Source organism: Mesorhizobium sp. B2-4-12 (assembly GCF_006441575.1).
In the GTDB taxonomy this organism is placed as follows: Bacteria; Pseudomonadota; Alphaproteobacteria; order Rhizobiales; family Rhizobiaceae; genus Mesorhizobium.
On the sequence record NZ_VFVC01000010.1, the window covers coordinates 55,749 to 113,030 of the forward strand.

The window sequence follows — 57,282 nt, forward strand, 5'->3', positions numbered from 1 at the left end:
TGCGGTCGCTCTTGGAGTGGCCGCGATGGCGGTAGGTCTTGGATTCGATCAGCGTCGGCCCCTCGCCCGCCCGCGCCCGCTTGACGGCCTTGTGCGATGCCTCGGCGACTTCGGAGAAGATGTTGCCGTTGACGATGACGCCAGGCATCGAATAGGCGGCGGCGCGGTCGGCGATGTTCTTGACCGCGGTGGAGCGGGCCGTAGACGTCGACATGCCGTAGCCATTGTTTTCGCAGACAAAAATGACCGGCAGCTTCCACACCGCCGCCATGTTCAGCGCCTCGTGGAAGGCGCCCTCATTGTTGGCGCCGTCGCCGAAGAAGGAGACGACGACCTTGCCGGTCTTCATCATCTTGGACGAGAGCGCCGCGCCGACGGCGATGGGAATGCCGCCACCGACGATGCCGTTGGCGCCAAGATTGCCCTTGGCGACATCGGCGATGTGCATCGAGCCGCCGCGCCCCTTGCAGTAGCCGGTGGTCTTGCCGAAGAACTCGGCGAACATGCGTTTCACCTCGGCCCCCTTGGCGATGCAGTGGCCATGGCCGCGATGCGTCGAGGTGATCTGGTCATCCTCGCCGAGCGGCATGCAGATGCCCATGGCGCTGGCTTCCTGGCCGATCGACAGGTGCATGGTGCCGTGGATCAGGCCACGCATGTAGCTTTCCTCGGCGCCCTCTTCGAAGCGGCGGATAAGGTACATCTTGTAGAGCACCTGCTTGAGCTGTTCGGCGCTGTACTGGCGATAGACGAACGGCAGGTTGGCGGGGCTATCCGCGACGGCTTTGCTGGCTCCGGCCATGATCAGGCTCCCACGGTTCCGTAGACGAGCTTGTCCTGACGGGCGCGCAGTTCGGCGATCTTGGAACCCGCGGCCGGGGCCGCGTTGGCATAGGTGATGAGCTCGCCCTTCTTGATCGGCGCCGTTACCGAACCGCCCTGCAGCAGGCCGCAGGGAATGGCTCTCGCCGCGTGCGCTTCCGGCGCCGTCATGATCCAGGCGCGGTAGCAATATTCGCCGATGGCATCGAGCTTTTCGCCCGGCTGCATGTCCTTCTTGGCCACCGCGCAGACCTCGGCCACCGGCTTTGCCAGCGGCACCATGTCGGCCTTGCCGTAGAGCACGACGCGGGCGCAGGTCAGCGGCACTTCCAGCGACGTCAAATGATAGGGGCGATGAAAAGTGAAGTATGGGCCCTTGCCCATCTTCAGATCTTCCATGCGCTCCGAAATGCGGGGATGCGACATGTCGGCGACGACGAAGACGCCGGGCGCGACGCCCTTGCCGATCGAGTAGTCGACGACGCCGACCCTGGACAGCACGCCGCCATCCTTCTGCGGCACCAGCACCTTGTTCAGTTCGCCGAGCGTTGCCGCCGGGCCATGCATGCCGGCCTTGTCCGGCACCAGCCCGGTGGCATTGGCGATCGCCGCCATCTCGACCATCGTCTTCGAACCGTCGACGAATTCGACCAGCATGCGCACATTCATATGCCGGCGCCTGGCCTCTTCCTCATAGTCGGGCGGCGTGGCGTCGATGTTGAGCGGATTGTTCTTGCCCTTGCCGGCGGCGACGATCGGATGGCCCATGGCCGAGACGAATTCGATCAGTTCCATGCAGGAGGACGGCTCGTCGCCGGCGCCCAGCGAATAGGTGACGCCGAGCCGATCGGCCTCGCTCTTCAGATACGCGCCGATGGTGACGTCGGCCTCGACATTCATCATCACCAGATGCTTGCCGTGCTCCATGGCGCGCAAGCCGATCTCGGCGCCGACGGCGGGAACACCGGTCGCGTCGATGACGACGTCGATCAGATCATTGTTGATGACCAGGCTGGCGTCGTTGGTGACCGCCACTTTGCCGGCTTCCATGGCAGCCGTCATCGCCGAAGCGTTCGATACTTCGCGCGCGTGCCCGGTTTCCTGGAAGGCGATGTCCACCGCCTTGCTGGCGGCGGGCAGGTTGAGCTCCGAGATCGCGCCGATCTCGATGCCCGACATGTGTGCGACGCGGGTAACGATGTCGGTTCCCATTTCGCCGGAGCCGATCAGGCCGATGCGGATGGGCTTGCCCGATTTGCCGCGTTCCTCGAGATCACGGGCAAGGCCCGTCAACGAAACATTCGAAGCCATACCGCTCTTCCTCCCACATTGCAGGCTCGTTCAGTCACTTGACGGGTATTGAACATCTGTATTTCTGTCAAGACTAATGTCCAAAATCAGCGCACTTCGTGAACCCTTCGAAGGCCTCCGGCAGGCGCGGAACAGCCGCCGGAAGAAGCCGTGTCCTGTGCGATGCGACAGACTGTGGAAGCAGAAAGATATCAAACAGCTCCGCGAACCGGGCGGATCATCGTCGAGATGCTGTCGACGCCCCGCGTGTTACCCGACGATCGGCAACTCTCGGAAGTGCACGATCACCCCATCCGCGTCGATGAAGATGACCGCGTAGGCGGGCGACTCATGGCCCAGGCTCCAACTGTCGGAAAAATCGAGCGCGGTCTGATGGTTGGTGCTGCGCAAAGTGCTGACCGGTATGCCGCGCCAGCTACCGGCGATCAGCCGGTGGACATGGCCGGCGAAGATGTGGCGGACATTGCCATGGCGCGCCAGGAGATCGTGGAATGTATCGGCGTCGGCGAGCTTGACCGCGTCGAGCACCGGCATGTGTATCCGGAACGGCGGGTGGTGCATGAACAGGAAGACCGGCCGGTCATGCGCCTCTTGCAGACGTTCGCCGAGCCAGCCGAGACGTGCCGCGCACAGCCTGCCCTCGACATGGCCTCTGTCGAGCGTATCAAGCAGGATCAGCCGACCCTCGCTGCCGTCGAAAACGCTCTGCACGAACTCTTGCTCGGCGGCATGGGGGAACATTTCAAGGAAAACCCCGCGGTCGTCGTGGTTGCCGAGCATCAGCCGGCAGGGCGGAGAAAATTGCGCCAGCCTCTCCTGCAACGCCGCATAGGCGGCGCGCTCGCCATCATTGGTCAGGTCGCCTGATATCACCACCAGATCGGCATCGGCATGGTTTTCGCCGATATCCGCCAGGCAGGCGTCCAGTCTGGCAAGCGGATCGGAGCCGTAGAGTAAGCCGCCCGGCGCCATCAGATGCGGGTCGGAGAGCTGGATGATCTTCATGGGCATCGACCTGGGGACTTCAGGAGGAACTGTCTGTAAGTGTGTCCGCATGATGCGGGACAAAACTGCCGCGCACGACCAGCGGCACGGCCAGACGCTCGCGAATGGGCGCCATATCCGGTTTCCGTTGGCGCAGGTCGAGCAATGCGACGGCCCCGGCAGCCATCGTCTCCGGGTCCTGACGGAAGGTGGTCAGCCGATAAGCAAGCCAGCTAGCCTCGGGGACATCGTCGAAGCCGATCACGCTGAGATCGCCGGGGATGTCGAGCCCGACCTGACGGGCATGGTCCATGACGCCGAAGGCAATGAGGTCGTTGACGCAGAAGATTGCCTCTGGCCGGCTCTGGCCGTCGATCAGCGCCCTGCCTGCCTGCAGTCCGCCGGCATAGTCCGTATCCCTGCCGCGCGCGATCACGACCTCGGCCCCCAGGCGCGCCGCCTCGGCGCGGAACGCATCCTCGCGCTCGGTGATGGTGGGCGTGCCCGACAGCGAGCCCGCCAGGCCGAGCTTCGTCATGCCGCGCGCGACGAACAGCGCCGCTGCCAGCTTCGCAGCCGCGCGGCCGTCGGTCTGGATGTGATCGGCCTCCGGTTCTGAACGGCCGATCACCACAAGCGGCTGGCCGTTGCGCCGCGCCAGTTCGAAGAAGGATGATGGCGGCGAGCCGGACAGGATGATGGTCGCCTCGGCGCGATGGCCGAGCAGCGTCTTCTGGGCCGATATCAGCTCCTGTTCGGTCTGGCCGGTGTTGATCATCACAGGAACATTGCCGCGATGAATCAGGGCCTTGGTGAGCGCCGCGGCGAGATGGGCGCGAAAACCGACTTCCGGTTTGGTCACCACAAGTCCGACCAGCCGGCTCTGGTTGGCGAGCAGGCCGCGCGCCAGATCGTTGACCTGATAGCCGAGTTCCTCGGCCGCGCGCATGATCTTCTCGCGCGTTTCCGTGGCGACGCTGGCGCCCGGCGTAAAGGCGCGCGACACCGCAGAGCGCGACACACCGGCCTGGCGCGCGACGTGCAGGGCGCTGACCGAGCGAAGCTTGTCCGAGGTCTTATCCACCGTCATCGGTCGAAGCTCATGCCGACGTCCCTTTTTTGCACAGCTGTGCATTGCCGCACGCAGGCAGGCGTTCTCCGGGTCCCGAATAGGAGGTCCAGGTAACGGATTGATGACGGCTCGAAGGGAAAGCCTCTCCTCTCTCCCTTCTTTAGCCGGTCACTCGTCACGGCGCATCGCTGCCGAACAACTCCAATCATCCCGCGGCGATTGGGAATTGCTGGCGATCCAGCCAGACGGCGCTACTGCGCCGTCCAGCCGCCATCCATCGGCAGTGTGGTGCCGGTGATCTGCTTGGCGGAATCCGAGCACAGGAACAGCGTCAGCGCCGCAAGTTCTTCCACGGTGACGAATTCCTTGGTCGGCTGCGCGGCGAGCAGCACATCATGCTTGACCTGTTCCTCGGTCATGCCGCGCGCCTTCATCGTGTCGGGTATCTGCTTCTCGACCAGCGGCGTCCAGACGTAGCCAGGTGCGATGGCGTTGACGGTGATGCCGTCCTGCGCGACTTCCAGGGCCACAGTCTTGGTCAAGCCCGATATGCCGTGCTTGGCCGACACATAGGCCGACTTGAATGGCGAGGCGACTAGCGCGTGCGCGGAAGCCGTGTTGATGATGCGGCCCCATTTGCGCGCCTTCATGCCGGGCACCACCGCCTTGATGGCATAGAAGGCAGCGAGCAGATTGATGCGGATGATGGCTTCCCACTTGTCATCGGGGAATTCCTCGATCGGCGCGACATGCTGGATGCCGGCATTGTTGACCAGGATGTCGAGGCTGCCGAACGCCTCCTCGGCGTCATGCACCATTGCGCTCACCGCCGCGCCGTCCATCATATTGGCGTCGGAGTAGCGGGACTTGACGCCGAAATCCTTCTCGATGCCGGCGCGCTCCTGCTCGATCGCGGCGGCGTCGCCAAGGCCGTTGATGGTGACGTTGGCGCCTTCGGCGGCGAACGCACGGGCGATGGCCAGGCCGATACCGCTGGTCGAACCGGTAACGAGGGCATTCTTCGAGGACAGGAAACCCATGATGATCTCGCGAAGTGGGAGGGGAATAGGACGATATAAATTGTGCGTCGCAGCATGACAATGACAGAGCCATGTGTCGATGCGATTACAGCCAGACGACAGCGCCGGTACGCTCCCCGCGGTCCGGAACCACGGCCGTCAGACTGACACGGCACTGTCATGGTGCCGTGTCACATAATTGGTGCGCCTTCGCGCGGTCATTCCTGAACGCAATTCGCCTGACGAAACTTCACCTGACAAAACCTTGGGGGTGCAGCTTGGAAATCGCCGATGTCTTGAAGCGCGCCTATGCGATGCCGCTGACCAACCCGTCTTTTCCCCCCGGCCCCTACCGTTTCTTCGACCGCGAATACATCATTATCACCTACCGCACGACGCGCGAGGCGCTCGAAGCCGTCGTGCCGGCGCCGCTGGAGATCGACGAGCCGCTGGTCAAGTACGAATTCATCCGCATGCCCGATTCGACCGGCTTCGGCGATTACACCGAGACCGGCCAGGTCATCCCGGTGCGGTACAAGGGCCAGCATGGCGGCTACGTCCATTCGATGTATCTCGACGACGACGCACCGATCGCCGGCGGGCGCGAGCTGTGGGGGTTTCCAAAGAAGCTGGCCAACCCCAAGATCGTCCATGAGGGCGAGGTGATCGTCGGCACGCTGCACTATGGCAGTGTTCTGTGCGCCACCGGCACGATGGGCTACAAGCACCGCGAGGCTGACCACGATTCCGTGCTTGCCTCGCTCGCCGCGCCCAATTTCCTGATCAAGATCATCCCGCATGTGGACGGCACGCCGCGCATTTGCGAGCTGGTGCGCTATTACCTCACCGATATCACGCTGAAAGAAGCCTGGACGGCGCCGGCCGCGCTCGATCTGCGGCCCCACGTCATGGCCGACGTGGCGAAGCTGCCGGTGCTCGACATCGTGTCGGCCATCCACTTCAAAGCCGATCTGACGCTCGGGTTGGGCGAGGTGGTCCACGACTATCTTGCCGGTTACAGCCAGCTCGCAAACAGCACAACCCTGCCGGAGAAAATTCGTGCTTGAACGCAACCGAAACAAGGAAGCCGCCGCCACCATCGAGGAGATCTCGGCGCAATACGACCGCATCGCTCTGGTGTTCCAGGGCGGCGGTGCGCTCGGCGCCTACCAGGCCGGCGTCTACCAGGCGCTGGCCGAGGCCGGCTGCGAGCCGAGCTGGCTGTCCGGCGTGTCGATCGGCGCCATCAACGCCGCGATCATCGCCGGCAATGAGTCCAGCCGCCGGCTGAAGCGGCTGGAGCAGTTCTGGCAGACGATCTCGGGCCGCAAGATCTGGTCGTATACGCCGGAGGGCGACATCTACCGCGACATCCGCAACCGCACCTCCTCGTGGATGACGATGACCATGGGCCAGCCCGGCTTCTTCAAGCCGCGCAATCCCAATCCCTGGTTCGAGCATACCGGCGCCGAGGGCGCCACCAGCTTCTACGACACCGCCGAACTGAAGGATACGCTGGAGAGCCTGATCGACTTCGATGTCCTGAATGACGGCAGGAAGCGGCTAAGCGTCGGCGCGGTCAATGTCCGGACCGGCAATTTCGTCTATTTCGACACCGACAAGGTGCGCATCGGACCCGAGCACATCATGGCCAGCGGCGCGCTGCCTCCCGCCTTCCCGTCGGTCCGTATCGAGGGCGAGTATTACTGGGACGGCGGCATCGTCTCCAACACGCCGCTGCAATATCTGCTCGACCAGGAAGAGGACCGCTCCTCGCTGGTATTCCAGGTCGATCTGTTCAGCGCCCGCGGCGTCCTGCCGCGCGGCATGGCCGACGTGCTGTCGCGCCACAAGGACATCATGTATTCCAGCCGCACGCGCCAGAACACCGACAATTTCCAGCGCATCCACGCGCTCAAGATGAAGCTGCTCGAGGCGCTGAAGCGCGTGCCTCCCGAATTGCTGAAAGACGGCGAGAAGGAGCTGATCGCCGACTATTCCGACGCCGGCGTTGTCAACATCGTCCACCTGATCTACCAGCACAAGGGCTACGAGGGACACGCCAAGGACTATGAATTCTCCGGCACCTCGATGCGCGAGCACTGGGAGATGGGCCTGGAGGACACGCAGCGCACCTTGCGCCATCGCCAGTGGCTGACCCTGCCGACCAATGTCGAGGGCGTCGCCATCCACGATCTGCACCGCGAGGACCCGACCTAGCCAAACCCGCGCGGTGATTTTTCACCGGTATCAGACCTATTGTCGGCGAGATTCCAGTCGCTCGATCGAGCGGGCCGGCGTTCGAGATTTGTCGGCGCCCTCCCTTGTGTCGTTATCCTTGGGCGTAGCGGAACGAAGACCCAGGGATTCACGCCGTTCCCTTGCTCCAAGAGTGCGGCGGAGCAGATTTCTGCACCGTAGCCACGCCTTGAAAGTCCTGGCATCGATGCTGGGGACTACGCCGCACCGCTTCGCTCCAGGACGACGAGGCGATGGGCGTTTCGCGCCAATCTCCAAGGCATGAGCCCCTTCAACGTAAATGCGCATATTCTCTTGAAGACTTGCCCCTCGCCCAAAGAAAAGGCAGCGCCGGTCGCTGGCGCTGCCTTTGTTCGAGAACTTTCGGCTCCGCTCAGAACACCTGGCGGAAGACGATGAACAGCACGAAGGCGAGCGCGATCGAGCACGGCAGCGTCAGCACCCAGGCGAGCAGCAGGTTGCGCACCGTGGACCACTGCAGGCCGGAGCCGTTGGCCGCCATCGTACCGGCGACGCCCGACGACAGAACGTGGGTGGTCGATACCGGGAGTCCGAGACGGTCGGCCATGCCGATGGTCACCATTGCAACGAGTTCGGCCGCCGCGCCCTGGCCGTAGGTCAGGTGGCTCTTGCCGATCTTTTCGCCGACGGTGACGACGATGCGCTTCCAGCCGACCATCGTGCCGAGTCCGAGAGCCAGCGCGACAGCCACCTTCACCCAGAGCGGGATGAACTTCGTCGCATTGTCGACGGCCTTGTGGTAGTCGGTGACTGCCTTCAGGTCGTCGTCCTTCATCGGCAGCAGCTTCTTCTTGTCGATCAGCTTCAGCGCTTCACCGATCAGGTAGATGTCGTTGCGCGCGTTGCTGACCAGATCGGTCGGCACCTTTTCGACCGAAGCATAGGGCTGCAGCTCGGCGGTGGTGTTGTGAATATAGGTCTGCAGAGCAATGGTCGTCTGATCGGTCCACGTCTTGCTGCGCACGGCTTCCTGCACGGCAGCCTTTGCAGCATTGGCATCGGCAACGGTGACGCCGGGCTTGACATATTTGCCCAGCGCCGTCTCGACGTTGACGGAAGCCGACTTGTAGGCCTCGAGATAGTTGATGTCGGGCGTGCGGTTGAGCGCGTAGGCGGTCGGCACGACGCCGATCAGGATGAGCATGATCAGGCCCATGCCTTTCTGTCCGTCATTGGAGCCGTGCGCGAAGCTGACGCCGGTGCAGGTGAAGATCAGCAAGGCGCGGATCCACCAGGGCGGCGGGGCATTGCCCTTCGGCGCTTCATAAAGAGCCGGGTTGCGCACCAGCAATTTCATCACATAGAGCAGGATGGCGGCGGCGAAGAAGCCGATAATCGGCGACACCAGCAAGGTGGTGCCGACATTGGTCGCCTGCCCCCAGTCGACGCCACTGGTGGCACTTCCGGCCGGCGCCATGAACTGGTTGGCGAGGCCGACGCCGATGATCGAGCCGACCATCGTGTGCGAGCTCGAGGCCGGCAGGCCGAGGAACCATGTGCCGAGATTCCACAGGATCGCCGCGACGAGCAGCGCGAACACCATGGCAAAGCCCGAGGACGAGCCGACCTGCAGGATCAGCTCGACCGGGAGCAGCGACAGGATGCCGAAGGCGACCGCGCCGCTTGAGGTTAGCACTCCGAGGAAATTGAAAACGCCTGACCACATCACGGCGAATTCGGCCGGCAGGGAACGCGTGTAGATGACGGTCGCCACCGCATTGGCGGTGTCGTGGAAACCGTTGACGAATTCGAAGCCGAGCGCGATCAGCAGGGCGATGCCGAGCAGGATCCACGGCACGGTCTTGGCCACCGCCAGATCCTGGCTGAGCGCGTAGCCGACATAGATGATGCCGACCAGCACCAGCACACCGAACGCAGGCAGGAACCACTTGGCGCCGCCCGATTGATCCAGCGGATGATCCGGCCTCGGGATGCCCGCTTCACTAGAAACTATGTCCACCATGTCCCACTCCTTTTGCATTGCAGCAAAGACCTGGGAAAGACGCTATGTCCGCACGATGAACCCTGTATGACGCGAAGAGGCGGCTTTGCGCCTATGCCGGACCAGCCCGGAGCAGGCCGCGCGAGAAATCCGCTCCAGCATGCGCGAAGGCGCGACCTTCGTCGTCAAGCGCGGACCGCGAGGCGCCATCGCCATTGGCCCCGATAGCGCGCTTGTCGAGGCGTCGCACCCGATATCCGCGTTGTCGACACGATCGGCTCCGGCGGAGGCATCCAGCGTGGAGACCGGGTGCTTTCGACTACCACCCGATAGGGACGCCGTCGAACGTCTGGAAGGAGCCGCTGTCTCCAGGCGTCGCACTATCGATGATGGTGCGCAGGCCCCGCGCACTGTCCTCGACCGCCAGAACCGCCTGATCGCCTCCCATATCCGTCTTTACCCAACCTGGATGGAGCGACAACACCGTTATCCCGTCGACGCGCAAATCCTGCGCCAACTGAGCGCAGACCATGTTGAGCGCTGACTTCGAGCAGCGGTAGGCATAGTCGTCGTCATAGTCATCGAGTAGCCCTTCAGCCATCGAGCCGGCCCGACTGCCGATATTGGCGATGACGCGCATGCGCCCCGCAACCAGGTTCGGGCGCAGCGCCCTCGCCAGCAACAACGGACCGAGCGTGTTCGTCCGCATGACCTTCAGGAATTCATCCGGGGCAAAGCTGTGCAGGCCAGGGATTTCGCTGCGGATGGCGGCGTTGTTGACAAGCACATCCACGGGCCTGCCGGCGAGCCGCGTGGCAAGGTCGCAAATGGAAGCCGGATCGGCGACGTCGAGCGGCTGGAACTCGATTCGACCCGCGCAACCTTGAGCCGGATGCGTGCGCCCGCAAGCGATCACACGCCAGCCATGGTGGGCGTATTGCACCGCCAGCTCGTGGCCGAGCCCGCGCCCGGCGCCAGTTATGAGGACCGTGCCGCCACGCCCTTCCGCAGCCAAGTCAGGCGCTCTTGGCAACCTGCACGGTTTCCTGCCGGGCAATCATGGAGTAGACCTCGCCGGAATATTTGATCTGGCGTTGCTGCGTGGCGAAATCGACATGGGTGATGCCGAAGGGCGTCGTATAGCCATAGGCCCATTCGAAATTGTCGGTCAGTGTCCAGGCGAAATAACCCCGCACCGGCACGCCCTCGACCGCCGCCTTGGCCACTTGCTCGAGATGATCGACATAATAGGCCGCGCGCAGATCGTCCCAGACGTGCCCGTCGTCGCCAACCTGTTCCGGCGTCGTGGCGACGCCGTTCTCGGAAATGTAGATTGCCTGCGGCGCATAGCGGTCGTTCACATAGCGCAGGATGTCGTACATGCAGCGCGGCCATATCTCGTAGTCGACCGCCGAATAGATGCCTTCCGGTTGCACCCGTCGATAGCTTAGCGGCGCGAGTTCGTCACCCGCCGCGATCACCGAGCGACGGTAGATGTTGATGCCCAGATAGTCCACCGGCGCGGCGATGATCTGATTATCCCGCGCATGGATCGGCGGCAGCAGATCGCCGTAGAGCTCCAGCATGTCTTGCGGGTATGTGCCCTTGAAGACGGCATCGAGAAACCAGCGGTTCTGGGCGCCATCGAAGCGCCGCGTCGCCGCCACATCGCGCGGGTCATCGGTGGCGGCCTCCGCGACGTTGAGATCGAAGACGATGCCGATTGACGCATCCGCCACTTCGGCCCGGATGACTGGAACAGCCAGGCCATGCCCCAGCAATGCGTGATGACTGGCGGTCACGCCGCCTTTCACACCATCGCGCAATCCCGGCGCATCCTCACCGGTTGCATGTCCCGACCAGCAGAAGGTCCAGGGCTCGTTGAGGGTCGTCCATTTCTTGACGCGATCGCCGAAGCTGCGGGCGGCAAGCCCGGCATAATCGGCAAAGGCGGCGGCGGTTTCGCGACTGTACCAGCCGCCACGGTCTTGCAACGCCTGCGGAAGGTCCCAGTGGTAGAGCGTTGCATAGGGCTCGATGCCGACTTCAAGCAGATCGTCGACCAGCCGGTCGTAGAAGGCGATACCCTTGGCGTTGGCGTCGCCTCGACCTTCGGGAAGAAGCCTCGTCCAGGCGAGGGAAAAGCGATAGGCGCCGAGGCCGAGCGCCTTGAGCACAGCGATATCCTCCTTCCAGCGATGATAGTGATTACAGGCGACATCACCGCTCGAGCCATCCACGATCACGCCGGGAACACGGCAGAACCGGTCCCAGATGCTTTCGCCCTTGCCGTCCGCGTCATGCGCGCCCTCGATCTGATAGGCCGCGGTCGCGGCGCCGAACACGAAGCCTTGCGGAAAGACCAGTCCGGCGGCGCGGGCTTCGAGGGTCCGGCGTGCGTTATCGATGCTTGATGTCATATTTTCTCTCGATGGTGCTGACGAGGCTTGCCGCCGCCAACGTCAGGAAAATGTAGAAGATGGCGGCTGAGTTGTAGGGCGCGAACGGCAGGAAACTTGCCGACTGGAATTCCCGCATACGCTGCGTGATGTCACGGATCGACAGGATAGAGAGCAGGGACGTGTCCTTGAGGATGGCGATCAGTTCGTTGCCGAGCGGCGGAATGATGATGCGGAAGGCTTGCGGCAACACAACCAGCCGGGCGGTACGCCAGCCATTGAGGCCGAGACTGTGCGCTGCCTCGATCTGGCCCGCAGGGATTGCATTGATGCCGGAACGAAATATTTCGGCGAGATAGGCCGAATAGGCCAGCGCCATGGCGGCAATGCCGCGCACCAGGTTCGGCGGATCGACCACGCCCTGCGTCGCGTCCTTGAGCGCGCCGGCGAGCGGCAGGCCGACATAGAGAACGATAACCAGCATCGGGATGCCACGGATCGTGTCGACGATGAATTCCGAGCCGATGGAGAGCGGGTGCCTGCGGTGGATATGACCGCCGAAGGTCAGCAGCCCAAGCACGATCGCCAGCACCGCGAGCGTAATGCCGAACGCCTTGTCGCGATCGTTCAACGCCTCCGCTTGCCACAGCACGGGCAATGCGCCCGGCGCCGTTGCGGCGGGGACAAATGCCGCGCTGATATCGGGAGCCTTGCCGATCGCATCGAGCGCTTCCGTCGCGCCACGAAAGGTGCGCAGCGGCACGTCGCGGTCGGGACCTCCGGGAAATTGCCCGTAGCGGACGAGACCAAGTATCCCGGACGGGGTACCGGCCGTGACCGCGACCTTCCCGGCGAGAGACCCCACAAGCACATAGCTGTCGCGCGGCTGGAGCAGGAACCACGCGGCAGCGCAGATCATGAGGATGGTTGCCGCGATGCAGGCCAGGTCCGCCCGCCAGCTGTATTTGAGCTTGAGGAGCCCGACCCAGAGCAACCCCATCATTGCCGCCAGCATATAGGCGGCGACGGCCGCCCGGATCGTCGTGGCGACACCCGCCGCGAACGCGATATGCGCGAAAAGCAGGATGAAGGCCAACCCGGCGCCGTTCACCGCCGCAAGTGCGAAGCGGGCACAACGGTGCGTCGCGTTGCCTGTGCCATTGCGGGCGGCGATGAAGAATGCACCGAGGATCACGATCGTCAGGCCGAAATAGGCTCGCAACAGGAGTGCGGCCTGGCCGCGCACCATGAGGTCGGCGGCATCCGTCAATCGCCGCGGCGTAAGGCCCTGAACCACCAGATTGGAGGTGAACGGATCGACGGCGTTCGCCACGACCGATGCCACGAAGGGATAGGCCACGCCGGTTGTCGCAAGCACCATCGCGGCGGCAAGGTTGACCCCGGCCGCGACGATCGCGAGACGCGGTGACCTGGACGAAGCACGCGAGAACCCGACCACGGCAAGGCCGGCGAAAAAGGCGACAGCCAGCGCCAGAAAGCCAGGCACGAAGACCGACGAGCCGTTCTCCACGCCCAGGATGGCGCGAAGCGAGCGCTGATAGTTAATCGACGAAGCGAAGAGATAGACGATGAACGGCAAAGCCGCGACGATGATCAGATTGCTGGGCCGCAGGCGCATCAGAAACTGCATCCGGTCCCGTCCCTCCCTCACGGCGGCTCCGGTGCCCGGCACCGGAGCCAAAGTCTTTCAAGCGGTTATTTCACGCCCCAGTATTTGGCGATCAGCGCGTCGAGGCTGCCATCGGCCTTGATGGCCTTCAGCCCTTCGTTGAAGGCGGCGACATTCTCGTCACCCTTGCGGAAGACCAGCCCCAGGGGATCGGATTGGAGATTCCTGATCGGCACCACCAGTTCGCCCGCGAATTCCTTTTCATACGCGGTGGCATTGGCGCCGTTGATCACGACGCCGTCCACGTCCTTGTTCTTCAGCGCTATGACCGAGGCGGCGAAACTGTCATACGCGACCACATTGTCCTTGCCGACAATGCTTTCGGCGACCTGTGAGTCGGTGGTGTTGGCTTGCGCCGAGAGCTTCTTGCCTTTCGCCTTGAAGTCGTCGAGCGACAGGCCCTCGTCTTCAACGCGCATGAGGACCGCCTGACTGTTGATGATGTAGGGGTCCGAGAAATCCATCGCCTTCTTGCGTTCGTCGGTGATGGATACGCCGGAGGCAACCAGGTCGAAACTTCCCTGGTCGAGAGCGGCGAAGATACCATCCCAGCCGGTGGTGACGAATTCAGCCTTGCAGTTGATCTTGCCGCAGACCGCCTTGATCACATCGACGTCGAAACCGACGATCTGGCCGCTCGCCGCGTCGACGCTTTCCATCGGCGGTGAGGTGGTGTCGGAACCCACCTTCAGGACCTTGCCTCCGAGGTCGGCGGCGCCGGCAGTGCCGGCCGTCAATAGCGCCAGCGCAAGTCCGATCAGAATCTTCTTCATGCTCTTTCCTCCCATGTCATGATTAGCGGCGGTTTCGCCCGCCGAGATTGTCCGGCTGCCGGCCGATGAGCTCTGGTCTCGAGACCATGGTGAGCTTTGCCGGATCCTCGCCCGCCATGCGTCGCAGCAGAAACTCCCCGAGCTTGCGGCCGAGGAGTTCGATTGGTTGGTAGAATGTCGTGATCGGCGGGGTGAAGTACGCGCTGACGTTGATATCGTCATAGGCGATGACGTCGACATCCACCCCGACGCGCCGGTCGAGGCTGCCCAGCGCCGACAGGACGCCCAGGGTGGTGGATTCGTTGATGCACACCAGGGCGGTGGGCGGGCTGGGCAAGCCAAGAAGTCTGAGCGCGCTGTCACGGCCGAAGCGGGTGGACAGATCGCCGTCGGCCACAAGGTCCATCGATGTGGCAAGCCCTGCCTCGTCGAAGGCGCGCGAAAAGCCGTCAATCCTGTCCAGGGCATAGGAAAGACGGCGATCCGCGTTGATCAGCGCTATCCGCCGATGTCCGCCCGCTATCAGCCGGGCCGTGGCGGTGAATGCCGCCCATTCATTGTCGACATCGACATGGGCATAGGTGAGCGGCTTGCGGCATCGGCCGAGCGACACGAACGGAAAATCGCTTTCGACCAGCAGGTCGATACGCGGATCGTCGGCCTGCACGCCGGAAAAGATCAGGCCGTCGGCCGCGCTCTGGTCGACGATGCGACGGGCTGTGTCGAAGGCGTCGCCGAAATCCCGGAAACCGTGAACGGAGAGCTGATAGTCGCTGTTTTCCAGCGCCTGGCTTATGCCGCTCAGGATCTGTGTGTATTCAACGCCGTCCCACTCATAGCCGGCAGCGGACGTTATCGGCATCAGCACCGCCGCCCGATAGGTCTTGCCGGTCCTCAGCGCCATGCCTCGGATGTTCGCCTGATAGCCCAGATTTCGCGCGGCGGCGACGATGGCGTCCCTGGTCTGCTGGGCGACCACGGGGGAACCGCGCAGAGCCTTCGAGACGGTGGCGATCGAAAAACCCGTATGGGCCGCCAACGTCTTGATCGTCGGCGAAAGTTCCCGGTGTTCAGATTTTTTGCTCGCTGCCATGGACCGCTGCTAACCCAAGAGGTCAGCATCCGTAACATCGGGTAAAAACGTTTTCAAGAATAATAAAAACGTTTTTACGCACCGCGGATTCGAACATCGATCGAAGGACAAGAGCGGCGATGATGCGCGACGGCACAGATCACCGCTCCGTTCCGTGAAGTGGAATGGCCGGGCAAGGAGCCCAAGGCCAGCTGCCGGCCCGGCACCAAACAGGCGTTCGGCTTTCAGGCCTTAGCGCGCGGGCGGCGCATACATCAGGCCGCCGGCATTCCACAGCGCGTTGATGCCGCGCGCGATCTTCAGCTGGCTCGACTGGCCGAGGTTGCGTTCGAAGATCTCGCCATAATTGCCGACCTTGGCGACGATGTTGTAGGCGAAGGCCGGCTCGAGCCCGATCTGCTTGCCGTTGTCGCCCTCGACACCGAGGAACCGGCGGATCGTCGGGTTTTGCGACTTCAGCGAGGCTTCCGCATTGGCTTGCGTGATGCCGTCCTCTTCCGCCTCGATCAGCGAGAACAGCGTCCAGCGCACGACATCGAACCACTTGTCGTCGCCCTTGCGCACGGCCGGACCCAGCGGCTCCTTCGAGATGATCTGCGGCAGCACCGTGAAAGCCGCGGGATCGGTCAGCTTCAGGCGCTGCGCATAAAGCGCCGAAGCGTCCGTGGTGTAGACATCGCAGCGGCCGCTGTCGAACGCCTTGATGATGCTGTCGGCGGAATCGATGACGACCGCCTCGTACTTCATCTTGTTGGCGGTGAAGTAGTCGGCGACGTTCTGCTCGGTGGTGGTGCCTTGTTCCGCACACACCGTTGCGCCAGAGAGCTTCAGCGCGCTGTCCACGCCGAGATCCTTGCGCACCATGAAACCCTGGCCGTCATAATAGGCGGCGCCGACGAAGTGGATGCCCATGCCCGTGTCGCGCGACAAGGTCCAGGTCGACTGCCGCGACAGGATATCGACGGTGCCGGCTTGCAGCGCCGTGAAGCGCTCCTTGGTCGACAGCGGCACGTAGCTGACCTTGTCGGGGTCGCCGAAAACGGCGGCTGAAACCGCGCGGCAGAAATCGATGTCGAAGCCGCTCCATTTTCCCTGGTCGTCGGGTGCTGAGAAGCCTGCCACCCCCTGGCTGACGCCGCACAGGATCGAGCCCCTCTGCTTGACGATGTCGAATGTGTCCGCCTTCACCGGAGCGGCCAGCGTGGCCGCTACGAGGGCGAGCGCGGTGATCAATGCATGTCTCATGGTTCCTCCCTTGACGAGGCAAAGCCTCTCCTGCTGCCGGCACGTGAAGCACCGGACCTTCGTGAAAATCGCTGTTGTTCTGTCAGTTCACGCACCGCCAGGCGGTGCGCTGGTCTGTCCTAAGCCTCTTGCGCCAGAACCGCCGCCAGCGTCTCGTCGAGAACGCCGACAAGATGATCGGCATTGGCCCGGCCGAAGATCATCGGCGGGCGCATTTTCAGGACATTGTCATGCGGTCCCTCGGTGCCGATCAGCACGCCGCGTGCCCGAACGCCGTCATTGATGCGGCGGGCAAGCGCTGTCGCCGGCGCCTTGCTCTTGCGGTCCTCGACCAATTCGATGCCGAGGAAGAGCCCCTGGCCGCGCACGTCGCCGATGATCTCGTAACGATCCTGCAAGGCCTTGAAGCGCGTTATGAGATAGTCACCGATCTCTAAGGCATTGCGCCTCAGCCCATCGCGCTCGATGACGTCGAGCACCGCGAGCCCTGCCGCGCAGGACACCGGATTGCCGCCGAAAGTGTTGAAATACTCCATGCCGTTGTTGAACGAGGCGGCGATCTCGGCGGTGGTCACCACGGCCGCCATCGGGTGGCCGTTGCCGATCGGCTTGCCCATGGTGACGATGTCTGGCGTTACCCCCTGGGTTTCGAAAGCCCACCAATGGCTGCCGACGCGGCCAAAGCCGACCTGCACCTCGTCGGCGACGCAGATGCCGCCAGCGGCGCGCACCATCGCGTAGACTTCCTTGAGGTAGCCATCGGGTAGGAACACCTGGCCGGCAACGCTGGGGATCGATTCCGCCAGGAATAGGCCGGGCGCGCGGTCTTGCCTCGCCATGTCGGCGATCTGTTCGGCGACGCTTTCGGCAAAACGCTTCGCATGCTCGTCATCAGGCCATTCGGCCGGTGCACGGTAGCTGTCTGGAATGGCCGCCTCGAACACATGCGCCGGGCGGCCCATGCCGCCCTTGCGCTTGTATTTGTAAGGGCTGAGGTCGATCAATTCCTGCGTCGTGCCGTGATAGGCCCAGTCGAGCACGATCGCCTCGCTGCGGCCGGTATGGGTACGCGCCATGCGCAGCATCAGGCTGTTGGCCTCGCTGCCCGAACAGGCGAAGGAGGCCACCGACAGCCCGGCCGGCAGCGTCGCCGTCAGCCGCTCCGCATAGGTGACGATCGCGTCGTGCAGGTAGCGTGTGTTGGTGTTGAGCTTTGCCGCCTGCCTCGCGATCGCGTCCACCACGTCAGGATGGGCATGGCCGAGATGGCAGACATTGTTGAAGCAGTCGAGATAGGCGCGGCCGCGATCGTCGATCAGCCAGGCGCCTTCGCCGCGCACGAACTTGATCGGCTCGGAATAGGAGATGGAGAGATTGGGCAGCAGCGACGCCTTGCGCGCGGCAACGATCTCCGGGCGTGACCGGCCACTCTGCCGGAAGGTTTCGGGCGGAATGCCGGCGAGTTCGGCGGCATCCGGAAACAGTTCCTTCCACACGTCGAGATAGCGCTCTTCACCCACCCCAAGGATGTCGCGTGCGGCAAGACTGGTATCCGTCGATATCTGGAAATGCAGATGCGGCACCCAGCCGCCATTTTCCGCAGGTAGGCCCATCTCGCCGACAAGCGCGCCCGCTTCCAGGCGGTCGCCGGCCTTCAGCCGCCGTCCAGCCTCATGCGCCATGTGTCCCCAAAGGGTGATGAAGGGTGGGCAGCCCGGCGGCGCATGCTCCAGCGCCACCAGGCAGCCATAGCCGAGTGGATCCTCCTCGATCTCGACGCTTCTGACCGTGGCGGCGAGTGGCGTGTAAAGCCTTGTGCCCGCCGGCATGAAAAGGTCCAGGCCGAGATGGTTGGCGCGCCGCGCGCCTTCCACGAAACGCGACTCGAAGATGTCGCTGGTATAGACCGTGCGGGCCTCGCCCCACGGACCGATGCCGAGCGCAATGCCATGTTCGGCGCAATAGGCATCCCACCATGCTGTCGCCTTGTCGGGCTGTTGCGCGGCCGATGTCACCGTCATCGGATTTCGGGGATCGCCGTAGGGCACAAGCGCCTTGGCAAGCGTCGCCGGATGGCGGTCGAGGATTGGCGCAAGATGCGCACGGTTTGCCGCGATCCAACCTGTCACGGCGCGGGCTCCGGGCGCGGCTTCGAAGCCGCAGGCATGGCGCAGGATCGCCGTGGCGAAGCGCCGGTTCATCTTGCCCAGACGATTGAGCAGCCGCCAGGCCGGCGCTTCCGAGATCGACAGATAAGGATTGTCGGCGGTCCGCTCCTTGCGCGCCGCCGACAGCGTCACCGAGGTGACGAGACGCATAGCGATGAGGTCGAAGAGCAGGTCGAGTTCCTCTTCGCGCAGCGGATATTCGGCATGGAAACCGGCGGCCAACCGTGCGGCCGCGCCAATCGGATCCTCGGCATCGAGGATGGCATAGGCGCAGGCGACGGCGACCTCGGCGATCAGCACGCTGTGCAAGGCGTCGCCGAAATCGATCAGCCCGGCGACACGCTCGGGCTTTTCGGGATCGACGAGCACGTTCCAGTCATTGGCGTCGTTGTGGATCACCTGTGCCCGCAATATCGGCAGGCGCGGCGCCACCTCGGCGTCGAAATGATCGAGGAACCGCTCCACCAAGGCGCGGTCCCGGTCATCACCGATGTGGTCAAGGCGCTGCCGCGCGCGACCGGCCTGGCGAATGTCCCAGTCGAACGAGCGCAGCGCGCCGGGATGAATGAAGCCCTGCAGGGCGCGGTCAAGCCGGCCAAGCGCACCGCCGAGGCTTTCAAGCAGCGCCGGCGTGGTCTGGCTCTCTGCCAGCGGCTGTCCGGCGAGCCATGACACCATGCGCACGGCATGATCTTCGCCGCCGGTGCCCCTGGCATGCGCGAGCGAGGCGCCCTCAGCCGTCTTCCTGAGATGCGGTACGGCGAGATCCGGACTGTTGCGCTCGAGGTGGTCGAACAATGCCGTCTGGAATTCGCTCTCGGCCAGCGGCTCGCTGGCGTTGACGATTTTCAGGATCCACAGCGAGCGGTCGGGAGCAGCCAGCTTGAAATTCTGGTCGCGCTCGCTATCGAGCGGCGTGACGCTGCCGGCAATACCGAAGTGCCGCGTGGCGAGATCGACCGCCTCGCCTGGCGAGAATTGAGGTGCTGGGTGAGAGACGTTGGTCATCTGAAATCCGCATCTGCTTTGTCAAAGCTTGGCATGGGTCAAAAAATCGGGCATCCGGCAAAGCGTCGGTTGCGCCGGCACAATGACCGCATTGGCCGGCACATTAACGGAGCCAGGGGAGCGTGGCACGATGAGGGAACTGGACGCCAAGGATCGGGACATTCTGGCCATCCTGTCGAAGGAGGCCCGCATCCCGCTGAAGACGCTTGCCGGGCGCATCGGTCTGTCACGCAGCGCGACGAGCGAGCGGGTGGCGTCGCTGGAGAAGAGCGGCGTTATCAGGGGTTACCGGGCCGATATCGGTCAGATGGACAAAGGCCTGGTCTGCGCCTTCCTGCTGGTCACGCTGATCCGCACGCCCTCCATCGGCATTCTCGACCAGCTGGCGCGCTATCCGGAAGTGCGGCGGGTGTCATCGGTGAGCGGCCAGCTCGATCTCGTCGTCGAGGTCGAGGTGCCGTCGATCGACAGGCTGAATACGGTGCGGGACCTCATTGCCACGCTCGGCGGCGTCGAGGACCTGACGACCGCGATTGTCCTGCGCAGGGATATCGAACGCGCCGTGGAGTGATCTCTTAGAGCATGATGCCGAAAAGTATGAAACGGTTTTCGGACGACATCATGCTCTACCTCTTTGATTTAGAGGCGGATTCAGATTTCGGGTCGATTCGACCTGAAATCATCCGGCTCTAGACAGCGATCGTCTTTCTCGCTCCGTTTTCGCCGCGCTCAAGCTCTATCTATTTGGCTCTACCTATTTGGCTCTATCTATTTGGCGATTTCCAGCAGCGAAGATACCAGCAGCTCGCGTTCGTCTTTCGACAGCACATCGGAATCGAAGAGGTTCATGCTGCGCAGCCCCTCGATGGCGAGATAGCAGACCAGCAGCGATCTGAGGTCGTTCGTCTCGCCCTTCAGCCGTTCGAAGAGCTGCCGCTTGAATGTCTTTATCGGCGTCATGAAATCGGGATCCTCGGCGATCGCCGAAAAGATCCAGGAGGCCGAGGGCTGCTTTTCCTCGCAATCATTGGCCGACAGCCTGATGTAGACGGCGAGCGGGTTTTCGCCATTGTCGTTGCTGTTGGCCGCCTCCAGCGCTTGCTCGAATTCGCGCAGATAGCCCTCGACCAGCCCTTGCATCAGTTTGGCCTTCGTCGGGAAATTGTAGAGCAGCCCGCCTTTCGATACGCCGGCGCGGCTGGCGACGGCTTCCAGCGACAGGCTTCCGGGGCCGGACTCCCGTGCCACGTCAGCCGCCGCGGCGAGAATTTTCTCGCGCGAATTCTTTTTTCGGGCTCTCATGGCGCCTCCCATCGCAAGCTTAGGCCCAATTGACAAGACCGTCCAGACGGTACAGTAAGACCGCCGCTATTTGAAATCGGGACCTGCAGTCGATATGTGTCCCGATGTCCGTGCTTCGCGCCGGATTACGACTGAGGGGTCTTTCTTGTTCAAGCGCATACTTCGTATCGTCATCGTCTTCCTGGTTCTGCTCGTCCTCGTGGTCGTGGTCGGTGGCATTGTCGGCTTCAACTTCCTGCGCGACAACGGCATCAAGCAGTATTTCGCCACGATGAAGCCGCCGGCGGCGACCGTATCGACGACCATCGCCAAGCCGTCGAGCTGGACGCCGGGCGTCGAGGCGATCGGCACGGTGAGAGCCGTGCGCGGTGTGGACCTGACGGTTGAGACCACGGGCATCGTCAAGGAAATCCTCTTCCACGCCAACCAGAAGGTGGAGGACAACGCCGTCCTGCTGCAGCTCGACGACGCCGTCGAGCGCGCCGATCTCGAGGCACAGAAAGCTCAGGCCGTATCCGACCAGGCTGCATTCACGCGCGCCATCGAATTGCAGCGGCGCGGCGTCGGCACCGACGCGACGCTGGACGCCGCGCGGGCGGCCGCAAGCGCATCCGCCTCGCAAGTCACCAGATTGCAGGCCGTGCTCGACCAGAAGCAGCTGACCGCTCCTTTCGCCGGCACGGCGGGCATTCCCAAGATTGACATCGGCCAGTATCTGGCGCCCGGCACCGCTGTGGTGACGCTGCAGGATCTCGATACTATGCGGGTCGATTTCTCTGTCCCCGAACAGCAGCTCCCGCTGCTCAAGATTGGCCAGACGGTTCGGCTGGGCCTCGGCGGCGGCGGAGACATGCCCTTCGCGGGCGCCATTCGCGGCATCGATCCCAAGATCGACCCGTCCAGCCGGCTGGTGAACATTCGGGCGGAGGTCGCCAATCCCGATGGCAAGCTGACCCCGGGCCAGTTCGTGCGGGTGCGTGTCGAACTGCCCGAGGAGCAGAACGTGCTGGTGCTGCCGCAGACGGCACTGACCACCAGCCTCTATGGCGACTACATCTTCGTGGTGCAGCCGGCGAAGCCCGCCGCAGCCGCACCCACGCAGCCTGCCAAGCCGGAGCAAAAGCCCGCGGCAGCCGCCACCGACAAGCCTGCGGACAGCAAGCCGGTGGACAGCAAGGCGGCGGATGCCAAGCCGGCGGATGCGATGAAACCGGCGGCCGATGCAAGCAAGGCGGCCGACGCGGCGAAGCCCGAAAAGCCGGCCGCGGACCCGGCCAAGCCCGCGCTGGTGCTGTCGCAGGTCTTCGTCAAGCCCGGCCGCCGCAATCAAGGCATGGTCGAGATCGTCGAAGGGCTGAAGGCCGGCGACGAGGTTGTCACCGCGGGCCAGAACCGCCTCTTCAACGGCATGTCCGTCAACGTCGACAACACGGTCGACCCGACCAAATCGGCAAACAAGCAGGCCGACCAGCAATGAGCCTTTCCGATCTTTTCATTCGCCGGCCCGTCCTTTCGACGGTTCTTGCCTGCATGATCCTGCTCCTGGGCTTTCAGGGCATCTTCAACCTGTCGATCCGGCAGTATCCGAAGGTCGACGAAACCGCGATCACCATCACGACCGCTTATCCGGGCGCCAGCGCCGACCTGATCCAGGGCTTCATTTCCGCCCCGATCGCACGCGCCGTCGCCTCGACCGAAAACATCGACTACGTCACCTCGTCGAGCCGTCCGTCTTCCAGCACGGTTACGGTGCAGATGAAGCTCGGCTCCAATCCGGATGTGGCTTTGACCGAGGTGCTGTCGAAGGTCCAGGGCGTGCGCGGCACCTTGCCGGATGCATCCAAGGATCCCGTCATCGTCAAGGGCACCGGCCAGCAGTTCGCGATGATGTACATCTCGATGCAGAATCCGAACATGACCAAGGAGCAGCTGACGGAGTATATCGAACGCGTCATCAGGCCCCGCATGTCGACCGTCGAAGGCGTCGCCGACGTGCAGATTTTCGGCGCCCAGCAATATTCCATGCGCGTCTGGATCGATCCGGTCAGGCTTGCCGCGCGCGGCGTGACGGCCGCCGAAGTTCTGACGGCGATCAACAACTCCAACTTCCTGTCGGCGCCGGGCAACACCCAGAACGAATATGTCGTCTCCTCGATCACCGTGCGCTCGACGCTGCAGACGCCGGAGGCGTTCGCCGAATTGCCGCTGCGCTCGACCGACGGCAATGTGGTGCGGCTGCGCGACGTCGCGCGCGTCGAACTCGGCGCCGAAAACACCGACACTAGGGTCAGCTTCAACGGCAAGCCCGGCACCTTTCTCGCCATCTTCCCGACGCCTGCCGCGAACCCGTTGACCACGGCGGCCGCGCTCACCAAGCTCGTGCCGCAGATCCAGGAAACGCTGCCGAAAGGCATGACGATCGAGATCGTCTACGACGCCACCGGTCAGATCAGCGCCTCGATCGACGAGGTGTTCAAGACCATCGCCGAGGCCGTTGCCATCGTCGTGCTCGTCATCCTGCTCTTCCTCGGCTCGTTCCGTTCGGTGATGATGCCGATCATCACCATCCCGCTGTCGCTGATCGGCGTCTGCTTCCTGTTGTTTGCGGTGGGCTATTCGATCAACCTTCTGTCGCTGCTGGCCATGGTGCTGGCGATCGGCCTTGTCGTCGACGACGCCATCGTGGTGGTGGAGAACATCCATCGCCACATGGAAGAAGACCACATGTCGCCGATGCAGGCGGCCTTCAACGGTATGCGTGAAATCGCCACCGCCATTGTCGCCATGACCATGACACTGGCTGCCGTGTTCGCACCGCTGGCCTTTACCGGCGGCCTGACCGGCTCGCTGTTCCGCGAATTCGCGGTGACGCTGGCCGGGTCGGTTGTGCTGTCGGGCGTCATCGCCATCACCATCACCCCGATGATGTCGGCGCGCCTGTTGAAGCCCGGCAATGCCGGCCGTTTCCAGCGCATCGTCGACGGCACCTTCTCGCGGGTCGAGCATGTCTATGAGCGTGCGGTCACCGGTTCGCTGAACTATCGCCCGCTGACGCTGATCATCGTGCTGGCGCTCGTCGGCGTGACCGGCTTCATGTTCACCAAGACCTCGACGGAACTGGCGCCGGAAGAGGATCAGGGCTTCCTGCTCTCGCTCGTAACGGGACCGCGGTATGCGACCTCCGACTACACCGAGACCTACGTCAACCAGATCCTGGGCCTGGTGAAGGACATTCCCGAAACGCGGGCGCAGTTCTCCGCCGTCGCCTTCGGCGGCACGACCAACAGCGCCTTCGTCGGCTTCGCCTTCAAGGACTGGGCGGATCGCAAGCGCAATTCGAAGCAATTGCAGGCCGATATCACGGCCCGCATCGCCAAGGTTGCCGGTGTCCAGGCCTTCGTCTTCGCCCCGCCGACGCTTCCCGGCTCCGGCGGCGGCTTGCCGATCGCCATGGTGGTGCGCTCGACGGGCAGCTCAGCGGAAGTCTACGAGGCGGCCGAGCAAATCAAGAACAAGGCGCAAGCCTCCGGCCGCTTCATCGTCGTGCAGAACTCGATGGCCTATGACGCGCCGCAGGTGACGGTGACCATCGATCGTGACCGCGCCGCGGCACTCAATCTGCCGATCGCCGATATCGGCCGAACGCTGACGCTGCTGGTCGGCGGCGCCGAAGTGGCGCAGTTCGACCGCGACTCCAACAGCTACGACATCATCCCGCAGGTGCCGCAGGAATTCCGCGACAATCCCGAAAAGCTCGGCGAATATTTCGTCCGCAGCGTCACCGGCGAGATGGTGCCACTGTCGGCGGTGGTGAAGATTTCGAACAATGCGGCGCCGGCGGCGATCGAACAGTTCAACCAGCTGAACTCGTCAACCATATCAGCGCTTCCGCTGCCCGGCGTCACCACGGGCGACGGCCTGAAGGTGCTTGAGGACATCGCCCGTGAAAGCCTGCCCGATACGTTCTTCATCGACTATTCCGGCCAGTCCAGGCAGGAGAAGGAGCAGGGCAACACGATCCTGATCGCCTTCGCGGCGGCCGTGATCGTCATCTATCTGGTGCTGGCGGCGCAGTTCGAAAGCTTCCGCGACCCGCTGATCATCATGATGGCGGTGCCGCTGTCGATCTTCGGTGCGATCGTGCCGCTCAATCTGGGCCTCGGCACGCTCAACATCTACACGCAGGTCGGTCTGATCACACTGATCGGCCTGATCACCAAGCACGGCATCCTGCTGGTGGAATTCGCCAACCAGCAGCGTGAGATCCATGGCATGCGGCGGCGCGACGCCATCATCGCCTCGGCCAAGGTGCGCCTGCGGCCGATCCTGATGACGACGGCCGCGATGGCGCTCGGCGTGGTGCCGCTGATCGTCTCCAGCGGCGCGGGTGCCGCGGCCCGCTACTCGATGGGCCTGGTGATTTTCACCGGCATCCTGGTCGGCACCATGTTCACGCTCTTCGTCGTGCCCATGTTCTACACCTTCATCGCCAGCAAGGATCTGCCTCAGCTTGCCGAGAAGCCTGATCCCAAGCTGATGCCGGCATTGCCGACCTGAAGCAATTCCAGGAAAAAGTGTGTAACGGTTTTCCGATCGGGATTGCGCAAACAAACAACTGAAAAAGAGGCTGGAGATTTTCCGGCCTTTTTTTGGCTGGGCTCGATACCGCCGGGTCGAGCTGAGCTCATTATCACTGGAGAGCGTTCCGGCGGGAGCCTTGGACGGATGCACGGCGGCGCATCGACAACCGTTCCCAGCCTGCTACTTGACGATGACTATACTGGTATTGGCCGGCCCGAAGGTCTCGACCAACTGATAGAAATCAGCGGCGGCAACGGGATGCAAGCGCACGCAGCCATGCGAGGCCGGCTGCCCGAGACGCTTGATGGCATAGGTCGCGTGCACCGCGTAGCCGCCGCTGAAGAAAACCGAGTGCGGCATGGGTGCGTTGTCGTACTTCTTCGAATGCCACATCTCATGCATCCGCGTCGGCCTGAACGAACCGGTCGGCGTCACATGCGCCCTGTCGCCGGTGGAAACCTTCCAGGCGAAGGTCGGCCGGCCATCGACCGAGACCTCCATGACCTGCTGCGAAAGCGACACCCGCGCCACGATCTTGTTGGCGGCATGAGCACTGTTGGCGGCATGAGCACTGTTGGCACCGAACAGAAGCGCGGTGCCCGTGAGCACGGCTGCGGTGATATTGATCAACTTGGCGGCAATGGCGGTGTGCATGACACTCCCCTCTCTCTGCCGGTCCCAGCCGGCTCCAATTCGACGCGGGACTTATCGTCGCGCACTGTTTCGGATTAATTTCGTTATGCGCGTGGTAATGTTTCGATAATGTTTCCCAATAAGGGCGCGCAGCTGCCCATCACCTGGCTGCCACGATGATATGCGGTCGGCCAATACGCCTGAATTCCTAAACGAAAGCGCGTATTATCCTTATATGAAAGAAATTTCACTGATTTCGAAACCGATCTGCAACAAAGCGCGGCTTCAGGCGGCATGATACGGATACAGGCCGCCAGCAAAGTTGACGCAACGAAAGCAGACGGCAATGGCCATGGGAATGAAAACGAACACGCGGTTCTGGCTTCTCGGAATCAGCATCGCGTCGGCAACAGTCGGCGGCGCCGGCCCGGTTGCCGGCGGCCCCATGTCACGGCTGGCGGCAATGGCCTCGAGCGGGATCTCGACCCTGAATGCCGCCCTGTTTTCCGCCACGGTCTGGATCGTTTCCAGCCCGCGCATCGTCCGGCTCTGGGCCCTCTGGCGGGTTGGCTCTCGGCTGCTGGCATTGCGCGGCCCCTCCGGCAACTTGCTGCCGAGAGGACCGAAGGCCCGCGCCGCGACGGGGGGCTCCGTGGGCGGCGCGGGCACTTCGGGAGTTTCCTGAAGCGACCCGCGACACATCCATTTCTGGGGAATTGGTCCGATGAAAACGAAATTCGCAGCCTCGGTGCTTTCCGCACTGCTTTATGCGCAGGGCCTGCTCGGCTTTGCCGCCCTTGCCACCGTGCTCCTCAAGGAGCGTGCCCACGCAGGTGAGTTCGCCACGGGCAAGCACATGCCATCCGGCCCATCGCTGCTTGTGGTACGCTGAACCTCGGATGGTACGCTGAACCTCGGAGCATCGGTGCGAAAATGGAAGATCCGATGCTCAGCCAGAAAGACAGACCGGGTTCCCGGCCGTCAGTCGGCGAATTGCCGTGGCGGATCGAACCGGTAGCCTGCACCGCGTATGGTGGTGATGGTCTCGGTGTCGAGCTTGCGGCGCAGCCGCACAATGCGCGAATCGATCGAACGATCGAAGGCGTCGGCATTCTCGGCCGGTGCGGCGGCGATGATGTCGTCACGCGTCAGCACCTTGCGGGGGCTCGCAAGGAACAGCCTGAGCAGCGCCACCTGACCGGGCGAAAGCTGTTCCTCGGCACCGGAGCGGTGCATGACGATCGCCGATCGCAGATCGACGGTCGCATTCTCCAGCACGATCAGTTCCTGGGTGCCCCTGCCGCGTCGCGAAAGCAGGCCGCCGACACGGGCTGCGAGTTCCCTCACATTGAGCGGGCTTTCGACGACGTCGGCGGCGCCAAGTTCGAGCGCCAGTACCTTGTCGACGAGATCGGCCGGCCGGCAGATCAGGATGAAATCCGGCCCATCCTCACCCCCATGGCGCCTGAGCAGATCCCGCCCTTCCGCCTGACTGAGACTGTCACCGACGACGACGACATCGATGCCCTTGCCCGCCAGCAGCGATTCCGCCTCCCAGGGCTGCCGCGCCTGACGCACATCATGGCCCCGCCGCTCAAGATGGTCGGCAAGCTCGGTCGCGACCACGTCGGCGACGGAAACAAGCGCGATGACGGCTCGTGCGGCCATGTTCTCCAACCGTTCCCTGGCAACCGGATATGAGTGCTGGACATCATGTTTATACCCAATCTACTTTCCACTGAAAGTGGGAGCGAAGGCGTCGTGCGGGCAAGAATTGTCATCGTCGAGGACGAGCCTGACCTGAGGGACGCGGTCGCCGAATATCTTGGCGCCGCCGGCTATGACGTTGCGACCGCCGAAACCGCGGCCGCGGCACGCAGCCTGGTCGAAACGCAGGCGTTCCATCTGGCCATCCTCGACATCGCCATGCCGGGCGAAGACGGGCTGTCGCTCGGCCGCTGGCTGCGCTCGAAAATGCCGATCGGCATCATCTACGCGACCGCCGCAGGCACCGCGCTCGACCGCATCGTCGGGCTGGAACTCGGCGCCGACGACTATATCGTCAAGCCATATGAGCTGCGCGAGGTGCTGGCCAGGGTCCGCAGCGTGCTGCGCCGTGTTCCGCAGCCGACGGAACTGGGGGACAGGAAAGCCAGGACGGAGCGCCGCTCCGTCGCTTTCGGCCCCTTCCAGGCCGATCTCGACGGCAGGCTGGTCACTGGCGCCAACGGCGCGGTGATCGACATGGCCAAGAGCGAGTTCGACGTCCTGGAGGTTTTCCTGACCCGCGCCAACCGGCTGCTGACACGCGCCGCGATCTCGGAAGCGATCGGCTTCACCGAGGATCCGGAATCGTCGCGCGCCGTCGACATCCGCATCATGCGGCTGAGGAAGAAGATCGAGACAGACCCGGCCAACCCGAAATTCCTGCGCACGGTGCGCGGCGAAGGCTATATCTTCTCGTTGCCGGCCCGCGACGGCAATTGAACGCCGGCGCAGGAGGCTTCCTTTCCGGCGCCTGGCCCGGACCGGATTCGACATGGCAGCGCAATGACGGCTGAAGATGACCGCTGAACCAGCAGGCACGGGTACACAGGGAGACCGGCAGGGCGCGGCGATGGCGGCTGTGCGTGTCGTGCGCCGATTGCGCGAGGCCGGCGACTGGCAACGCGAGATGGACGGCATCCTGGCAACGCTGTGCCACGCCATGGATTGCCAGCGCGGCATTCTGTTCCGCTTGCGCGAACTGCCCGGTCAGGGGTTCGCCCAGTCGGTCGCCGCCTACTGGATCGACTCCGATTTCGGCGGCGAACTGGCCTCCCCGACAGTCATCATGCAGTCGATCGTCAACTCCGATCCGCTGCTGGAGCGGCTGGCCGAGGATGAGCGGCAAGGCAAGGTCTTTGCCGGCCATACGCGCAATCTCGAAGGCTTCCTGAGAGGCGATTTCGAGAAGCAGGGCATCAAGTCGTTCCTGTCGGTATCCGTCTTCGCGCACGGCCATCTATGGGGCACGTTGGCGGTCAATGATTGCGTCGAGGAGCGCGAATGGACCGACGAGGAAGAAGCGACGCTGCATATCATCGCGCTCGCCATTGGCGATGCCATCGAACGCTCGCCCTCCGACGCCCATGCCAGCGAGGTCATTCGCCGCACGATGCTGCAGGCCTCGCTCGATGCCATCGTCGTTATCGACGAGACCGGCTCGATCATCGAATTCAATCCCGCGGCGGAAAAGATGTTCGGCTTCCTGCGCAGCGACATCCTCGGCAAGGATCTGCTCGATACCATCGTGCCGATCTACTACCGCAAGGGCTATTCCTCGGGAGCCGAGTACATGTCCGGCCGCGGCGCGCCGATGGTCGGCCAGCGGCTGGAAACGGTGACGCAGAACGCCGCCGGGGAAGTGTTCCCGATCGAACTGACGGCCACCGAGATGCGGGTCGCCGACCGCCGCCTGATCTTCGGCTCGATCCGCGACCTGCGCGACAAGCTGCGCGCCGAGGAAGAGATCAACCGGCAGCGCGAAAAACTGCACCAGAACGAAAAGATGGCGGCGATGGGCTCGCTGCTGGCGGGTGTCTCGCACGAGCTCAACAACCCGCTGGCCGTGGTCGTCGCCCAGTCGACGCTGCTGCATGAATTCGCGCCCGATCCGCAGACCAAGATCCGCGCCGAGAAAGTGCGTGCCGCTGCCGAGCGCTGCGGCCGCATCGTCAAGAGCTTCCTGTCGATGGTCCGGCTCCATCCCGCGGCGCAGGCCGAGACCGATCTCAACCAGGTGATCCGCGCCGCCCTCGAGGTAACCGCCTATGGCGCCCGCTCCAGCGGTATCATCATCGACACCGATTTCGCGCCGGGTCCGCTGCTGGCCATGGCCGATGCCGACCACGTGACGCAGGTGGCGGCCAATTTCCTGATCAACAGCCAGCACGCTTTGGCCGGCATTGCCGGCGATCGGCTGATCAAGGTGCGCACATTCCGCAGCGACCGGGGCAATCCCGGCTTTTCGGTCGAGGATAACGGGCCAGGCATTCCCGAGGCAATCCGCGACCGCATTTTCGAATCCTATTTCACCACCAAGCCGGTCGGCGTCGGCACCGGCATCGGCCTGTCGATCTCGAAATCGATCATCGAGCGGCACAATGGCAATGTCTGGTTCGAGGAGGTGCTGCCCAGAGGCGCGCGTTTCGTCGTCCAGTTGCCGGCCATCTCCGCGGGCATCGCCGCCGCCGGCGAAACCCAGCCGCGCTCGAGCGGCCTGCGTCATGCCCTGATCATCGATGACGAGCCTGACGTCGCCGGTTCGCTGTCCGACATTCTCGAGTTGATGGGCATCAAGTCGCGGGTTGCGCCCATCTGGGAATCGGGCGCCGCCACCTTGAGCGGCCACATGCCACCGGACATCGTCTTTTCGGACCTGCGCATGCCTGGCATCAGCGGCATTGCCATTTATCGAGAATTGCTGGCCGAACGGCCTGACCTCGCGCGGCGCTTCGTGCTGGTCACCGGTGACCTGATCGGCGCGAAGGCGGAAATCGAAGCCTTGCCGGCGCAGCAGCGGCCGCAGATCCTGGAAAAGCCATTCAGCACGCTGGATGTGCGGAGCGTGCTTTCGAGCATCGCCGAGCAGGCGGCATTGAAAGGCTAAAAAGAGGCTCCCGACCGACGGTGCGGCGGGAGCCGAAAGGAGTGCTGGAGGAGCGCTCGGGGAGATTGCGGCATGACCCCGGCCCGGAAGCCGGCTTCGGGATCAAGCCTGGAATTCAGACGATGTTCGGCGTGTTGGTCAGAGGCGCGGCGTTGGCGGTCATGCGGATCGCGCGGGCCTTGTGCGTTCCGGACTGCTCGGCGATGGCGCGCAGACAATCCACGCTCTCGGCGCCCCAAGCCTGCCCCTTGCATGCGAAGTCGACCGCCGACATCGGCAGGCGCGCGGTCCTTGTGGTGGTCAGCGCGCCTTCGACGATGTTGGCTGGGGGATTGAGCGAAGCGAAGGCCGGGCCGGCCGCCGGCGTGAACGCCAGGCAGGCGAAGGCGCAAGCAGCCAGCGCCATGAACATTGCCATCGGGTGGTCACTGGCGCGCTGACGCAGGGCCAGTTTCGGGCGGCGGTCAGCGCGCTCTGGAGCCTGGAGCCGACGGTCGCCGCTGAGGATCTGAACTTTCGCATGCATCGTAGTTCCCTTCGTTGATTTTCTTTTTTCAATAAAGTGAACCTAATCGCGGCTTGTAACAGCAGAACGATGACGTAAAGTCAGGCTTGTAACGGTTTTGAAACAGCACTTCGGGCAGAACCGGGCAAAATCAGTCATTCCGGGCATCATGCAACCAGGAAGCGGCTTTGAAACCGCAGGCTAACACCCGGATTCTCCGGGGTTTTTCAGGTCGGCGGCGGCGCTGGATTCAGCGATGGATAACAGGAAAATTCCGCACCAAAACCATACCGATCTTCACAAGCCATTGCATTTGAATGCAAAATATGCTTTTATTGAATGAGCATTCAACAAATAGAAGAGACTTCTATGACCCCGCACCTCCGTGACGTGGCGATCCCCAACGATTGGGACCGGCGGGGCCTGCCGGGCTGGAGTTACCATTCCGACGCCCTTCTCGAACTCGAGAAGGAGCATGTCTTCCGCAACCATTGGCAGATCGCCGGACACATCAGCGACATCCCGAATGCCGGCGACTACCTGACCATGGACGTGGTGGGTGAACGCGCCTTGATCGTACGCGGCAAGGACGGCGTCGTGCGCGGCTTCAACAATATATGCCGTCACCGCGGCAGCCGCGTCGTCGCCGACAGTCAGGGCAATTGCAAGAACGCGCTGGTGTGCCCATTCCATGGCTGGGTCTACAATCTCGACGGCACGCTGCGTGGCGCCGCGCGCCCGCGCTCCTTCCCCGATCTCGACAAAGCCGAGTTCGGCCTGATGCAGCTCGATCTGGAAATTTGGATGGGCTTTATCTTCATCCGCTTCCGCAATGGCGGGCCGCAGCCTTCGGTCGCCGAGCTTATGAGGCCGATCGAGACCGAATTCGCGCATTACAAGGCCGCCGACATGGTGCCGTCCTGGGGCATCTGGACCAAGAAGACCCCGGTCAACTGGAAGTCGGTGCGCGACGTCGACAATGAAGGCTATCACGTCGCCATGGCGCATCCTGCCCTGCAGGACCTCTATGGCGCGACCTATTTCGACGAGCCCTTCATCAATGGCGTGTCGCGGTCCTTCGCCACCTATAGCCCGCATGCCGGCCGCCGCTGGAGCGTAAGGAACTACGTCAAGATCGCGCCCGAGCCGACACACCTGCCCGAACACCTGAAGAAGGCCTGGGTCTATTACGGTATCTTCCCCAACGCCGTCCTCTCGGTGATGCCGGAATCGGTGCAGTTCTATCAGGAGTTCCCGCTGTCGACAGGGGAGACCCTGCTGCGCGGCGCCATCTATCGCTACCGCGACGAAAGCCGCGAGCAGGCCGCTGCCCGCTACCTTTCGTTCCGCATCGACCGCGACACCATGTCGGAAGACATGCAGCTTTCGGTATGGTCGAACGAATCCATGCTGTCCGAAGCCTTCGGCGGATTCTATCTCTCCGACCTCGAATATGGCGTGCGCACCCACCACGACCATCTGCGCAAGATGCTGCCGGTGCTCGGCCTGGAGACCGCGCCGGAGGAGAAGGACATGTGGAATTTGAACGACGCGCTGAGGTCGAGGGGGTAGCACCCTTCCTTCTCCCCGTTTCACGGGGAGAAGGTGCCCGAAGGGCGGATGAGGGGCGGCGCCAACGCCTCGCGATTGGCTCGCCCGCAAACCGCAGAAGATGATCGTCTGACTGAATTCTTGTGAGCCGGCGCTGCGCCAGCCGGTAAGGTTTATCGCCTCAGACGGATGAAGCTCTTAAACACGGCCAATAGCGAATGTCAGCGCCGCCCCTCATCCGGCTGCCGCCACCTTCTCCCCGTAGAACGGGGAGAAGGGAGAAACGTCACCCCCGCCAAACACCCTCTTTCCTCAAATCATCCATGGTCCGCGAAATGCCTTCGCGCAGGATGCCGACCATGTCGTCGATCTGCTCGCGGGTGATGACCAGCGGCGGCGACATCACGCACATATTGATCAGCGGCCGCACCAGCAGGCCAAGCTCGTGGCAATGGGCATCGATGCGCTTGCCGACATCCTTGTCGAGCTGCAGCGGGTCCTTGCTTTCGCGGTCGGCCACGCATTCGACGCAGCCCATTAGCCCCATGCCGCGCACCTCGCCGACCAGCGGCAATTCCTCCAATGTCTTCAGCCGCGCCTGGAAATAAGGCGCGACGTCTCGCGTATGCGCCAGCACGCCTTCTTCCAGCAAATCGAGATTTTTCAGCGCCACGGCGCAGCCGACAGGATGGCTGGTGTAGGTCAGCCCATGGCCGAACAATGCGTCGGGATGGTTGGAGCGGCGCAGTTCCCCCAGAAGCCGTTCCGAAATGATGACGCCGCCGAGCGGGAAATAGCCCGAGGTGACGCCCTTGGCGAAGGTGATCATGTCGGGATCGATGCCAAAGACGTCACCCGAGGCGAAGACATGACCAAGCCGGCCAAAGCCCGTCACCACCTCGTCGGAGACATAGAGGATGTCATTGTCGCGGCAGATCTCGCGGATGCGCTTGAGATAGCCGTCGGGCGGCACCACGACACCGCCGGAGGCCTGCACCGGCTCGCCGACAAAAGCGCCGATCTTGTCGGCGCCGACGCGGGCGACGGTGTTGCGGAACTGGTCGACGAGGAAATCCGTGAAGGCGGCAAGACTCATGCCTTGCGGGCGGCGGAACGGATCGGGCGAGGACAGCTTGATCACCAGTTCGTCGGCACCGTCCATCCAGTCGCGGTCGCGCGGGCGGCCGTTGAGCGAGGCCGAGAGATAGGTCGAGCCGTGATAGGCCCCGCCCCGGCTCAGGATCAGCTTCTTTTCCGGCCGGCCGCGCACATTGTTGTAGAACTGCATGAAGCGCAGCGCCGTCTCCACGGCCGAAGAGCCGCCAGTAGTATAGAAGACGTGGCTGAGATCGCCGGGCGCATGGCCGGCGATGCGCGTGGCAAGCTCCGCCGACGGCGCGTTCATCGTGTACCAGGGCGTATTGTAGGACAGCGCCATCGCCTGGTCGTACATCACCCTGGCCAGTTCCTCGCGGCGGTGGCCAACATTGACGCACCACATGCCGGCCGGCCCGTCGATCAGCCGCTTGCCGGCATTGTCGGTGATGTAGATGCCATCGCCCTCGCCGATCAGCGCGCGCGCCTCGGCACCGACGGAACCAGCGTAGGGCCAGGGCTGGATGAGATGGCGCTTGGCCAGGTCGACGGCATCGTCACACCCGGGTGCTGCCATCTCGATCACCTTCATATCCCGTACCGCCGCCATCGTCGCCTCCACATCTCTCGTCGATTTTTCCCGGAGCATTCAATCCGGTGTCGAATGCCGGAAACGAGGGCTTTCTTCACCTGATTTTGAATGTCCGTTCAATCAATATCTCAGAAATGGCGCTTGATTTCAATCCGCGGATGCGTGCATGATGAAAGAAAGCCGGCAAGGGGAACAAGCAGTCGGCGTCAGCACGATGGGATGCCGATGGCGGAACAATCCAGGCCAGCAACCGAGATTACGCCCGCAGCCCTGCCCCCCGGAGTCTGGCAATGACAGTGGCCGCGGAAGGGTCGCCCCCGTTGCGCATGACGCGGGCCAGACGAAATGCCCTTCTGCAATCCGAACCCGTTCAGGGCTTTGCCCTGATCAGCCCGACATTTCTCTACGCCCTCATCCTGCTGGTCCTGCCGATCCTGGTGGTCATTGCCCACTCCTTCTGGACGCAGCACTACCTGACCATCGACCGCACCTTCACGCTGGAAAACTACCGCGTCGCGCTGACTGAGCCGATTTACCGCGATCTGTTGTGGCGCTCGCTCTACATCTCGCTGACGGTCAGCCTCTTCACCGTCGTCCTGGCCTACCCGATCGCCTACTTCATTTCCTTCCATGGCGGCCGCCACAAGAGCCTGTGGCTGTTCCTCATCACCATCCCGTTCTGGACCAGCTATCTCCTGCGCGTCATGTCGTGGAAGGTCATCCTCGGCTATAACGGCGTCTTGAATTCCGGCTTGATGGGCCTCGGCGTCATCGACGAGCCGTCCACGGCCCTGCTCTACAATTCAAGCGCCGTGATCATCACGCTGGCCCATGCCTGGGCGGCCTTCGCCATCCTGCCGATCTTCGTCTCCCTGGAAAAGGTCGACCGCACGCTGGTCGAAGCGGCGACCGACCTCGGTGACGGTCCCTTGCGCTCGTTCCTGCGCGTGACCCTGCCGTTGTCGGCGCCGGGCGTCATCTCGGCGGCGCTGATCGTCATGATCCCGACCGTCGGCGACTATGTCACGCCGAAACTCGTCGGCGGCAAGGACGGCGTCATGATCGCCAACGCCATCCAGGCGCAGTTCGGCAAGGCGGCCAACTGGCCGCTGGGCGCGGCCCTTTCCGTCACCACCATGGTGATCGTCACCCTGATGGCCGGCGCCACGGTGCTGATCATCCGCGCATTGCAGAGGCTGGCACGATGAGAACGCGGCGCTTCCTGCCGGGTGGCTGGCTGTCGGCCTATGCGGTCCTCTACGTCGTCTTCCTCTATCTGCCGGTCATCTTCCTGCCGATCTTCTCGATCAACACCGCCCCGACGCCGAAATTCCCGCTCACCGGCTATACGCTCAAATGGTACGAGGACCTGCCCAACACGCCGGCCTTGCTCGACGCCGCCTGGAACAGCCTGATCGTGGGCATCTCCGCCTCGGTTCTCGCCACCGTGCTCGGCATTCTCGCCGCCCGCTCGATCACCCGCTACCGCTACCCCGGCCGCCGCACCATCAATGGCCTGATCATGGCGCCGCTGGTGCTGCCCGAGGTGATCGTGGCCATCTCCATGCTGCTGGTGATGCTGCAACTGGGCCTCAGCCTGTCGCTGTTCACCGTAGTGCTCGGCCACGTGCTGATCTGCATTCCCTATTCGATGACTGTGCTGACCTCAGGCTTCGAGGGCTTCGACCGCAGTCTCGAGGAAGCCTCGGCCGATCTCGGCGAAAGCGCCTTCGGCACCTTCCGGCGGGTGACGTTGCCGATGGTGGCGCCGGCGATCATCTCCAGCCTGCTGGTCTGCTTCACCATCTCGCTGGACGAGTTCATCATCGCTTTCTTCCTGACCGGCACCGAAGCGACGCTGCCGATCTACATCTGGGGCCAGTTGCGCTTCGCCGCGAAACTGCCGGGCGTTCTAGCGCTCGGTACGCTGCTTTTGGTCGCCTCTTTCCTTTTGATGACCGTCGCCGAAATCCTGCGCCGCCGTGCGGCCAGACGCAGCCAGAACGAGGGAGGCCTCTATGCCTGAGCAGCCGCAAGTCGAGCGTCCCCGAGCGGACCGGGCTCAATCCGACCGGCCGATGATCGATATCCGCAACGTCACCCGCAGCTATGGCGCGTTCAAGGCGCTGGACGACACCTCCCTGACCATAAGGGAAGGCGAATTCTTCTCGCTGCTCGGCCCGTCCGGCTGCGGCAAGACCACGCTGCTGCGCATGATCGCCGGCTTCGACAATCCGACCAGCGGTTCGATCGCGGTCGGCGGCCAGCCGATGGAAGGCATCCCGGCCAATCGACGGCCGACCAATATGGTGTTCCAGAGCTACGCGATCTTCCCGCATCTCGATGTCGAGCAGAACGTCGCCTATGGGCTGAAGCGGCTGAAGCTGCAGGGCGGTGAGGAGAAACGCCGCGTCGAGGAGGCGCTGGCGCAGGTATCGCTGACGGGCTTGGGCAAGCGGCGCGCGACCGAGCTTTCCGGCGGCCAGCGGCAGCGGGTGGCGCTTGCCCGCGCGCTGGTGATGAGGCCCAAGGTGCTGCTGCTCGATGAACCGCTGTCGGCGCTCGACAAGAAGCTGCGCGAGCAGATGCAGGTCGAGCTGCGCCGTCTGCAGCAGGCGGTCGGCATCACCTTCGTGCTGGTCACCCACGACCAGTACGAGGCGCTCGCCATGTCGGATCGCATCGCCGTGATGTTCGGCGGCAGGATCGCGCAGGTCGCCTCGCCCAAGGAGATCTACCAGCGCCCGGTCAACCGTCAGGTCGCCGACTTCCTCGGCGGCATGAATTTCGTCAAGGCAGAGATCGTCGAGGAGAACAGTGCCTCGCTGGTTGTCGACACGCTGGGCTTCGGCCGCGTCAAGACCGACAAGCCGAAGGCCTTCGTGCGCAATGGCGGCGGCGCCACGCTCGGCATCCGGCCGGAGCGGCTGCGCGTTCTGTGGGACAATGCGACGGCAAAGTTCGAAGTCGCCGGCAAGGTGGTGGAGCGCCATTATTTCGGCGAGATCACCCATCTCATCGTCGAGATACCGGGCCTGGAAAAGCCGCTGTCGGTCACCGAGACCAACGATTTTGGCGCTGACGACATTCCGGTCGGCACCTCGATCCGCCTCGCCTACGATCCCGAGGCTTTAGTAGCGATGGCGGACTGAAGTCCGGAGACGATCCTGCGCGCCGCGATGCGCCCCGCAATCATGGCGCCCTCGACATAGCCCGGGAATGAAGGCGACAATTCCGAAGCGGCGAAATGAACTCGTGGCGCGCCGCCGAGAATTGTGCGCTCGGCATCCCTCGCCGTTACGTCGACGATGAGATCACTGTAGGCGCCACCGCTCCAACGGTCCTCTATCCAGTCGCGCAAGCTGAAGTCGGCAATGCCCGCCGCGTCGGGGCCGAGCGCATCTGCGAGCCTGGCCGTCACTTCCGCACGCAGCGCCGCCTCGCTCAGTGCTCGCCAGCGCAGCGCCAGCGGTCCACCGACGAAAACGACGAGCGCTGCGTGCTCCGCGTCCTTGCTGACGTCGCAGGCAAACAGCCCCGGCAGATCGCGCCACATCACCATGCCGCTCAGACCCCGCTGCCGCCAGAACGGCCTGGCATAGCGCACCAGGATCTTGATCACCGCGCCGCTCTCCCAGGCGCCAAGCGCTCTCTGGAGAGCCGCTGGCAAAGCGGGCGCGAAGTCGAGCTTCGCGGCCGTCGCCGGGGGCAGCGCGACCAGCACTTCGCGCGCCTCGATCACGCCATGGCCTGAGACGATGCGAACCCCTTGCGGTCCGTGCTCTATGCGCGTGACCGGTTGGCCGAGCCGCACCCGGTCCCCGAGGTCGCCAGCCAGATCCTCGGCCAGTGATTGCATGGTCTCGCGCAGGAAATACTGCAGCTCAGGCACCTCGTTGGTGATGCGCCGGTCATTGTCGATCAGGTACCAGAGCGGCACCTTGTCCGCCGCCAGGCACCACAGGCCCTCGATCATCGAACGGAAGGCCGCCTTGGCATCGGTGTGATCGTGCTGATGCTCCAGCCAGGTGGCGACGCTCATGCCGGCTATCGAGGGGTCGTCCGGCTCGATCCCGTTCATACGCTCGCGGATCGCCATTGCGCCGTGATAGGTCCGCTTGGCGTTCCTTGCCGACATCGACGGATGAGTGATGAACTCGCCTTCGACATAGGTCTCGACGAATGTCTTGCCACGCGCCCTGGCCAGCGCCATCACTTCCGGCATGTCCTCGCAGAGGAACTGGCCGCCGCTGTCGATCCGTTCGCCGAGCCCGTTCTGTCGAGCTTCGACCCGCCCGCCGACGCGGTCGCGCGCTTCGAGCAGCAGGAAACCGACGCCGGCTGCCTTCAACTCGAGCGACGCCGACAGGCCGGTGAAGCCGGCGCCAACGATGACGACGTCGGTTCTTTCCGGTTCGTGCGTCAACAGCCGGCCTTGATCTGGCCGCCACCGCCTTCGGCAAGCGCATAGGCGGTGCCCGCGCCGGCGGTGACGACAGCGGCGAGCGCAAAGCGGTGTAGCATGGATGTCATGGCCGAGTACTCCGCCCATCCCGAATTGAGGGGAGGTTAGGAGAATTCAAAGGCTTTGGCGAGCCCGACCGGTTCGGCTCCAGACAATGGACTTTTCTGACTTGTCTCCAACCATCAATTGCCGAAATCAACGGTATCGGCGATCTGCACCTGCCAAACAACCACAAACCGCCATTGAAGCCATTGCGCCACGCCGTTTCAGTTCAGGAGCGACCGGTCGTTTCCGCAGCACTCAATAGCCGGCTTTGATCTTCTCGAATTCGGCGATCATCTTCAGCTTGAGATCTGACGGCAACGGCGACTGGAACAGCGTCTTGTCGACGAATTTCTGTACCTCGTCATAGCCTTTCTCCTTCAGGATGGCCTGGTCGACGCCAGTCATGCCCTTGGCGTTGGCCTGTCCGTAGCCCCAGTCCTTGACCAGCACCTTGGCGATCTCCGGATCATTGACCGCGTTCAGGTAGTCATAGGCCTTGTCGGTATTGCCCGGCGCGTCCTTGAACAGCACATAGCCGCAAACCCAGGTCGATATGCCCTCCGCCGTGTCCTTCTTCGATTTGATCGGCACGCCGGCGGCGACCGACTGCACGGTCGCGTCGTTCCAGGCCCAGGCGAGGTCGACCTCTCCGCCGGAGAGCAACTGCACGATATCTGTCGTGTCGGTCCAGTAGGAGCGGACGTTCTTGTGCACCTGGCGCAGGAAATCGGACGCCTGCTTGAACTGGTCGTCCGTCATCTTGGTCCAGTCCTTCAGCCCGATGGCGAGGGCTGCAAGTGCATAGGCGTCGTCGACATTGTCGCCGATCGACACCCGGCCCTTGTACTTCGGATCGGCGAACGCCTTCAGCGACTGGATGTCCTTCTCGTCGATCTTGGAGGAGTTGTAGGTGAGCTGCGTATTGCCCCAGTCCCACGGCATGAACCACGCCTTGCCGTCGTCGGTCATGGCGAGATTCTTCATCGCCATGATGCCGGGACTGAGGTCTTTCCAGCCCGCGATCCTTGACGTGTCGAGCGGCTGCAGCAGGCCGGCCTCGCGCCATTTCACCACGCTCTGCGAGCAGGGATGGCCGATATCGGCCTTGAAGCCGGAACGGACCTTCTCGAACGCCTCGTCCTCATCGCCGAAGAAGGCGAAGGTCGGCGAATCGCCGTTCTTCTCGACATATTTCGGATGGAAGTTGGGGGCTTCGTATCCGGACCAGTCGAACACGATCAGGTCCTTGTCGGCGGCGAGCGCCAGGGCCGCGGCTGAAGCCGCCAGTGTCCCGGCAAGCGCCAATGTCAGCGTCAGGCGTCGAGTGAATTGCTTCATTGCTGTTCCATCCTCTGTGGTTTTCTTATGGTTTCGTCGCCCCGGCGGCCTTCGGCGCGTAGTGTCTCGGGAAAGCCGCCGACAGGAATTCGTTCGCCGCCTGCAAGGCGGTCTCGCGGGTGGTGTCCTCGGTGCCCATCATCAAGCGTAGCCACAACCCCTCCGTCATGGCACTGAGCGCCAGCGCCATGACCTGCGGCTCATAGGCATAGCCGCCGCTTTCCTTCAGCGCCGCGCAAAGCTCGATGAAGATGTTCTGGTAGACGGCGTCCCGGGCGCTGCTCAACGCCTGGTAGGTCGGCCGTGACTTGGCCTCGCCCCAGAAAGCGCACCAGGCGGCAAGCTTGCGCTTGTTGCAGATCGAGCGGTCGAAATCGGCGGCGACCAGGGCCTGAAGCTGGCGGGCCGGGTCATCCCCCGCCTTCTGCAGCGCGTTGCGCCAATGGGCCGAATATTCGTCATACATGTGCTGCAGCGTCGCTACGAGCAGCTTTTCCTTGCTCTCGAAGTGGAAGTTGACGATGCCGCGCGACAGGCCGGCGCCGTCGGCGACATCGGCCATCGTCGTCTCCGAATAGCCGCGCTTGGCGAGTGAATCGATCGTCGCCTCGATGAGCTGAAGTTGCCTGACCTCCTTCGAGGCCTTGCGTCCGCGCTTCTCGGATTCAGCCTTTTGTGCCGGTTCAAGGAGGGCGTCCCTGGCGTCTGCCGTCTTCATGCGTGTGATGGTCTCCAGCATCGCCGGCTATCCAATCGCATCCGGCTTCCACCCGCGAAGATGAGTGGGACGGTGCTCGCCACTGTCAAGCACCTTCTGCATGGCCTCCCAGGTTCGGATGTTCTTGTCGACATAGGCGGCGCCGACCACGGCGGCGACCGGCGCATAGAGCGGCCCTTTCAGCCTTTGCAACTCGCCGCGCGCGACCTCGCGATACCACGGGTTGCGGTCCCTGACGATGCCATCGGCAAAACCCGCTTGGCGCATTGCCTGCGCATAGCGCGCCGGCGACGCCATGGCGAAAGACAATATCCCGTCGACCACGCGGTCGACCTCGTCCGGGCCGCCCTGCGACAGGTACCCATTGCCCCATAGCGCCTCGAGAAAGCGGATGGCGGTGTCATCATACTCCGGTTCGGCATCAGCCGTTTCGATCATCAGCCCTCGATCCAATCGATGAATGCTCATTTCGAATGCCGGCAAAGCGTAGCGCATACGGGCGAAAACACAACATCATTTGTTGAACATTCATTCAAAATGGCTGGACAAATTGCCCGATGCCATGCCAAATTCGGCGCATTCGGGAACAGATCACGCAAAAATGAAGAGCGGGCCGCATATGAAAATTGGGCCACAATGAAAGCTTGGGATGCGATCGTCATTGGCGGCGGACACAACGGCCTGGTCAATGCCTGCTATCTGCAGCGGGCCGGGCTCGACGTGCTGGTGGTCGAGAAGAACGATTGGGTCGGCGGCGCGGCCACCAGCCGCGAGCTGACCCCGGGCTTCCTCTATTCCAACTGCTCCTATGTCTGCTCGCTGTTTCGGCCCGAGATCATGCGCGACCTCGAACTGCCGCGCTTCGGCCTGCAGGTCATCTCCTACGAGGGCGGCGCGGTGTTCACCCGCGATGGCGATTATCTCGCCAATTACCGCGACCATGACGCACACCGGCGCGAATTCGCCCGCTTCTCCAGGCGCGATGCCGAGGCCTATGACCGCTACGCCCGCGACGTAACGCGGCAGTGCCGCTTCATCCAGCCGCTCTTGATGCGCACCGCGCCCGACCCGACCAGCCTGCGGCCGCGCGATCTCGGCGAACTTCTCTATCTGGGGAAAAAGTTTGCCGGCCTCTCCGCCGAGGAGATGGCGCTGACCTTGCGCTTCTGGACGATGTCGATCTCGGAATTCCTCGACGAGCATTTCGAAACCGATGTCATCAAGGCGAACTTCGCGCTGTCCGGTATCATCGGCACCGCGCTCGGACCGATGTCGCCGGGCACGGCTTATGTACTTTTGCACCACTATATGGGCGAGGTCGACGGTTCGGTCGGGGCTTGGGGATATGCGCGCGGCGGCATGGGGGCGGTCACCAGGGCACTGGCTGCATCGTTCAAGGCCTCGGGTGGAACCATCCGCACCGGCGCCGAGGTCGACCATGTGCTGGTGAACCGGGGCAAGGCCAAGGGCGTGGTGCTGGCCGGCGGCGAGGAGATCTACGGCAAGCTGGTCGTCTCCAACGCCGACGTGAAGCGCACCTTCCTGAAGCTGGTCGAAGAGAAGGAACTGCCCGACATCTTCCTGCGCCGGGTGAAGAACTTCAAGATTCGAGGCTCCTCCGGCAAGCTCAACATCGCGCTCGATTCGCTGCCGGAATTCCCGGCGTTGCCGAAGGATTCGCCGGTCTATCGCGGCGACATGCATTTCACCGATTCGGTGGAACGCATGGAGCGCGCCTATGACGACTGGAAGGGCGGGCGCTGGTCGGCCGACCCGTTCCTCGACATGATGATCCCGACCACGCTCGACCCGACCATGGCGCCGCCCGGCAAACATTTCATGAGCTGCTTCGTGCAATACGCGCCGCCGAAGATCGCCGGCCGTGAATGGACCGATGCCGATCGCGACGGCTTCGCAGAAAGCGTGATTTCACAGATCGCTCAGTATTCACCGGGCTTCCGCGACCGCATCGTCCACATGGAGGTGCGTACGCCACGCGAGATCGAGGCCGAGGTCGGCCTCACCGAAGGCAACATCTTCCAGGGCGAGTTGACCTTCGACCAGCTGCTGTTCAACCGCCCGGTGCCGGGCTACGCGCAATATCGCTCGCCGGTGGGTGGGCTCTACATGTGCGGCTCCTCGAGCCATCCAGGCGGTGGCGTGATGGGCGCGCCCGGCCGCAATGCCGCGGCTGAAATCCTGCGCGATCTCGCCAAATCCACCTCAAATATGAGCCCGGCCCATGACGTCATCTGATGCAATCGTCATTGGCGGCGGCCATAACGGCCTCGTCGCCGCGGCCACGCTGGCCAAAGCCGGCCGCAAGGTGCTGGTGCTGGAGGCCGCGGCCGAAGCCGGCGGCGCCGCGCGCACCGAGGAATTCGCCCCGGGCTTCCGCGCCTCCTCGATCGCCCATCTGCTGAACCGTCTGCATCCCGATGTGGTGAAGACGCTGGAACTGGAGAGACATGGGCTGCAATTCGCCCGCGCTGACTTCCTGCCGTCGGTTGCGCTGTCGAAGGACGGCCCGCCGCTTGTCCTGCATGGTGCCTATGGGGAAGTGCTGGCCGGCGCCAGCTCGAGGGAACAGTCCGCTTGGAAGGAACTGCGCGCGCAACTGCTGCGCTATGCCGGCAGCTTGAAGCCATTCCTCTCCCGACGCGCGCCCGACCTTGCCGGCATGTCGCTGTTGGAGACGGCTTCTCTCGGTCAGACCGCACTGGCCTTGAAAAAGCTCGGCAAGGAAGACATGCGCGACTTTCTGCGCGTCCTGCTGATGAATGTCGCCGACCTGCTCGACGAGCAGCTCACCTACGACAGGCTGAAGGGACTGCTGGCCTTCGACGCGACGCTCGGCAGCCACCTTGGCCCGCGCTCGCCGACCTCGCTGCTCGGCCTCTACTACCGACTCGCTGGCGAGACCTCCGGAGTGGCCGGCGCGCAGGCATTGCCGCGGGGCGGCATGGGCGCCGTCGTCACCGCCATCCGCGCGTCGGCGGAAAAGGCTGGCGTCACCATCCGCACATCGTCGCCGGTGGCAAAGATCATCGTCGAAAAAAGCCGCGCCGTCGGCGTCGCGCTCGACACTGGCGAGGAACTGCGGGCCCGCACGATCGTCTCGGCCATCAATCCGGCGACCACCTTCCTCGAGCTCGTCGGGCCGCGCGAGATCGACACCGGCTTTGTTCGCAAGGTGAAAAATATACGCATGAAGGGTGATGCCGCCAAGCTTCATCTGGCACTTGACCGGCCGCCGCAGTTCACGGGTGTCGATGCCGCCACTCAAAAGGGCAGACTTATCATCGCGCCCTCGCCCGATCACGTCGAGCGCGCCTTCAATCCATCGAAATACGGCGAGTTCTCGCCCGAACCGGTGATGGAGATCACGCTGCCCAGCCTTGCCGATCCGTCGCTGGCACCAGATGGCGCCTGCGTTCTGTCGGCGGTGGTGCAATACGCACCCTATGCGCTGAAAGAAGGCTGGGATGCCGGCAAACCGAAATTCCTCGAGGCGATCATGGCGCAGCTCGAAGCCTACGCGCCTGGCATCGGCAAGAGCGTTGTCCATGCCGAGCTTCTGACGCCGGCCGATATCGAGACACGCTACCGCATACCAGGCGGCCATTGGCACCATGGCGAGTTGCAGGCCGACCAGATGCTGGTCTCGCGCCCCGTCTCCGGCTGGTCCGGCTACGACACGCCGCTCGAAGGCCTGTTTCTCGCCGGCGCCGGCTCGCATCCCGGCGGCGGCGTCTCGGGTGCACCGGGCTTGAACGCCGCACGGCGTATCATTGCGATGAAGAGGTAGGCCATGGCTCAGGCAACCAGGAAGAAGCCCGTTGCAAGGCCAGCCGATGCGGCTGTTTCCACCCGCATCGCCGCCCAGGGGCATTTCCGCACGCTGCGCCTCGGCACACCATTCCAGCCGCGCCTCGACGCGTTGGCCAAAACCCAGGATTGGTACAATTGGGCCGGCTACCGCGCCCCGCATTCGCTGTGGGACGAGGAGCTGGAATACTTCGCTATCCGCAGCCAGGCGGCCCTGTTCGACATTTCGCCGATGACCAAATACCGGATCGAGGGACCGGAGGCCGAAGCCTTCCTCGATCGCGTCACGCTGCGCGATGTCAGCAAGCTCAGGCCGGGACGCGTCCACTACACCGCCTGGTGCGACGATGAAGGATTTGTGCTGGACGACGGCACCCTGTTCCGTCTGTCGCCGACACGCTTTCGCCTGTGCTCGCAGGAGCGGCATCTGCCGTGGCTGCTGGATAGCGCCATTGGTTTCGACGTCGTCGTTGAGGAAGAAACCGAGGCCGTCGCCGGGCTCGCGCTGCAAGGGCCGACCTCCTTCGCCGTATTGCGCGACGCCGGCTTTGCCGGTGTCGAGGGATTGAAGATCTTCGACCTCGCCGAGTTTGCTCATGATGGCGGCACCATCACCATATCGCGCACCGGCTTCACCGGCGATCTCGGGTACGAACTCTTCGTCCCAGCCGAAAAGGCGTTGAGCCTCTGGGACCGGCTGATGGCCGCTGGCGAACTGCGCGGTATCCGCGCGATCGGCTACACCGCGCTCAACCGCGCGCGGCTCGAGGCCGGGCTGATCGTTGCCAATGCCGACTTCACCACCGCCGAGCATGCCATCCGCGCCGACCGTCCGCGCATGCCCGACGAGATCGGGCTCGGCTTCATGATCGATCCGGAAAAAGGCCACTTCAACGGCCGCCGCGCCATTCTCGAAGCGCGCGCCAAGCGCCAGTTGCGCCATGTATTGGTCGGACTGGAGATCGAAGGCAACATCCCTGCCGAACACGCCATCGTCTACCACAAGAAAAGCCAGGAAGTTGGCCTTGTCAGCGCCGCCATGTGGTCGCCAATGGCCAAGCGAAACATCGCTATCGCCTCCCTGGCGCGGCCATACGGTGATACTGTCGTGGAAGACCTCTGGGTCGAAATCTACGCCATGCGCGAGCTGCAGTATCAGAAGCTTATGAAGCGGGCCAAGGTGGTGGCGCGGCCTTTCATCAAGCTCGACCGCCGCACCGCCAATCCGCCGGCGGATTTCTGACCATGGACGAAGCCGACAAGCTGGACGATGGTGGGGAAGCCGCCGAACAGTGGCAACTGGTCAACACGCCACTCGGCGAGAAATGGTCCGGACGCACGCGCTATGCCGCCGCCATGTTCTTCTACAAGCGTGACGAGATGAGCGCCGAGACGCTCGAAGTCTACCGCATCTGCGCAAGGCTGGATTCGGAGAACCCGCTGCCGATCATCAGGGATCGCGGTGTCGGCAAGGATTGGCTGAAGCGCATGGGCTTCGAATAGGCTCTATCCTATCGTTCTTTCCAGCATGCCCAACCAGTTGCGATAGGCGATCTTCTCGATCAGCGCGCGACCGAAACCGCGTGCCGCCAGTGCATCGATCAGCTTCGGCAAGCCGGCGACGTCACCCATCACGGCCGGGATCATGGCGCCGTCGAAATCAGAACCGAGGCCGACACCGTCCTCGCCCAGGGCCTGCAAAAGGGAATCGATGTGGCGCACCATGAGATCGAGGCTGGTATCGGCATTCATGCGGCCGTCCTCGCGCAAAAACCCGGTGGCGAAATTCAGCCCGACCATGCCGCCGGATTCGCGGATCGCGCCGAGCTGCCAGTCGGTGAGGTTGCGCGAATGGCCGCATATCGCATGCACGTTGGAGTGGGTGGCGACCAGGGGCGCGTCGCTGAGGCCCACGACATCGCGAAAGCCCTTCTCGTTGAGATGCGAGAGGTCGATCATGATTTTGAGTTCGTTGCAGGCCTTGACCAGCGCCTTGCCGGCATCGGTCAGGCCCGGGCCGGTGTCGGGCGAGGACGGAAAGCGGAACGGCACGCCGTGGCCGAAGGCGTTCGGCCGGCTCCAGACGATACCGAGCGAACGCAGTCCGGCGGCATGCAGCACGTCGAGCATGGTGAGTTCAGGATCAATCGCCTCGACGCCCTCGATGTGGAACACGGCGGCAATCGTGCCTTTGGCCATGGCGTTGCGGATATCGCCGGCACTGCGGCAGACGGCAAGCGCTCCCGCCCGCTCGAGCCGGAACAGGATCGAGGCCATGGCGATCGTCGAATTGAGCGCATCGGCGCGCGGCACCTCTGGCGGCAGCGGCTCGCTGGCGCTCGGCGCCGAGGGCACGGCGCTGCGCCTGGCCTTTTCGACCGGCGGCGGGAAGATGGCGAACATGCCGCCGGCGAAGCCACCAGCCTTGGCGCGCGGCAGGTCGATATGCCCGCCCGATTTCCCTTCGACGAACAGCTTTTCGACGTCCGTGTCCTTCGACTGATAGAGTCTGAGCAGCGTGTCGTTGTGGCCGTCGAAGACGGGGACGAGATCTGTTTCGGTCATCGGGGGATCATTCAATTCGTTTGTCGGCGCGGCGATATATCCTATCTAGGCAAGATGCACGGTCGGCGCAAATTACAATGCCGGCTGGCAGCGGGGACTGCCCCTTCGTCCCCCGTTGCTGCCTGCCAAAAAGTGCCTGCGCGCCTACTGCTTCAGCACATCGGCCCATTCCGGATGGCGGCGGAACTGGGCATTGGCGAACGGGCAAAGCGGTATGATCTTCTTGCCCGCGGCGCGCGCGTCCTCAACAGCGCGGGTGACGAGCCGAAGCCCGGCACCCTGGCCGCGAAACGCGTCCGGCACTTCGGTATGGTCAATGATGAGCTGATGCTCGCCGATCTTGGTGAAGGTCATCTCCGCCTCGGCGCCGTCGGGCCCGCGCAGGACATAGCGGCCTTTGGGGTCGCGATCTTCCAGCTCGATCTCGGGCAGTTGGTCGGGCATCTCTACACTCCTTGGGCGATACCGGCAAAAAGCCGCCGCGCCGCCTCGATCTCGTTTGGCCGCACCTCGTGCCCGCCTTCGTGCCACTCCACTGTGACATCGGCACCGTCGGCACGCAAATAGGCTTCGAGCCGCGCCGTCAGGTTCGGCGGGCAGATCGGATCGCGCTTGCCAGCGGTCAGCAGGATGTGACAGCCGGCCAGGCTGCCTTTGACCTCCGGCTCGAACGGAATCAACGGATGCATCAGCACCGTAGCGTCGAACAGCTCAGGGGCTTCGAACACCAGAACCGCCAGGATGTTGGCGCCGTTGGAATAGCCAAGGCCGTAGACTGCCGAGGGCTTCGCCGCCGCGACATGCGCTTTGACGAAGCCCGTCATCTGGTCCGTCGCCCGCGCCAGATCGTCCATGTCGTAGACACCCTCGCTGGTGCGGCGGAAAAAGCGCGCGGCGCCATACTCCGACACATCGCCGCGTGGCGAGACGATGGTGGCCTGGGGCGCGAGATCGCGCCCCAGCGAGACGAGCTGGTTCTCGTCACCGCCCGTGCCGTGGAAGACGAACAGCAAGGGACCGCCCGGCGAACCGGGCAGGCTCTTATAGGTGCAAGCGTCCTTGCCCATTGCTTCAGCCTTCCAGCTTCTGCAAATGCTGTTCGAGATAGGGCCGCAAATGCTGATGCTGCGTCGGCAGTTTCAGCGCTTCGCCCAGATGCGCGGTGTCCTCGTCGCGGTCGAAACCCGGCTCGTTGGTGGCGACTTCGAACAGCACGCCACCCGGCGTGCGGAAATAGATCGCCCAAAAGTAATCGCGGTCGATCACCGGCGTGACCCCATAGCATGTGTCCATCAACGCCTTGCGCACTTCGAGCTGCTTGGCGCGGTTCTCGACCGCGAAAGCGACATGGTGGACGGAGCCGGCGCCGAGATCGGCGAAGGCCGCGGTCGGCAGCGATTCGATATCGACGACATCGGCGCCGTTGCCGTTCCTCACGGCGAGCCGCCTGACATTGCCCGATGTCTCGATCTCTTCGTAGCCCATGAATTTCAGAAGCTCCTCGGTGGCGCCGCCATCCTTCAGCCTGAGCGAAACCGAGTGAAAGCCATGGATCGCTTCGTCAGCGGGAACACCGCCCTTCACCCAGGGCACGCGGCCGTCGGCCTTATCCTCGACGAGCGCGAAACCATCGCCATCGGGACCGGCAAATTTGAGCCGCTTCTCGCCAAAGCTCTCCTCATGGGAAACACCGGTCACGCCTTCGTCGATGAACCGCTTTTCCCAATAAGTGAGCGTGCCCTCCGGCACGGAGTAGACGGTGATGCCCACTTCGCCGACGCCGTGACGGCCCTTGCCGATATGGGGGAACGGAAAATAGGTCATCACCGAACCAGGCGTGCCGACCTCGTCGCCGTAATAGAGATGATAGACGTCTGGTGCGTCGAAATTGACTGTCTTCTTGACCCGGCGCAGGCCGAGCTTGTGGGTGAAGAAATCATTGTTCTGTCGGGCATCCCCAGCCATCGAGGTGACGTGATGCAGACCTTTGATCTGGTCGAGCATTGTCTTGGCTCCGTCCCTTGTGTTCGTGCGGCCCTCGCCGCTGTCCACGCCAATATGTGGAGAGGCCTGCCCGCGGCAAAGGCGGCAAAGGCGGCAAACACAGAATGGACTGTGCTTTAAAAGTGAACAACTGAAAGAGTTTTGTTCACCAGCCAGCTAACGCAGGTGGTCTTGCGTTGGTGCCGGAAATCGGGTCCATGAATGGTACTCGGCCAATGTCGGGAGAAGGGGATTGCGAGTGACAGGAAAAGCCAGGCGCCCGAACGTTCTCCTGATCACCTGCGACCAGTGGCGGGGGGATTGCCTGTCGGCCGCCGGCCATCCCGTGGTGAGGACGCCGAACGCCGACGCGCTGGCCGCCGAGGGCGTGTTGTTCAAGCGGCACTATGGCGGCGCGGCGCCCTGCTCGCCGGCGCGCGCCTGCCTCTATACCGGCCTCTATCAGATGAACAACCGCGTCTGCCGTAACGGCTCGCCGCTTGATGCCCGTCATGGCAACATCGCGCTGCACGCCCGAGCCCTCGGCTATGATCCGACGCTGTTCGGCTATACCGACATCGCGCTCGATCCCCGCCTGCTGGCGCCTGATGATCCAAGGTTGAAAAGCTACGAGGGCGTGCTGCCGGGTTTCACGGTGCGCCAGCAGCTGCCCGAACATCAGAAGCAATGGCTGTCCTGGCTGGCGCAGCAGGGCATCGATGCCAGCGCCGGATTTCCCGGCATCCACCGTCCTTTGGACGAGGAAGACGGCGCCGACGCAGTGACTGAGGCGCGGCCAATCTATTCGAAAGACCATACGCCGACGGCTTTCCTTGCCGGTGAGTTCATCCGCTGGCTCGGCGAGCAGGAGCAGGCCACGCCATGGTTCGCGCATCTCTCCTTCATCAGCCCGCATCCACCCTTCATCGTACCGGAGCCCTACAACACGCTATACGATCCGGCCGATGGCCCCACTTTTCACCGCGCGTCGAGTTGGCGGGCTGAAGCCCAGAGCCATCCCTATCTCGCCTATGATCTTGGCCGGCAGAAACGGGCGAAGTTCCGCCCCGGCGCTACAGGCAAAGTGCACGACTGGAGCGAGGATGATTTCCGCACCATCCGGGCGATTTACTACGGCATGATCTCGGAAGTCGACGTACAGCTTGGCCGCGTATGGCAAGCGGTCAAGGCATCAGGCGCATGGGGCGATACCATCATCGTGCTCACTTCCGACCACGCCGAGATGATGGGTGACCATTTCATGCTGGGCAAGGGAGGCTATTTCGAGGGCGGCTACCACATACCGCTGATCATCCGCGACCCGCGTCACGGCAAGGCCGCCGGCAGCGCTGTCGATCGCTTCACCGAAGCGGTGGACATATTGCCTACGCTCGCGGATCTGCTTGGCGCGGCTCCCGAACCGCATCTCGATGGGTGCTCACTGAAACCATTCCTGAGCGGCGGAACCCCCGCGGTTTGGCGCGACGCCGCGCATTGGGAGTTCGATTTCCGCTCGATCGCGGACGGCGAAGCCGAGCAACACTTCGGCGTGTCCTCGCGTCAGTGCAACCTCGCCGTCATCCGCACCAAGAAATTCAAATACGTGCATTTTGGCGGCGGCTTGCCACCCTTGCTTTTCAACATGGAGGCGGACCCTGGCGAACTGACCAACCTCGCCACGAGCCCTGCACATCTGTCCACCCGCCTGGAGTTCGCCGAACGGTTGCTTGCCTGGCGGGCTGAACATCTCGACCAGTCTCTGGCGCTGGCGGAATTGACGGAGAATGGCGTTGCTGGGCATTTCGGAAGGGCGTGGGCAGTGGGCAGTAGGCAGTAGGCGGTACGAAATCCCAAAACGCTGCTGCGCGCCAGACTTTCTCCACCTACTGCCCTACTGCCTATTCCCTGTTCCCTTACTTCACAACCATCCGCTGCTGGTCGCGGTTCTGCGCATAGCTGCCTTTGTCGTAGGCAGCCTGCGCCTGAAGCTGTTCCTTGGTGAAAGTGGTATAGAGGTATTTCTTGCCGTTCTTGTCGGTCATGAATTTCAAATTGTCCATGCCGACCGCCACTTCCTTCGCGCCGATGCCAAGGAAGCCGCCCACGTCGACGATAACCGCATCGGGCTTCTTGTCGGGTGTGAGCACGACATCCCCGATTGTTCCGACCTTGGCGTCGTTGGCGCCGTAGACGGTGGTGCCTTTCAGGTCGTCGGCCCTGATCTCGCCGACCGGCATCGCGGTCAGCGTCGATTTGTCGATGGCGGCCGTCTGTGTCTGGTCGGGCGCTGGCTGAGCCTCGGCTGTCTTGTTCGCCGGAGCGGCGGCAGGTGCCGTGGTGGTAGCCGGCGCAGTTGCCGCCGGTGCGTTGGAAGCGGTCGTCGCCGGTGCCGGATCATAGGCCTTGCGGTTGAAATCCGCCTGTGCCTGCAGCTCTTCCTTGGTGGTCTGCGCCACCAGCCAGCGCTCGCCGTTCTTTTCCGCCCACTGCGCCTTGTTGAAATCATAGGTTACGTTCTTTGCACCGAGCCCAAGGAACCCGCCTACGGCGATGACCAGGGATTGGGCTTTGCCTTCCTTGGACAGCACGATGTCGTTGACGCTGCCGATTTTCTGCGCGTCATCGCCGGTGCCGTTATAGACGGCCTTGTCGATGATGTTAGTCGCTAGGTTGCCCTCGGCGTGCTTCACCGGTTGGGCAGGCGCGGCATTCGTGTCGGCGGAATTTTGCGCGGTTGTCGCGGGCGCTGCCGCACCCGTCGAAGCAGGGGCCGGCGCATAGGCCTTGCTGTCGAACTCCGGCTGCGCCTTCAGTTCGTCCTTGCTTGTCTGTGCGACCAGCCAGCGGTCGCCGTTCTTCTCGGCCCACTGCAGCTTGTCATAATCGAAGGCGACATTCTTCGTGCCGACGCCCAGAAAGCCGCCGACGCCGATGACGACGGACTTCGCCATACCATCCTTGTCGAAGACGACATCGCTGACCTTGCCGATCTTCTCGGCGTTGTCGCTAGTGCCGTTATAGACGGATGCGCCAATGATGTTGGTGACGATGCTGCCTTCGGCGCGCGGAACCGGAGCTGCTGGTGCCGGCTGCTCAGCGGCGGGTGCGGCGGGTGCGGGAGTTGTCGCGCTCTGCGCGAAAGCGCCGGTCGCGATCAATGTCGCGAGGGCGGTGGTGGCAAAAAGGGTGCGGATCATGATGGTCTCCTCGTGATTTCGTGCACGCCGCGTCCGGTTGAACCATCGCAGGGAAGGCGCGGGCGCGGCGTCTTCTACAGGTTCACAACGTCGTGACCATGCTGTTGTTCCAAAAGACGCCCTGGCATTCGTTACCAACACGACGCTCATGGATGACAGCCGCCAAACGCAGCCGTAGGTCCCCGGCGCTGCCGGAACTTTTCCCGTTTCGCCGCGTTTTTGCCTTGGCTGGGCGCGTCCCGGTCGGCTTTTGGTTGAGCTTACGGAGCGGGGTATGAAATTTGCTGCGGTGCTGAACCAGGACGGCGGCACTTTGCGCACCACCGACCTCGCCGCTTTTTCCGACACGATGCGTCAGACGCTGGAAACGGCAGGCCACACTCTCAGCATAGACGTGGTCGCCGGCAAGGACGTAGCGAAAACTCTCGACCATGCCGTTTCGCGCCGCACCGTCGATGTTGTGCTGGCTGGTGGCGGTGACGGAACCATTTCAGCCGCGGCGGCCAGGTTGATGGGCAAGAAAAAGGCGCTTGCCATATTGCCCGCCGGCACCATGAACCTGTTCGCGCGTGGCCTGGCCATTCCGCAGTCGCTCGATGCCGCGCTGAAGTCCTTCGCCGACGGCGAAATCATCGCGGTCGACATGGCTACGGCCAACGGCCAGCCCTTCATCCATCAGTTCTCCATAGGCATGCATGCAAGGATGGTGCAGCTGCGCGAGAGGATGGAATTCGGTTCGCGCCTGGGAAAGATCGGCGCTTCGGCCAAGGCGGCCTGGGCGACGATCAAGAATCCGCCGGCCATGAACGTCACGCTCAGTATCGGCGAGGCCGAGATGACGGCGCGCATATCAGGCATCGGTGTCACCAACAACCTGTTCGGCGAAGGCCACCTGCCTTATGCGGACAATCCGGCGGGCGGCGTGCTCGGCATCTATGTCACGGTGGCGCAGCAACGCGCCGAGCTCGTCAAGTTCCTGTTCAACATGGCGCGCGGCAAATGGCGCGATAACGAGCATGTCGAAATCCATCAATCCGATCGGACGGTTCTGAAAATTCATTCCGGCAGCAGGAAGTTCCGTGCCGTCATGGATGGCGAACTGGTCAGGCTCGATCGTGAGACGATCATTGAAATCCAGCCTGGCGCGCTCAATGTCCTGGTGCCGGCCAGCATCGCCGAGGCAAAGGCCGCCTGATGCGATCTCAAACGACGGCGGCCGAAAATCTAGCCGCTTGGCGCACTTCCTTGCTCTGTCGCCGGGGTCTTGGCCACCTCGCCATAGATTTCGGCAATGCCCCAGGCCGCGAAGGCCAGAAGCAGCGCAGCGATCAGAATACGCAAACCGTGCCAGCCCCATCGCCCCTGACGCGCTTTGTTTTCGGGAATGATCTTGGTCATGGTCGGTCCTTGTCTCGTTTTGCACTACCGGGTGCATCCGGCAAATCACGGTCGGGTAACGGTTCCTTGCTAGGATGGTTCCGGAGACGCCTGGCCTGGCGGGCAAGACGGCGAAGGCCGGGACATTGGGGATTTGGGTGAATAGCAGGAGCGAAACAGGGCCGGGTCTGCCGGCCAAGGTTGCGCGCGCGGTGAGGGACGAAGACCGGCTGGCTGTGTTGCTTGGGCTGGAGATGCTGGATACCGCGGCCGATCCGGATTTCGACCGCATCACCAGCCTTGCCGCGGCCGTGATGCACGTGCCGGTCGCGCTGGTCACGCTCGTCGATCTCGAACGGCAATGGTTCAAGTCCCGCTTCGGCCTGGACCAGACCGGGACCGCGACCAATATCTCCTTTTGCGCCCACACCATCGCCGCTGGCGACGAACCCATGGTGGTGGCGGACGCAACGACGGATCCACGGTTCAGAGCCAACCCGCTGGTCACCGGCAAGCGTCATGTGCGCTTCTATGCCGGCGCTCCGATCATCGTCGCGGGCGCCAGGATCGGCACGCTGTGCGTGTTCGACCGCAAGCCTCACGCCTATCCATCCCCGGCCAGGCTCGACCAGCTGAAGACTCTCGCCGGCCTTGCCGGCAGCCTGTTCACCTTGAAGGATGCGACCCGTAGCGGTGCTATCGCCGAGGCCGCGCTTGCGCGCGAGGAAAAACGGCGCGCCATCGCGCTCGACGCGGCCTCGCTCGCCAGCTGGGCATGGGACATCCGCAGCGACATGATCGAATGCGATGTCCGGCTGTCGGAACTATTCAACCTGCCGCGCTCGACCCGCCTGCGAGCACGCGACATCCTCGCCGCCATCGACCCGCGCGACGTCTACCAGACCGAAACCCGCTTTCGCGATGCCTTGACCGGCAGCGACGACTATTTCGGCGAATATCGCGTGAAAGGTTTTCATCCGCCGCGCTGGGTGGCGACACGCGGCCGTGTCATCGAGCGCGATGGCGACGGCAAGCCCACGCTGATCTTCGGCGTCAACTACGACATCTCCGAACGCAAGCTCGGCGAGGAGCGGCAGAGGCTTTTGCTGCGCGAACTCAACCACCGCGTCAAGAACACGCTGGCGACCGTCCAGGCGTTGGCGACTCAGACCGTGCGTCATGCCCGTCAGCCAAGCGAATTTCTCGAGGCTTTCGGCGCCCGGCTTCAGGCCCTGGGCATCGCCCACAATCTCTTGTCCGACCGCGAGTGGCGCGGTATCGGCATCCGCGAACTCGTCCAGATCGAGATCAGGCCGTTCGACACGGCCGATCGGCCGCGTATCACCATCTCCGGCGCCGATCTGCTGCTGTCGCCCGATCAGGCCGTCGGCCTCGGCCTTATCCTGCACGAATTGGCCAGCAACGCGCTGCAATATGGATCTCTGTCGGTTGCATCCGGCAAGGTCGATCTCGACTGGAAGACACAGGGCAGGAAGGGCGCCCGGCGCCTGGTGCTGACCTGGCGCGAAAGCGACGGCCCACGGGTTGCCCCGCCCGAGCGCCACGGCTTTGGTTCGATCCTCATCCGCCGCAGCCTGGCCAAGGTCATTTCAAGCGAAGTGACCCATGAATTCCGGCCCGAAGGCGTATTCGCCGCAATATCGATGCCGCTGGAATACCTGTCTAAGTGACTGACTGGCCATGATCGCGGAGCTGAGCGGCGGCGTCATTTCCGCCCCCTGGCCCCCGGACCGTCGGGCTTCACGTTCTCGCGGTAGATGGCATAGGCCACAAGTGCCGCGGCCGGACCCAGAATGACGCCGAGGCCGCCTTTTCCCTTAATCAATGCCGGCAGCACCGCAAGTGCGGCGGAGATGCCGATCGCCTTCATATCGGCAGTGCGCCGCCTTGCCTCGCGGCGAGCACGGGCACCGGCCATCAAGCGATGGCTCAGAAGCACGAGCCCGGCGATCACCAGGAAGCCGATGCCGAAACCGAGTGCCGCCACCTGCGATCCATAGCGGGCGGCGACCCAGATATAGGCTGCCCCGACCAGAAAGCCGAGACCGCAGAGCGCCGCCAGCGCGGCAAGCGCATAGACGATGGCCGCCGTACGCGCGCGGCGTATGGCGGCCATGGTTTCACCGGAGGCGAAACCCGAAAGCAGGGATGTCAGCAGTCCCATCTGCGGCGGAACTAGCGGCGCGCGAGCAGCGCGAAGAGGAAGCCGACGCCGGCGGCGATCGCCAGGGACGTCACGGGCTTTTCCCGAACGCTTGCAACGATCTGGGCCTCGATATCCCTTGCGTTGCCGCGCAGGCTGTCGAAGGCCGCTTCACCCTGAGCGCGCAACTGCTCGACGCCTTCCGCCGCCGCACGGCGCGCTGTGCCATAGCCATCTTCGCCGGTCTTGGCCAACTGCTTGGTGAGCTTGTTGATATCGGCCTTCAACTGCCTGATGTCGGCTTCGAGATCCGAATTCGCCCGTGCCTCGTTGGCGGTTTTCCCTGCGGCGGTTGCCATTGCTTAACTCCTTGTGATTGCTCGATTTCAAACGCGCCGTGCGTCTCAAGGTTCCGACGTTGGGACAAACTAGCCGAAAACCTCCCGGCGCGCATGCATCTGCCAGGGATTAGCCGCATCAGATCAGTGGGCGGCGGCCCCCGCCCAGCCCTTCCCAGCCGGCGAGCTGCTTGAGCGCTTTCGTTGTCGACCCCCTCTTCGAAAGCCTGCCAGCCGGCAGGTCCGGTTTCAATCGCTTGCCAGGGATCGGATCCCGCCGCTCGCGGCATGTCTTTTTTAAATGACAACGCGCCAAATTGCGATCATGACTCAGGACGTCTCATGGAGCGATTGCCTGTGCCTCACTTGCTTGACGGATTACGAATTCTTGTCCTGGAGGACGAATTCCTCATTGCCATGGAGGTGGAGCAGCTTTGCCGCGACCATGGTGCCAACGAAGTGGTGGTTGCCCGCGACCTGACCGAGGTCGATGGCCGAAAGATCGCACTGCAATTCGACGTGGCCATCGTCGATCTGATGCTGGGTGG

The 57,282-nt window shown here is 63.3% G+C and carries 51 protein-coding genes and 1 pseudogene (2 of these 52 running past the window's edge); 21 read left to right on the top strand and 31 right to left on the bottom strand.

The annotated features are described in order from the left end of the window. From FJ934_RS08675 to FJ934_RS08695, 5 genes are all read right to left on the bottom strand, one after another. Positions 1-802, bottom strand: the 5' portion of a protein-coding gene (locus FJ934_RS08675) for a thiamine pyrophosphate-dependent dehydrogenase E1 component subunit alpha (RefSeq protein WP_140608755.1). 227 nt of this gene lie to the left of the window's left edge; the window shows 802 of its 1,029 coding nt (coding positions 1-802); its start codon is at positions 800-802; its stop codon lies off the left edge, out of view. A 2-nt stretch (positions 803-804) separates the two neighbouring features. Further along, positions 805-2,133, bottom strand: a complete 1,329-nt coding sequence (locus FJ934_RS08680) for an NAD(P)H-dependent oxidoreductase (protein ID WP_140608757.1) — start codon at positions 2,131-2,133, stop codon at positions 805-807. Positions 2,134-2,382: 249 nt separating this feature from the next. Further along, positions 2,383-3,138, bottom strand: a complete 756-nt coding sequence (locus FJ934_RS08685; RefSeq protein WP_140608759.1) for a phosphodiesterase — start codon at positions 3,136-3,138, stop codon at positions 2,383-2,385. 19 nt (positions 3,139-3,157) lie between these two features. Next, entirely contained in the window at positions 3,158-4,207 is a 1,050-nt protein-coding gene (locus FJ934_RS08690) for a LacI family DNA-binding transcriptional regulator (protein WP_140608761.1), read from the bottom strand. Between the two features lie 233 nt (positions 4,208-4,440). Continuing rightward, entirely contained in the window at positions 4,441-5,229 is a 789-nt protein-coding gene (locus tag FJ934_RS08695) for a 3-hydroxybutyrate dehydrogenase (RefSeq protein WP_140608763.1), read from the bottom strand. A 257-nt stretch (positions 5,230-5,486) separates the two neighbouring features. Here FJ934_RS08695 and FJ934_RS08700 point away from each other — a divergent pair, with 257 nt between their 5' ends. Next, positions 5,487-6,275 carry an acetoacetate decarboxylase gene (locus FJ934_RS08700; protein WP_140608765.1) on the top strand — a complete coding sequence of 263 codons (789 nt, stop codon included), beginning with the start codon at positions 5,487-5,489 and terminating at the stop codon, positions 6,273-6,275. Beyond that, entirely contained in the window at positions 6,268-7,428 is a 1,161-nt protein-coding gene (locus FJ934_RS08705) for a patatin-like phospholipase family protein (RefSeq protein WP_140608767.1), read from the top strand. Before FJ934_RS08700 ends, FJ934_RS08705 begins: the two co-directional genes overlap by 8 nt. 412 nt (positions 7,429-7,840) lie before the next feature. On the opposite strand, the gene FJ934_RS08710 is transcribed toward FJ934_RS08705, so the two are convergent. Continuing rightward, complete coding sequence (locus FJ934_RS08710; RefSeq protein WP_140608769.1) at positions 7,841-9,451, bottom strand: inorganic phosphate transporter; 1,611 nt, start codon at positions 9,449-9,451, stop codon at positions 7,841-7,843. Between the two features lie 106 nt (positions 9,452-9,557). Here FJ934_RS08710 and FJ934_RS28325 point away from each other — a divergent pair. Then, positions 9,558-9,715 (top strand): annotated as a pseudogene (locus FJ934_RS28325) (carbohydrate kinase family protein); the annotation flags it as partial. A 34-nt stretch (positions 9,716-9,749) separates the two neighbouring features. On the opposite strand, the gene FJ934_RS08720 reads toward FJ934_RS28325, so the two are convergent. The 7 genes from FJ934_RS08720 to FJ934_RS08750 form a co-directional block, all read right to left on the bottom strand. Continuing rightward, positions 9,750-10,445: an SDR family oxidoreductase gene (locus tag FJ934_RS08720; RefSeq protein WP_140608771.1), complete on the bottom strand. Its 696-nt coding sequence runs from the start codon at positions 10,443-10,445 to the stop codon at positions 9,750-9,752. 1 nt (position 10,446) lies between these two features. Then, positions 10,447-11,850 carry a GH1 family beta-glucosidase gene (locus tag FJ934_RS08725; RefSeq protein ID WP_140608773.1) on the bottom strand — a complete coding sequence of 468 codons (1,404 nt, stop codon included), beginning with the start codon at positions 11,848-11,850 and terminating at the stop codon, positions 10,447-10,449. After that, positions 11,831-13,480 carry an amino acid ABC transporter permease gene (locus FJ934_RS08730; protein WP_140608775.1) on the bottom strand — a complete coding sequence of 550 codons (1,650 nt, stop codon included), beginning with the start codon at positions 13,478-13,480 and terminating at the stop codon, positions 11,831-11,833. Before FJ934_RS08730 ends, FJ934_RS08725 begins: the two co-directional genes overlap by 20 nt. A gap of 65 nt (positions 13,481-13,545) precedes the next feature. Beyond that, positions 13,546-14,292 (bottom strand): transporter substrate-binding domain-containing protein, encoded by a 747-nt coding sequence (locus FJ934_RS08735; RefSeq protein ID WP_140608777.1) that lies wholly within the window; start codon positions 14,290-14,292, stop codon positions 13,546-13,548. Positions 14,293-14,314: 22 nt separating this feature from the next. Further along, a complete protein-coding gene (locus FJ934_RS08740; protein ID WP_140608779.1) occupies positions 14,315-15,385 on the bottom strand; it encodes a LacI family DNA-binding transcriptional regulator in 1,071 nt (356 codons plus the stop codon). Positions 15,386-15,616: 231 nt separating this feature from the next. Further along, a complete protein-coding gene (locus FJ934_RS08745) occupies positions 15,617-16,630 on the bottom strand; it encodes an amino acid ABC transporter substrate-binding protein (protein ID WP_140608781.1) in 1,014 nt (337 codons plus the stop codon). Positions 16,631-16,749: 119 nt separating this feature from the next. Further along, positions 16,750-19,806 (bottom strand): aminotransferase class III-fold pyridoxal phosphate-dependent enzyme, encoded by a 3,057-nt coding sequence (locus tag FJ934_RS08750; protein ID WP_140608783.1) that lies wholly within the window; start codon positions 19,804-19,806, stop codon positions 16,750-16,752. Between the two features lie 130 nt (positions 19,807-19,936). Between FJ934_RS08750 and FJ934_RS08755 the strand changes: the two genes are divergently transcribed. Further along, positions 19,937-20,377 carry an Lrp/AsnC family transcriptional regulator gene (locus FJ934_RS08755; protein ID WP_140608785.1) on the top strand — a complete coding sequence of 147 codons (441 nt, stop codon included), beginning with the start codon at positions 19,937-19,939 and terminating at the stop codon, positions 20,375-20,377. A 197-nt stretch (positions 20,378-20,574) separates the two neighbouring features. Here FJ934_RS08755 and FJ934_RS08760 read toward each other — a convergent pair whose 3' ends face one another. Next, on the bottom strand, positions 20,575-21,108 hold the full coding sequence (locus FJ934_RS08760) for a TetR/AcrR family transcriptional regulator (protein ID WP_140608787.1): 534 nt from the start codon (positions 21,106-21,108) through the stop codon (positions 20,575-20,577). A gap of 145 nt (positions 21,109-21,253) precedes the next feature. Between FJ934_RS08760 and FJ934_RS08765 the strand changes: the two genes are divergently transcribed. Together FJ934_RS08765 and FJ934_RS08770 are read left to right on the top strand one after the other, a co-directional pair. Beyond that, positions 21,254-22,585 (top strand): efflux RND transporter periplasmic adaptor subunit, encoded by a 1,332-nt coding sequence (locus FJ934_RS08765; RefSeq protein WP_140608789.1) that lies wholly within the window; start codon positions 21,254-21,256, stop codon positions 22,583-22,585. After that, complete coding sequence (locus FJ934_RS08770) at positions 22,582-25,665, top strand: efflux RND transporter permease subunit (protein ID WP_140608791.1); 3,084 nt, start codon at positions 22,582-22,584, stop codon at positions 25,663-25,665. Before FJ934_RS08765 ends, FJ934_RS08770 begins: the two co-directional genes overlap by 4 nt. A gap of 204 nt (positions 25,666-25,869) precedes the next feature. Here the strand turns inward: FJ934_RS08770 and FJ934_RS08775 are convergent, their stop codons facing one another. Both FJ934_RS08775 and FJ934_RS27930 read right to left on the bottom strand, forming a co-directional pair. Beyond that, positions 25,870-26,343, bottom strand: coding sequence for a L,D-transpeptidase (locus FJ934_RS08775; RefSeq protein ID WP_140608793.1), 474 nt, complete (start codon positions 26,341-26,343; stop codon positions 25,870-25,872). A 264-nt stretch (positions 26,344-26,607) separates the two neighbouring features. Then, on the bottom strand, positions 26,608-26,991 hold the full coding sequence (locus FJ934_RS27930) for a hypothetical protein (RefSeq protein ID WP_181165561.1): 384 nt from the start codon (positions 26,989-26,991) through the stop codon (positions 26,608-26,610). Positions 26,992-27,046: 55 nt separating this feature from the next. On the opposite strand from FJ934_RS27930, the gene FJ934_RS08785 reads away from it, so the two are divergent. After that, positions 27,047-27,214, top strand: coding sequence for a hypothetical protein (locus FJ934_RS08785; RefSeq protein ID WP_140608795.1), 168 nt, complete (start codon positions 27,047-27,049; stop codon positions 27,212-27,214). Between the two features lie 89 nt (positions 27,215-27,303). Here FJ934_RS08785 and FJ934_RS08790 read toward each other — a convergent pair whose 3' ends face one another. Further along, positions 27,304-27,990, bottom strand: coding sequence for a response regulator transcription factor (locus FJ934_RS08790; RefSeq protein WP_140608797.1), 687 nt, complete (start codon positions 27,988-27,990; stop codon positions 27,304-27,306). 45 nt (positions 27,991-28,035) lie between these two features. Between FJ934_RS08790 and FJ934_RS08795 the strand changes: the two genes are divergently transcribed. Together FJ934_RS08795 and FJ934_RS08800 are read left to right on the top strand one after the other, a co-directional pair. Further along, positions 28,036-28,809, top strand: coding sequence for a response regulator transcription factor (locus FJ934_RS08795; RefSeq protein WP_181165562.1), 774 nt, complete (start codon positions 28,036-28,038; stop codon positions 28,807-28,809). Between the two features lie 76 nt (positions 28,810-28,885). Continuing rightward, positions 28,886-30,973, top strand: coding sequence for a sensor histidine kinase (locus tag FJ934_RS08800; RefSeq protein ID WP_246671465.1), 2,088 nt, complete (start codon positions 28,886-28,888; stop codon positions 30,971-30,973). A 115-nt stretch (positions 30,974-31,088) separates the two neighbouring features. On the opposite strand, the gene FJ934_RS08805 is transcribed toward FJ934_RS08800, so the two are convergent. Then, the gene (locus tag FJ934_RS08805) at positions 31,089-31,499 is read right to left on the bottom strand and encodes a hypothetical protein (RefSeq protein ID WP_140608799.1); all 411 of its coding nucleotides are present in this window, start codon (positions 31,497-31,499) and stop codon (positions 31,089-31,091) included. A 348-nt stretch (positions 31,500-31,847) separates the two neighbouring features. Between FJ934_RS08805 and FJ934_RS08810 the strand changes: the two genes are divergently transcribed. Continuing rightward, entirely contained in the window at positions 31,848-33,050 is a 1,203-nt protein-coding gene (locus tag FJ934_RS08810; RefSeq protein WP_140608801.1) for an aromatic ring-hydroxylating dioxygenase subunit alpha, read from the top strand. Positions 33,051-33,315: 265 nt separating this feature from the next. Here the strand turns inward: FJ934_RS08810 and FJ934_RS08815 are convergent, their stop codons facing one another. Further along, complete coding sequence (locus tag FJ934_RS08815) at positions 33,316-34,734, bottom strand: aminotransferase (RefSeq protein ID WP_140608803.1); 1,419 nt, start codon at positions 34,732-34,734, stop codon at positions 33,316-33,318. Positions 34,735-35,006: 272 nt separating this feature from the next. Here FJ934_RS08815 and FJ934_RS08820 point away from each other — a divergent pair, with 272 nt between their 5' ends. The 3 genes from FJ934_RS08820 to FJ934_RS08830 are packed head-to-tail and all read left to right on the top strand — an operon-like array spanning position 35,007 to position 37,868. After that, the gene (locus FJ934_RS08820; protein ID WP_140608805.1) at positions 35,007-35,924 is read left to right on the top strand and encodes an ABC transporter permease; all 918 of its coding nucleotides are present in this window, start codon (positions 35,007-35,009) and stop codon (positions 35,922-35,924) included. Further along, positions 35,921-36,742 (top strand): ABC transporter permease, encoded by an 822-nt coding sequence (locus FJ934_RS08825; protein WP_140608807.1) that lies wholly within the window; start codon positions 35,921-35,923, stop codon positions 36,740-36,742. The genes FJ934_RS08820 and FJ934_RS08825 overlap by 4 nt, the downstream gene beginning before the upstream one ends. 52 nt (positions 36,743-36,794) lie before the next feature. Beyond that, on the top strand, positions 36,795-37,868 hold the full coding sequence (locus FJ934_RS08830; protein WP_140608919.1) for an ABC transporter ATP-binding protein: 1,074 nt from the start codon (positions 36,795-36,797) through the stop codon (positions 37,866-37,868). Here FJ934_RS08830 and FJ934_RS08835 read toward each other — a convergent pair. The 4 genes from FJ934_RS08835 to FJ934_RS08850 all read right to left on the bottom strand — a co-directional run bounded on the left by FJ934_RS08835 (position 37,832) and on the right by FJ934_RS08850 (position 41,720). Beyond that, on the bottom strand, positions 37,832-39,142 hold the full coding sequence (locus FJ934_RS08835) for a flavin monoamine oxidase family protein (protein ID WP_181165563.1): 1,311 nt from the start codon (positions 39,140-39,142) through the stop codon (positions 37,832-37,834). The genes FJ934_RS08830 and FJ934_RS08835 overlap by 37 nt on opposite strands. Before the next feature lie 339 nt (positions 39,143-39,481). After that, positions 39,482-40,564 carry an ABC transporter substrate-binding protein gene (locus FJ934_RS08840; protein WP_140608811.1) on the bottom strand — a complete coding sequence of 361 codons (1,083 nt, stop codon included), beginning with the start codon at positions 40,562-40,564 and terminating at the stop codon, positions 39,482-39,484. 25 nt (positions 40,565-40,589) lie between these two features. Next, entirely contained in the window at positions 40,590-41,303 is a 714-nt protein-coding gene (gene betI / locus FJ934_RS08845) for a transcriptional regulator BetI (protein ID WP_140608813.1), read from the bottom strand. A gap of 6 nt (positions 41,304-41,309) precedes the next feature. Further along, positions 41,310-41,720 carry a hypothetical protein gene (locus FJ934_RS08850; protein ID WP_140608815.1) on the bottom strand — a complete coding sequence of 137 codons (411 nt, stop codon included), beginning with the start codon at positions 41,718-41,720 and terminating at the stop codon, positions 41,310-41,312. A gap of 198 nt (positions 41,721-41,918) precedes the next feature. Between FJ934_RS08850 and FJ934_RS08855 the strand changes: the two genes are divergently transcribed. The 4 genes from FJ934_RS08855 to FJ934_RS08870 are packed head-to-tail and all read left to right on the top strand — an operon-like array spanning position 41,919 to position 46,613. Then, positions 41,919-43,538 (top strand): NAD(P)/FAD-dependent oxidoreductase, encoded by a 1,620-nt coding sequence (locus FJ934_RS08855; RefSeq protein ID WP_140608817.1) that lies wholly within the window; start codon positions 41,919-41,921, stop codon positions 43,536-43,538. Beyond that, the gene (locus tag FJ934_RS08860) at positions 43,525-45,090 is read left to right on the top strand and encodes an NAD(P)/FAD-dependent oxidoreductase (RefSeq protein WP_140608819.1); all 1,566 of its coding nucleotides are present in this window, start codon (positions 43,525-43,527) and stop codon (positions 45,088-45,090) included. The genes FJ934_RS08855 and FJ934_RS08860 overlap by 14 nt, the downstream gene beginning before the upstream one ends. A gap of 3 nt (positions 45,091-45,093) precedes the next feature. Next, the gene (locus FJ934_RS08865) at positions 45,094-46,353 is read left to right on the top strand and encodes an aminomethyltransferase family protein (RefSeq protein WP_140608821.1); all 1,260 of its coding nucleotides are present in this window, start codon (positions 45,094-45,096) and stop codon (positions 46,351-46,353) included. 2 nt (positions 46,354-46,355) lie between these two features. Then, entirely contained in the window at positions 46,356-46,613 is a 258-nt protein-coding gene (locus FJ934_RS08870; protein WP_140608823.1) for a hypothetical protein, read from the top strand. A 3-nt stretch (positions 46,614-46,616) separates the two neighbouring features. Here FJ934_RS08870 and FJ934_RS08875 read toward each other — a convergent pair whose 3' ends face one another. The 4 genes from FJ934_RS08875 to FJ934_RS08890 all read right to left on the bottom strand — a co-directional run bounded on the left by FJ934_RS08875 (position 46,617) and on the right by FJ934_RS08890 (position 49,679). After that, on the bottom strand, positions 46,617-47,675 hold the full coding sequence (locus FJ934_RS08875) for a dipeptidase (RefSeq protein ID WP_140608825.1): 1,059 nt from the start codon (positions 47,673-47,675) through the stop codon (positions 46,617-46,619). 144 nt (positions 47,676-47,819) lie between these two features. Continuing rightward, the gene (locus FJ934_RS08880) at positions 47,820-48,119 is read right to left on the bottom strand and encodes a GNAT family N-acetyltransferase (RefSeq protein ID WP_140608827.1); all 300 of its coding nucleotides are present in this window, start codon (positions 48,117-48,119) and stop codon (positions 47,820-47,822) included. A 2-nt stretch (positions 48,120-48,121) separates the two neighbouring features. Next, entirely contained in the window at positions 48,122-48,742 is a 621-nt protein-coding gene (locus FJ934_RS08885; protein WP_140608829.1) for an alpha/beta hydrolase, read from the bottom strand. A gap of 4 nt (positions 48,743-48,746) precedes the next feature. Then, the gene (locus FJ934_RS08890; RefSeq protein WP_140608831.1) at positions 48,747-49,679 is read right to left on the bottom strand and encodes a VOC family protein; all 933 of its coding nucleotides are present in this window, start codon (positions 49,677-49,679) and stop codon (positions 48,747-48,749) included. A gap of 238 nt (positions 49,680-49,917) precedes the next feature. Between FJ934_RS08890 and FJ934_RS08895 the strand changes: the two genes are divergently transcribed. Further along, on the top strand, positions 49,918-51,495 hold the full coding sequence (locus FJ934_RS08895; RefSeq protein WP_140608833.1) for an alkaline phosphatase family protein: 1,578 nt from the start codon (positions 49,918-49,920) through the stop codon (positions 51,493-51,495). Positions 51,496-51,571: 76 nt separating this feature from the next. On the opposite strand, the gene FJ934_RS08900 is transcribed toward FJ934_RS08895, so the two are convergent. Beyond that, positions 51,572-52,855, bottom strand: a complete 1,284-nt coding sequence (locus tag FJ934_RS08900; RefSeq protein WP_140608835.1) for a PRC-barrel domain-containing protein — start codon at positions 52,853-52,855, stop codon at positions 51,572-51,574. 274 nt (positions 52,856-53,129) lie between these two features. Between FJ934_RS08900 and FJ934_RS08905 the strand changes: the two genes are divergently transcribed. After that, complete coding sequence (locus FJ934_RS08905; protein ID WP_140608837.1) at positions 53,130-54,050, top strand: diacylglycerol kinase family protein; 921 nt, start codon at positions 53,130-53,132, stop codon at positions 54,048-54,050. A gap of 29 nt (positions 54,051-54,079) precedes the next feature. On the opposite strand, the gene FJ934_RS08910 is transcribed toward FJ934_RS08905, so the two are convergent. Continuing rightward, the gene (locus FJ934_RS08910) at positions 54,080-54,253 is read right to left on the bottom strand and encodes a hypothetical protein (protein ID WP_140608839.1); all 174 of its coding nucleotides are present in this window, start codon (positions 54,251-54,253) and stop codon (positions 54,080-54,082) included. Positions 54,254-54,390: 137 nt separating this feature from the next. Between FJ934_RS08910 and FJ934_RS08915 the strand changes: the two genes are divergently transcribed. Beyond that, a complete protein-coding gene (locus FJ934_RS08915; protein ID WP_140608841.1) occupies positions 54,391-55,923 on the top strand; it encodes an HWE histidine kinase domain-containing protein in 1,533 nt (510 codons plus the stop codon). Between the two features lie 35 nt (positions 55,924-55,958). Here the strand turns inward: FJ934_RS08915 and FJ934_RS08920 are convergent, their stop codons facing one another. After that, complete coding sequence (locus FJ934_RS08920; protein WP_140608843.1) at positions 55,959-56,417, bottom strand: hypothetical protein; 459 nt, start codon at positions 56,415-56,417, stop codon at positions 55,959-55,961. Positions 56,418-56,428: 11 nt separating this feature from the next. Then, on the bottom strand, positions 56,429-56,755 hold the full coding sequence (locus FJ934_RS08925) for a DUF883 family protein (protein ID WP_140608845.1): 327 nt from the start codon (positions 56,753-56,755) through the stop codon (positions 56,429-56,431). Positions 56,756-57,091: 336 nt separating this feature from the next. Here FJ934_RS08925 and FJ934_RS08930 point away from each other — a divergent pair, with 336 nt between their 5' ends. After that, positions 57,092-57,282, top strand: the 5' portion of a protein-coding gene (locus FJ934_RS08930) for a response regulator (RefSeq protein ID WP_226890421.1). Its footprint extends 244 nt past the window's final position; the window shows 191 of its 435 coding nt (coding positions 1-191); it begins with the start codon at positions 57,092-57,094; its stop codon lies beyond the right edge, outside the window.

Coding starts and splice junctions, on each gene's coding strand:
- FJ934_RS08680 (WP_140608757.1), bottom strand. CDS start 2,133: ATGGCTTCGAATGTTTCGTTGACGGGCCTTGCCCGTGATCTCGAGGAA.
- FJ934_RS08685 (WP_140608759.1), bottom strand. CDS start 3,138: ATGAAGATCATCCAGCTCTCCGACCCGCATCTGATGGCGCCGGGCGGC.
- FJ934_RS08690 (WP_140608761.1), bottom strand. CDS start 4,207: ATGACGGTGGATAAGACCTCGGACAAGCTTCGCTCGGTCAGCGCCCTG.
- FJ934_RS08695 (WP_140608763.1), bottom strand. CDS start 5,229: ATGGGTTTCCTGTCCTCGAAGAATGCCCTCGTTACCGGTTCGACCAGC.
- FJ934_RS08710 (WP_140608769.1), bottom strand. CDS start 9,451: ATGGTGGACATAGTTTCTAGTGAAGCGGGCATCCCGAGGCCGGATCAT.
- FJ934_RS08725 (WP_140608773.1), bottom strand. CDS start 11,850: ATGACATCAAGCATCGATAACGCACGCCGGACCCTCGAAGCCCGCGCC.
- FJ934_RS08730 (WP_140608775.1), bottom strand. CDS start 13,480: ATGCAGTTTCTGATGCGCCTGCGGCCCAGCAATCTGATCATCGTCGCG.
- FJ934_RS08735 (WP_140608777.1), bottom strand. CDS start 14,292: ATGAAGAAGATTCTGATCGGACTTGCGCTGGCGCTATTGACGGCCGGC.
- FJ934_RS08740 (WP_140608779.1), bottom strand. CDS start 15,385: ATGGCAGCGAGCAAAAAATCTGAACACCGGGAACTTTCGCCGACGATC.
- FJ934_RS08745 (WP_140608781.1), bottom strand. CDS start 16,630: ATGAGACATGCATTGATCACCGCGCTCGCCCTCGTAGCGGCCACGCTG.
- FJ934_RS08750 (WP_140608783.1), bottom strand. CDS start 19,806: ATGACCAACGTCTCTCACCCAGCACCTCAATTCTCGCCAGGCGAGGCG.
- FJ934_RS08755 (WP_140608785.1), top strand. CDS start 19,937: ATGAGGGAACTGGACGCCAAGGATCGGGACATTCTGGCCATCCTGTCG.
- FJ934_RS08760 (WP_140608787.1), bottom strand. CDS start 21,108: ATGAGAGCCCGAAAAAAGAATTCGCGCGAGAAAATTCTCGCCGCGGCG.
- FJ934_RS08770 (WP_140608791.1), top strand. CDS start 22,582: ATGAGCCTTTCCGATCTTTTCATTCGCCGGCCCGTCCTTTCGACGGTT.
- FJ934_RS08775 (WP_140608793.1), bottom strand. CDS start 26,343: ATGCACACCGCCATTGCCGCCAAGTTGATCAATATCACCGCAGCCGTG.
- FJ934_RS08785 (WP_140608795.1), top strand. CDS start 27,047: ATGAAAACGAAATTCGCAGCCTCGGTGCTTTCCGCACTGCTTTATGCG.
- FJ934_RS08790 (WP_140608797.1), bottom strand. CDS start 27,990: ATGGCCGCACGAGCCGTCATCGCGCTTGTTTCCGTCGCCGACGTGGTC.
- FJ934_RS08795 (WP_181165562.1), top strand. CDS start 28,036: ATGTTTATACCCAATCTACTTTCCACTGAAAGTGGGAGCGAAGGCGTC.
- FJ934_RS08800 (WP_246671465.1), top strand. CDS start 28,886: ATGACCGCTGAACCAGCAGGCACGGGTACACAGGGAGACCGGCAGGGC.
- FJ934_RS08805 (WP_140608799.1), bottom strand. CDS start 31,499: ATGCATGCGAAAGTTCAGATCCTCAGCGGCGACCGTCGGCTCCAGGCT.
- FJ934_RS08810 (WP_140608801.1), top strand. CDS start 31,848: ATGACCCCGCACCTCCGTGACGTGGCGATCCCCAACGATTGGGACCGG.
- FJ934_RS08815 (WP_140608803.1), bottom strand. CDS start 34,734: ATGGCGGCGGTACGGGATATGAAGGTGATCGAGATGGCAGCACCCGGG.
- FJ934_RS08820 (WP_140608805.1), top strand. CDS start 35,007: ATGACAGTGGCCGCGGAAGGGTCGCCCCCGTTGCGCATGACGCGGGCC.
- FJ934_RS08825 (WP_140608807.1), top strand. CDS start 35,921: ATGAGAACGCGGCGCTTCCTGCCGGGTGGCTGGCTGTCGGCCTATGCG.
- FJ934_RS08830 (WP_140608919.1), top strand. CDS start 36,795: ATGATCGATATCCGCAACGTCACCCGCAGCTATGGCGCGTTCAAGGCG.
- FJ934_RS08840 (WP_140608811.1), bottom strand. CDS start 40,564: ATGAAGCAATTCACTCGACGCCTGACGCTGACATTGGCGCTTGCCGGG.
- betI (WP_140608813.1), bottom strand. CDS start 41,303: ATGCTGGAGACCATCACACGCATGAAGACGGCAGACGCCAGGGACGCC.
- FJ934_RS08850 (WP_140608815.1), bottom strand. CDS start 41,720: ATGATCGAAACGGCTGATGCCGAACCGGAGTATGATGACACCGCCATC.
- FJ934_RS08855 (WP_140608817.1), top strand. CDS start 41,919: ATGAAAGCTTGGGATGCGATCGTCATTGGCGGCGGACACAACGGCCTG.
- FJ934_RS08860 (WP_140608819.1), top strand. CDS start 43,525: ATGACGTCATCTGATGCAATCGTCATTGGCGGCGGCCATAACGGCCTC.
- FJ934_RS08865 (WP_140608821.1), top strand. CDS start 45,094: ATGGCTCAGGCAACCAGGAAGAAGCCCGTTGCAAGGCCAGCCGATGCG.
- FJ934_RS08870 (WP_140608823.1), top strand. CDS start 46,356: ATGGACGAAGCCGACAAGCTGGACGATGGTGGGGAAGCCGCCGAACAG.
- FJ934_RS08875 (WP_140608825.1), bottom strand. CDS start 47,675: ATGACCGAAACAGATCTCGTCCCCGTCTTCGACGGCCACAACGACACG.
- FJ934_RS08880 (WP_140608827.1), bottom strand. CDS start 48,119: ATGCCCGACCAACTGCCCGAGATCGAGCTGGAAGATCGCGACCCCAAA.
- FJ934_RS08885 (WP_140608829.1), bottom strand. CDS start 48,742: ATGGGCAAGGACGCTTGCACCTATAAGAGCCTGCCCGGTTCGCCGGGC.
- FJ934_RS08890 (WP_140608831.1), bottom strand. CDS start 49,679: ATGCTCGACCAGATCAAAGGTCTGCATCACGTCACCTCGATGGCTGGG.
- FJ934_RS08900 (WP_140608835.1), bottom strand. CDS start 52,855: ATGATCCGCACCCTTTTTGCCACCACCGCCCTCGCGACATTGATCGCG.
- FJ934_RS08905 (WP_140608837.1), top strand. CDS start 53,130: ATGAAATTTGCTGCGGTGCTGAACCAGGACGGCGGCACTTTGCGCACC.
- FJ934_RS08910 (WP_140608839.1), bottom strand. CDS start 54,253: ATGACCAAGATCATTCCCGAAAACAAAGCGCGTCAGGGGCGATGGGGC.
- FJ934_RS08920 (WP_140608843.1), bottom strand. CDS start 56,417: ATGGGACTGCTGACATCCCTGCTTTCGGGTTTCGCCTCCGGTGAAACC.
- FJ934_RS08925 (WP_140608845.1), bottom strand. CDS start 56,755: ATGGCAACCGCCGCAGGGAAAACCGCCAACGAGGCACGGGCGAATTCG.